Annotated in this window: 51 protein-coding genes and 1 pseudogene; 19 read left to right on the forward strand and 33 right to left on the reverse strand. The window is 70.2% G+C overall.

All coding sequences use genetic code 11. From position 1 onward, the window contains the following. Nucleotides 1-233 precede the first annotated feature (233 nt). The gene (locus tag ACIOKD_RS13855) at nt 234-773 is read left to right on the forward strand and encodes a hypothetical protein (protein ID WP_402082601.1); all 540 of its coding nucleotides are present in this window, start codon (nt 234-236) and stop codon (nt 771-773) included. Nucleotides 774-908: 135 nt separating this feature from the next. After that, nucleotides 909-1,391: a large conductance mechanosensitive channel protein MscL gene (gene mscL, locus ACIOKD_RS13860; RefSeq protein ID WP_402082604.1), complete on the forward strand. Its 483-nt coding sequence runs from the start codon at nt 909-911 to the stop codon at nt 1,389-1,391. Between the two features lie 79 nt (nt 1,392-1,470). Here the strand turns inward: mscL and ACIOKD_RS13865 are convergent, their stop codons facing one another. Further along, entirely contained in the window at nt 1,471-1,653 is a 183-nt protein-coding gene (locus tag ACIOKD_RS13865; RefSeq protein WP_402082606.1) for a hypothetical protein, read from the reverse strand. Nucleotides 1,654-1,739: 86 nt separating this feature from the next. Here ACIOKD_RS13865 and ACIOKD_RS13870 point away from each other — a divergent pair, with 86 nt between their 5' ends. Together ACIOKD_RS13870 and ACIOKD_RS13875 are read left to right on the forward strand one after the other, a co-directional pair. Next, complete coding sequence (locus tag ACIOKD_RS13870; RefSeq protein ID WP_402082608.1) at nt 1,740-2,768, forward strand: P1 family peptidase; 1,029 nt, start codon at nt 1,740-1,742, stop codon at nt 2,766-2,768. Between the two features lie 310 nt (nt 2,769-3,078). Beyond that, nucleotides 3,079-3,825, forward strand: coding sequence for a DUF6227 family protein (locus ACIOKD_RS13875; protein ID WP_402082611.1), 747 nt, complete (start codon nt 3,079-3,081; stop codon nt 3,823-3,825). A gap of 99 nt (nt 3,826-3,924) precedes the next feature. Here the strand turns inward: ACIOKD_RS13875 and ACIOKD_RS13880 are convergent, their stop codons facing one another. The 4 genes from ACIOKD_RS13880 to ACIOKD_RS13895 form a co-directional block, all read right to left on the reverse strand. Further along, nucleotides 3,925-6,048, reverse strand: coding sequence for a fructose-specific PTS transporter subunit EIIC (locus tag ACIOKD_RS13880; protein ID WP_402082613.1), 2,124 nt, complete (start codon nt 6,046-6,048; stop codon nt 3,925-3,927). A gap of 178 nt (nt 6,049-6,226) precedes the next feature. Next, nucleotides 6,227-7,174, reverse strand: a complete 948-nt coding sequence (pfkB, locus tag ACIOKD_RS13885) for a 1-phosphofructokinase (protein WP_402082616.1) — start codon at nt 7,172-7,174, stop codon at nt 6,227-6,229. Continuing rightward, entirely contained in the window at nt 7,171-7,932 is a 762-nt protein-coding gene (locus ACIOKD_RS13890) for a DeoR/GlpR family DNA-binding transcription regulator (RefSeq protein ID WP_402082619.1), read from the reverse strand. The genes pfkB and ACIOKD_RS13890 overlap by 4 nt, the downstream gene beginning before the upstream one ends. Before the next feature lie 147 nt (nt 7,933-8,079). Beyond that, nucleotides 8,080-9,660, reverse strand: coding sequence for an MFS transporter (locus ACIOKD_RS13895; RefSeq protein WP_402082622.1), 1,581 nt, complete (start codon nt 9,658-9,660; stop codon nt 8,080-8,082). Nucleotides 9,661-9,936: 276 nt separating this feature from the next. Between ACIOKD_RS13895 and ACIOKD_RS13900 the strand changes: the two genes are divergently transcribed. After that, nucleotides 9,937-10,902: a helix-turn-helix transcriptional regulator gene (locus ACIOKD_RS13900; RefSeq protein WP_402082624.1), complete on the forward strand. Its 966-nt coding sequence runs from the start codon at nt 9,937-9,939 to the stop codon at nt 10,900-10,902. 620 nt (nt 10,903-11,522) lie between these two features. Here the strand turns inward: ACIOKD_RS13900 and ACIOKD_RS13905 are convergent. After that, complete coding sequence (locus ACIOKD_RS13905; protein ID WP_402082626.1) at nt 11,523-12,521, reverse strand: RNA polymerase sigma factor RpoD/SigA; 999 nt, start codon at nt 12,519-12,521, stop codon at nt 11,523-11,525. Nucleotides 12,522-12,699: 178 nt separating this feature from the next. On the opposite strand from ACIOKD_RS13905, the gene ACIOKD_RS13910 reads away from it, so the two are divergent. Continuing rightward, nucleotides 12,700-13,218 carry a GNAT family N-acetyltransferase gene (locus ACIOKD_RS13910; RefSeq protein WP_402082628.1) on the forward strand — a complete coding sequence of 173 codons (519 nt, stop codon included), beginning with the start codon at nt 12,700-12,702 and terminating at the stop codon, nt 13,216-13,218. 52 nt (nt 13,219-13,270) lie between these two features. Here the strand turns inward: ACIOKD_RS13910 and ACIOKD_RS13915 are convergent, their stop codons facing one another. Next, nucleotides 13,271-14,071 carry a dioxygenase gene (locus ACIOKD_RS13915; RefSeq protein ID WP_402082630.1) on the reverse strand — a complete coding sequence of 267 codons (801 nt, stop codon included), beginning with the start codon at nt 14,069-14,071 and terminating at the stop codon, nt 13,271-13,273. Between the two features lie 102 nt (nt 14,072-14,173). On the opposite strand from ACIOKD_RS13915, the gene ACIOKD_RS13920 reads away from it, so the two are divergent. Then, nucleotides 14,174-14,677, forward strand: a complete 504-nt coding sequence (locus ACIOKD_RS13920; protein ID WP_402082632.1) for a MarR family winged helix-turn-helix transcriptional regulator — start codon at nt 14,174-14,176, stop codon at nt 14,675-14,677. 536 nt (nt 14,678-15,213) lie between these two features. Here ACIOKD_RS13920 and ACIOKD_RS13925 read toward each other — a convergent pair. Together ACIOKD_RS13925 and ACIOKD_RS13930 are read right to left on the reverse strand one after the other, a co-directional pair. Next, nucleotides 15,214-16,752 (reverse strand): MFS transporter, encoded by a 1,539-nt coding sequence (locus ACIOKD_RS13925; protein ID WP_402082634.1) that lies wholly within the window; start codon nt 16,750-16,752, stop codon nt 15,214-15,216. 291 nt (nt 16,753-17,043) lie between these two features. Next, the gene (locus ACIOKD_RS13930; protein WP_402082637.1) at nt 17,044-17,688 is read right to left on the reverse strand and encodes a TetR/AcrR family transcriptional regulator; all 645 of its coding nucleotides are present in this window, start codon (nt 17,686-17,688) and stop codon (nt 17,044-17,046) included. 420 nt (nt 17,689-18,108) lie between these two features. Here ACIOKD_RS13930 and ACIOKD_RS13935 point away from each other — a divergent pair, with 420 nt between their 5' ends. After that, nucleotides 18,109-19,401, forward strand: a complete 1,293-nt coding sequence (locus ACIOKD_RS13935) for a M6 family metalloprotease domain-containing protein (RefSeq protein WP_402082640.1) — start codon at nt 18,109-18,111, stop codon at nt 19,399-19,401. Between the two features lie 216 nt (nt 19,402-19,617). Next, nucleotides 19,618-21,303 carry an IclR family transcriptional regulator C-terminal domain-containing protein gene (locus ACIOKD_RS13940; protein WP_402082643.1) on the forward strand — a complete coding sequence of 562 codons (1,686 nt, stop codon included), beginning with the start codon at nt 19,618-19,620 and terminating at the stop codon, nt 21,301-21,303. A gap of 306 nt (nt 21,304-21,609) precedes the next feature. Here the strand turns inward: ACIOKD_RS13940 and ACIOKD_RS13945 are convergent, their stop codons facing one another. The 3 genes from ACIOKD_RS13945 to ACIOKD_RS13955 all read right to left on the reverse strand — a co-directional run bounded on the left by ACIOKD_RS13945 (nt 21,610) and on the right by ACIOKD_RS13955 (nt 24,554). After that, a complete protein-coding gene (locus ACIOKD_RS13945) occupies nt 21,610-22,290 on the reverse strand; it encodes a ScbR family autoregulator-binding transcription factor (protein ID WP_402082646.1) in 681 nt (226 codons plus the stop codon). Nucleotides 22,291-22,360: 70 nt separating this feature from the next. Then, a complete protein-coding gene (locus tag ACIOKD_RS13950) occupies nt 22,361-23,623 on the reverse strand; it encodes a cytochrome P450 (RefSeq protein WP_402082648.1) in 1,263 nt (420 codons plus the stop codon). Nucleotides 23,624-23,705: 82 nt separating this feature from the next. Further along, nucleotides 23,706-24,554: a ScbR family autoregulator-binding transcription factor gene (locus ACIOKD_RS13955; protein WP_402082651.1), complete on the reverse strand. Its 849-nt coding sequence runs from the start codon at nt 24,552-24,554 to the stop codon at nt 23,706-23,708. 326 nt (nt 24,555-24,880) lie between these two features. Here ACIOKD_RS13955 and ACIOKD_RS13960 point away from each other — a divergent pair, with 326 nt between their 5' ends. Continuing rightward, nucleotides 24,881-26,821 (forward strand): acyl-CoA dehydrogenase, encoded by a 1,941-nt coding sequence (locus tag ACIOKD_RS13960; RefSeq protein WP_402082654.1) that lies wholly within the window; start codon nt 24,881-24,883, stop codon nt 26,819-26,821. Between the two features lie 171 nt (nt 26,822-26,992). On the opposite strand, the gene ACIOKD_RS13965 is transcribed toward ACIOKD_RS13960, so the two are convergent. The 3 genes from ACIOKD_RS13965 to ACIOKD_RS13975 all read right to left on the reverse strand — a co-directional run bounded on the left by ACIOKD_RS13965 (nt 26,993) and on the right by ACIOKD_RS13975 (nt 29,922). Beyond that, nucleotides 26,993-28,321, reverse strand: a complete 1,329-nt coding sequence (locus ACIOKD_RS13965) for an enolase C-terminal domain-like protein (protein WP_402082657.1) — start codon at nt 28,319-28,321, stop codon at nt 26,993-26,995. Between the two features lie 58 nt (nt 28,322-28,379). Beyond that, complete coding sequence (locus tag ACIOKD_RS13970) at nt 28,380-29,717, reverse strand: gluconate:H+ symporter (protein ID WP_402082663.1); 1,338 nt, start codon at nt 29,715-29,717, stop codon at nt 28,380-28,382. Between the two features lie 64 nt (nt 29,718-29,781). Continuing rightward, on the reverse strand, nt 29,782-29,922 hold the full coding sequence (locus tag ACIOKD_RS13975; protein WP_402082665.1) for a hypothetical protein: 141 nt from the start codon (nt 29,920-29,922) through the stop codon (nt 29,782-29,784). A 119-nt stretch (nt 29,923-30,041) separates the two neighbouring features. On the opposite strand from ACIOKD_RS13975, the gene ACIOKD_RS13980 reads away from it, so the two are divergent. Next, nucleotides 30,042-30,830: an IclR family transcriptional regulator gene (locus ACIOKD_RS13980; protein WP_402082668.1), complete on the forward strand. Its 789-nt coding sequence runs from the start codon at nt 30,042-30,044 to the stop codon at nt 30,828-30,830. Nucleotides 30,831-30,905: 75 nt separating this feature from the next. Here ACIOKD_RS13980 and ACIOKD_RS13985 read toward each other — a convergent pair whose 3' ends face one another. After that, nucleotides 30,906-33,536 carry an ABC transporter permease gene (locus ACIOKD_RS13985; protein WP_402082672.1) on the reverse strand — a complete coding sequence of 877 codons (2,631 nt, stop codon included), beginning with the start codon at nt 33,534-33,536 and terminating at the stop codon, nt 30,906-30,908. Further along, nucleotides 33,530-34,267, reverse strand: a complete 738-nt coding sequence (locus ACIOKD_RS13990; RefSeq protein WP_402082675.1) for an ABC transporter ATP-binding protein — start codon at nt 34,265-34,267, stop codon at nt 33,530-33,532. The genes ACIOKD_RS13985 and ACIOKD_RS13990 overlap by 7 nt, the downstream gene beginning before the upstream one ends. A 221-nt stretch (nt 34,268-34,488) precedes the next feature. Here ACIOKD_RS13990 and ACIOKD_RS13995 point away from each other — a divergent pair, with 221 nt between their 5' ends. The 3 genes from ACIOKD_RS13995 to ACIOKD_RS14005 all read left to right on the forward strand — a co-directional run bounded on the left by ACIOKD_RS13995 (nt 34,489) and on the right by ACIOKD_RS14005 (nt 37,538). Beyond that, nucleotides 34,489-35,760 (forward strand): sensor histidine kinase, encoded by a 1,272-nt coding sequence (locus ACIOKD_RS13995; RefSeq protein ID WP_402083529.1) that lies wholly within the window; start codon nt 34,489-34,491, stop codon nt 35,758-35,760. Next, nucleotides 35,748-36,392: a response regulator gene (locus ACIOKD_RS14000; protein ID WP_402082677.1), complete on the forward strand. Its 645-nt coding sequence runs from the start codon at nt 35,748-35,750 to the stop codon at nt 36,390-36,392. Before ACIOKD_RS13995 ends, ACIOKD_RS14000 begins: the two co-directional genes overlap by 13 nt. A 480-nt stretch (nt 36,393-36,872) precedes the next feature. After that, nucleotides 36,873-37,538 carry a hypothetical protein gene (locus ACIOKD_RS14005; RefSeq protein WP_402082680.1) on the forward strand — a complete coding sequence of 222 codons (666 nt, stop codon included), beginning with the start codon at nt 36,873-36,875 and terminating at the stop codon, nt 37,536-37,538. Nucleotides 37,539-38,289: 751 nt separating this feature from the next. On the opposite strand, the pseudogene ACIOKD_RS14010 reads toward ACIOKD_RS14005, so the two are convergent. The 4 genes and pseudogenes from ACIOKD_RS14010 to ACIOKD_RS14025 all read right to left on the reverse strand — a co-directional run. After that, nucleotides 38,290-38,619 (reverse strand): annotated as a pseudogene (locus ACIOKD_RS14010) (LLM class flavin-dependent oxidoreductase); the annotation flags it as partial. 232 nt (nt 38,620-38,851) lie between these two features. Then, nucleotides 38,852-39,841 (reverse strand): aldo/keto reductase, encoded by a 990-nt coding sequence (locus ACIOKD_RS14015; protein WP_402082682.1) that lies wholly within the window; start codon nt 39,839-39,841, stop codon nt 38,852-38,854. 373 nt (nt 39,842-40,214) lie between these two features. Then, nucleotides 40,215-40,682, reverse strand: coding sequence for a nuclear transport factor 2 family protein (locus ACIOKD_RS14020; RefSeq protein WP_402082685.1), 468 nt, complete (start codon nt 40,680-40,682; stop codon nt 40,215-40,217). Nucleotides 40,683-40,942: 260 nt separating this feature from the next. Next, nucleotides 40,943-41,419 carry a nuclear transport factor 2 family protein gene (locus tag ACIOKD_RS14025; protein WP_402082688.1) on the reverse strand — a complete coding sequence of 159 codons (477 nt, stop codon included), beginning with the start codon at nt 41,417-41,419 and terminating at the stop codon, nt 40,943-40,945. A gap of 336 nt (nt 41,420-41,755) precedes the next feature. On the opposite strand from ACIOKD_RS14025, the gene ACIOKD_RS14030 reads away from it, so the two are divergent. The 3 genes from ACIOKD_RS14030 (at nt 41,756) to ACIOKD_RS14040 (ending at nt 43,644) form a co-directional block, all read left to right on the forward strand. Then, nucleotides 41,756-42,355, forward strand: a complete 600-nt coding sequence (locus tag ACIOKD_RS14030) for a TetR/AcrR family transcriptional regulator (protein WP_402082690.1) — start codon at nt 41,756-41,758, stop codon at nt 42,353-42,355. 245 nt (nt 42,356-42,600) lie between these two features. Then, on the forward strand, nt 42,601-43,065 hold the full coding sequence (locus ACIOKD_RS14035) for a cupin domain-containing protein (RefSeq protein ID WP_402082693.1): 465 nt from the start codon (nt 42,601-42,603) through the stop codon (nt 43,063-43,065). Between the two features lie 204 nt (nt 43,066-43,269). Beyond that, complete coding sequence (locus ACIOKD_RS14040) at nt 43,270-43,644, forward strand: nuclear transport factor 2 family protein (RefSeq protein ID WP_402082695.1); 375 nt, start codon at nt 43,270-43,272, stop codon at nt 43,642-43,644. A gap of 153 nt (nt 43,645-43,797) precedes the next feature. On the opposite strand, the gene ACIOKD_RS14045 is transcribed toward ACIOKD_RS14040, so the two are convergent. Continuing rightward, nucleotides 43,798-44,181, reverse strand: a complete 384-nt coding sequence (locus tag ACIOKD_RS14045) for a VOC family protein (RefSeq protein ID WP_402082698.1) — start codon at nt 44,179-44,181, stop codon at nt 43,798-43,800. A gap of 20 nt (nt 44,182-44,201) precedes the next feature. Then, nucleotides 44,202-44,609, reverse strand: coding sequence for a cupin domain-containing protein (locus ACIOKD_RS14050; protein WP_402082701.1), 408 nt, complete (start codon nt 44,607-44,609; stop codon nt 44,202-44,204). Between the two features lie 63 nt (nt 44,610-44,672). On the opposite strand from ACIOKD_RS14050, the gene ACIOKD_RS14055 reads away from it, so the two are divergent. Beyond that, the gene (locus ACIOKD_RS14055; protein WP_402082703.1) at nt 44,673-45,620 is read left to right on the forward strand and encodes a helix-turn-helix transcriptional regulator; all 948 of its coding nucleotides are present in this window, start codon (nt 44,673-44,675) and stop codon (nt 45,618-45,620) included. A gap of 134 nt (nt 45,621-45,754) precedes the next feature. On the opposite strand, the gene ACIOKD_RS14060 is transcribed toward ACIOKD_RS14055, so the two are convergent. From ACIOKD_RS14060 to ACIOKD_RS14095, 8 genes are all read right to left on the reverse strand, one after another. Next, complete coding sequence (locus tag ACIOKD_RS14060) at nt 45,755-46,123, reverse strand: hypothetical protein (RefSeq protein WP_402082706.1); 369 nt, start codon at nt 46,121-46,123, stop codon at nt 45,755-45,757. Between the two features lie 195 nt (nt 46,124-46,318). After that, nucleotides 46,319-47,434 carry a DNA alkylation repair protein gene (locus tag ACIOKD_RS14065; protein WP_402082709.1) on the reverse strand — a complete coding sequence of 372 codons (1,116 nt, stop codon included), beginning with the start codon at nt 47,432-47,434 and terminating at the stop codon, nt 46,319-46,321. Nucleotides 47,435-47,447: 13 nt separating this feature from the next. Further along, complete coding sequence (locus ACIOKD_RS14070; protein ID WP_365240276.1) at nt 47,448-47,750, reverse strand: hypothetical protein; 303 nt, start codon at nt 47,748-47,750, stop codon at nt 47,448-47,450. Nucleotides 47,751-47,790: 40 nt separating this feature from the next. Then, nucleotides 47,791-48,846 (reverse strand): aldo/keto reductase, encoded by a 1,056-nt coding sequence (locus ACIOKD_RS14075; RefSeq protein ID WP_402082713.1) that lies wholly within the window; start codon nt 48,844-48,846, stop codon nt 47,791-47,793. 137 nt (nt 48,847-48,983) lie between these two features. Further along, on the reverse strand, nt 48,984-50,423 hold the full coding sequence (gene gndA / locus ACIOKD_RS14080) for an NADP-dependent phosphogluconate dehydrogenase (protein WP_402082716.1): 1,440 nt from the start codon (nt 50,421-50,423) through the stop codon (nt 48,984-48,986). Nucleotides 50,424-50,475: 52 nt separating this feature from the next. Further along, the gene (locus tag ACIOKD_RS14085) at nt 50,476-51,387 is read right to left on the reverse strand and encodes a helix-turn-helix transcriptional regulator (protein WP_402083531.1); all 912 of its coding nucleotides are present in this window, start codon (nt 51,385-51,387) and stop codon (nt 50,476-50,478) included. Further along, the gene (locus tag ACIOKD_RS14090) at nt 51,384-51,845 is read right to left on the reverse strand and encodes a nuclear transport factor 2 family protein (RefSeq protein WP_402082720.1); all 462 of its coding nucleotides are present in this window, start codon (nt 51,843-51,845) and stop codon (nt 51,384-51,386) included. Before ACIOKD_RS14090 ends, ACIOKD_RS14085 begins: the two co-directional genes overlap by 4 nt. Nucleotides 51,846-52,017: 172 nt before the next feature. Beyond that, on the reverse strand, nt 52,018-53,046 hold the full coding sequence (locus ACIOKD_RS14095) for a saccharopine dehydrogenase family protein (RefSeq protein ID WP_402082723.1): 1,029 nt from the start codon (nt 53,044-53,046) through the stop codon (nt 52,018-52,020). A gap of 208 nt (nt 53,047-53,254) precedes the next feature. Here ACIOKD_RS14095 and ACIOKD_RS14100 point away from each other — a divergent pair, with 208 nt between their 5' ends. After that, nucleotides 53,255-54,235: a helix-turn-helix transcriptional regulator gene (locus tag ACIOKD_RS14100; protein ID WP_402082725.1), complete on the forward strand. Its 981-nt coding sequence runs from the start codon at nt 53,255-53,257 to the stop codon at nt 54,233-54,235. 82 nt (nt 54,236-54,317) lie between these two features. Here the strand turns inward: ACIOKD_RS14100 and ACIOKD_RS14105 are convergent, their stop codons facing one another. After that, a complete protein-coding gene (locus tag ACIOKD_RS14105) occupies nt 54,318-55,157 on the reverse strand; it encodes a helix-turn-helix transcriptional regulator (protein ID WP_402082727.1) in 840 nt (279 codons plus the stop codon). 66 nt (nt 55,158-55,223) lie between these two features. Then, nucleotides 55,224-55,814, reverse strand: a complete 591-nt coding sequence (locus tag ACIOKD_RS14110; RefSeq protein ID WP_402082730.1) for a TetR/AcrR family transcriptional regulator — start codon at nt 55,812-55,814, stop codon at nt 55,224-55,226. Between the last annotated feature and the right edge of the window lie 19 nt (nt 55,815-55,833).

Here is a 55,833-nt window from a genome sequence, read left to right on the forward strand (position 1 = left end):
CTACGTTTCTGAGGGCGCCGCTTCCTGGAGGAGCCCTACGCGGCGGACTTTCGACGTACCGGCACGGCCCGCTCCCTGGTCTCGTCGCCGGGTGCCGGTTGAGTCGCCCTCGCGTCGGAATCTCCCCTTCGGGTGGTGGGGTTTTCCACAAGTGGGGGGCTGTCCACGGGCGTCGGCGGGAATCTTGGTGAGGCTGCAGTCTGGGGTTCGAAAGCGATCTCCGACCGCAGGCGGTGGTACTCGTGTCGCAGTTGTCCTCCTTCCCGCGTCCGTTGGGCACGGACGTTCCCGGCACGTGCCAGGTGCCGCACTTCGCTCCTGTGCGGGTGGGGGGCGGGCGGTATCAGTTGCGTCGGCTGGTCCGGTGCCGGAGACGGGCTCTGGCGGCGGGGCTGGCCGTGACCGCGGCGGCCCTTGTCGCGGTCGGGCCGAGGGATGTGGCGGTACGGGGCGCGGGGCCGCCCCGGCCGGTGGTCGACTCCGTGCGGGAGCGGCGGCCGGTCGAGATGGTGACGGCGCCCGTGCGGATCGCCGACGGTGCCACCGTGCGGCTGCTCAGGCCTGGTGATCGGGTGGACGTGGTCGCGGCCGAGCAGTCGGCGGCGGGGGACGCACGGGTGGTGGCCCGTGGGGTGCGGGTGGCCGAGGTCCCGGAGCCCCTGGACAGCGTGTCCGAGGGTGGGGCGCTGATCGTTCTGTCCGTACCCAGGAGGACTGCCGCACGGTTGGCCGGGGCAGGCGTGACCTCACGGCTGGCGGTGACCTTGTGCTGATGACGGTCAAGCGGGTCGCTGTGCGGCTGTCAAGTCGCTCGTTGGGGTTGTGGAATTGGACAGGGCCGCCGCAGCCTGACGTAGGTTGCGGAGCTGTTCATTCCACCATCTGTGCAACCGAGAAGGGTCCCCCTGGTGAGCGAGAAGAAGAAGGACCCGGGCATCTGGGACGGCTTCAAGGCCTTTCTGATGCGCGGGAACGTCGTCGACCTGGCTGTCGCGGTGGTCATCGGCGCTGCCTTCACCAACATCGTCAACTCCTTGGTGAAAGGCGTGATCAACCCCCTGGTCGGCGCCTTCGGCACCAAGGACCTCGACAAGTACAGCTCTTGCCTGAAGGACCCCTGCACTTTCGACGAGGCGACGGGGACCGCGACCAGCGGCATTCCCATCATGTGGGGCACCGTCCTCAGCGCGACGCTGACCTTCTTGATCACCGCTGCCGTCGTCTACTTCCTGATGGTGCTGCCGATGTCCAAGTACCTCGCCCGGCAGGCGGCCCGCCAGAAGGCCAGGGAGAACACGCAAGAGGTGATCGAGGTCACCGAACTGGCGGTCCTGAAGGAGATTCGCGACGCACTGGTGGCCCAGCGCGGCTCCGGACACGGCGAGCGATAGGGGCGCGCTTCCGGGCGGTGACCGACGCTGTCCGGCCCGGTCGCGGGGTGGCCGGCGACCGGCCGGGGCGCGAGCGGGGTCAGATGTGGTGGGGCGGCTTCTCGTCCAGGAAGCGGGCCAGGTCAGCGGCGCCGTCGCCGGTCGGCCTCTCGCCCCAACCGCGGTCCGTGTCGTCCGCGGACGGCCGGCTCAGCGGGTCGTCGAAGACCAGCGCGACCTTCGGCTCACGCGGTTTTGGGGTGGGCGCTCCAGCTTCGCTCATACCTTCAGGGTACGCGCAGGCGAGCGTGGCGCCGGGCGTCCGCCGAGGTCTCCTCTCCGGGCGGGGCCGGGGTCGACACTGGAGTCATGACTGTTGACGCTCTGACCGATGTGACCGGGCTGCGGGTGGGGCATGCCACGCGGATCGGCGATGGCTGGCTCACCGGAACGACGGTCGTCCTGGCCCCGGAGGGTGGCGCGGTCGCCGCCGTGGACGTGCGCGGCGGCGGGCCCGGTACCAAGGAGACCGACGCGCTCGACCCGCGCAATGTGGTGCGCAAGGTCGAGGCGATCGTGCTGACCGGCGGCAGCGCGTTCGGGCTGGACTCGGCGACGGGCGTGATGGCCTGGCTGGAGGAGCGGGGGCGCGGGGTGCGGGTCGGCCCCGATTCGCACCATGTCGTACCGGTCGTGCCGGCGGCCTGCGTCTTCGACCTGGGCCGGGGTGGCGACTTCCGTGCCCGGCCGGACGCGGCGACGGGCCGCGAGGCGGTGGAGGCCGCGGCGGCGAGCGGGCAGGGCGCGCCCGTACGGGAGGGATGTGTGGGCGCCGGGACCGGGGCGGCCGTCGGAATGATGAAGGGCGGGGTCGGCACGGCGAGTGCCGTCCTCGAATCGGGGGTCACGGTGGCGGCGCTCGTCGTGGCCAACGCGGCGGGGTCGGTGCTGGAGCCGCGGAAGGGGGCGCTGTACGGGGAGTTGGTCCAGGGGCAGTTGAGCTGTCCCGCCGCGGAGATTCACCGGGCGGCGCGGGTGCGGCTGGCCGAGGCCGCGGCGAAGAACTCGGTTCCCCCGCTCAACACCACGCTCGCGGTGGTCGCCACCGACGCCGACCTGTCGAAGGCACAGGCACAGAAGGTGGCGGGCACGGCACACGACGGCATCGCGCGAGCTGTCCGGCCGGTACATCTGCTGAACGACGGGGACACGGTGTTCGCCCTGGCCACGGGCGCGCGCCCACTCGCCGCCGAGGACCCCCTCGCGCTGAACGACATCCTCGCCGCGGGCGCGGACCTGGTGACACGCGCGATCGTGAGGGCCGTACGGGCCGCCGAGTCGGTGGAGGGCCCGGGCGGAGTGTGGCTGTCACATGGGGAGTTGTACGGGAGGGGGTAGGGCGGGTGGGAGGGGGCAGGGTGGGGAGGGAGGGCGGGGGCCCTCTGTTTTCGGCATCGGGCGCTTGGACAGTTCCGGCCCCCGTCCCGACGCGCCCCTGGGACATGGCATGGAGTGCGTGGAGTGCATGGATCGCCGGGAGTGCCCTCTGACCTACGGGTTTTGTGGTTTTTCGCAGCCCTCGCAGGAACTTCTCCCGCGGTCACGGCGTTTTCTGTGTGTACGTTTTCTCGGTTCGCGGACATGATGTCCGACCGAGGGGCTACGGTATGCACCCACAAGGTGACATGCAGCAACGCCGGGAGAAGCCTTGAGCGTTCCGTACGAGACGGCAGCGTACGAGCCACCCGAGTCGCCCGAGTCTCCGGAGGAGCATCTCGCGCGACTCCTCGGTCGCGCCCTGAACTCCTTCGAGCTGCCTGACGACACGATAGGGCGGCTCGACCGAGCGCTGGCTCACGACAGTTCACTGCACTCCGCGCACCACAGCGCGGGGCTGCACCGCGAAACGTATCGTCATACGTGGCTGCTGGCCGATGGGAGCGCGCTCACGCTCTGGGAGCTGGTCCACAACACCGCGCCGGGCCGCGACACCCAGCACGAGGTCTACGAGGACGAGGAAGAGCTGCGCACCGCGACCGCGCGCCTGCCGCTGCCCGTGGACACTCCCGATTTCGAACTGCCCCTCCTGGTGCGGTTGTCGGTCATTCCGGAACCGCTGCACGCCTATGTGCTGGACGACTCGGCGGACCACGGCCGGCGGTTGCTGCGTCGCGCCGAGAACGCTGACCGGCCGGGCGAGGACATGGCCGAGCTGCTGCGCAGGGCGTTCGCGCACCAGATCACCCAGGCCTTCGGGCGGCCGTGCCGGGCCGGCCGGAGAGGGCTGTGCTTCTCGCTCTACGAGCACGCGTTCCTGCTGCGGGACGGCCGCGAGCTGTCCCTGTGGGAGGTCGAGCACACGGCGACGCCCGACGGACGGCACATGTGTGAGGTGTACGCGTCGGAGGAGGACGCCCGGGAGGCCATGGAGCGCCGGGCCACCAACCTGCGCTGACGGAGAGCTGAGAGAGCCGGCGCAGATACGTACAGGCGCGGCCGTGGCCCGGGAGTTCTTCCCGGGCCACGGCCGTGTGCTGGTCCTGCGGCTGCGCGCCTACGCTGCCACCGGCTCCTTCGGCTGCGGCGCCTCCGAGGCCTCGGCGGACTTCTTCGTGCTGCCGTCGGGAGCCTGCTTGCGCATGCCCTTCAGGACGATGACCAGGCCGGCCGTGACGGCCGTGCCGGCGGCGATGGCCAGCAGGTAGAGGAACGGACTGCCGATCAGGAAGGTGACCCAGACGCCGCCGTGCGGGGCGCGCAGGGTCGAGCCGAACGACATGGTCAGGGCGCCGGTGACCGCGCCGCCCGCCATCGAGGCCGGGATGACCCGCAGCGGGTCGGCGGCCGCGAACGGGATGGCGCCCTCGGAGATGAAGGACGCGCCCAGGACCCAGGCGGCCTTGCCGTTCTCCTGCTCGGTGGGGGTGAAGAGCTTCTTGCGGATAGTGGTCGCCAGCGCCATACCGAGCGGCGGGACCATACCCGCGGCCATCACGGCCGCCATGATCTTCATCGCGGAGTCGCTGGGATCCTGCACGGCGATCCCGGCTGTGGCGAAGGCGTATGCGACCTTGTTGACCGGGCCGCCCAGGTCGAAGCACATCATCAGGCCGAGCAGGACGCCGAGCAGCACCGCGTTCGTGCCGGAGAGTCCCCCGAGCCAGTCCGTCATGGCCTTCTGGGCCTCGGCGATGGGCTTGCCGATCACGATCAGCATCAGGAAGCCGACGACCATCGACGAGATGAGCGGGATCACGACCACCGGCATGATGCCGCGCAGCACCGGCGGGATCCTGACCCGCTGGATGGCGAGGACCACCGCACCGGCCAGCAGGCCGGCGATCAGGCCGCCGAGGAAACCGGCGTTGATGTTGACCGAGATCATGCCGCCGACGAAGCCGGGCACGAGGCCGGGCCGGTCGGCCATCCCGTAGGCGATGTAGCCGGCGAGGACGGGGATCAGGAAGCCGAAGGCGACGCCGCCGATCTGGAACAGCAGTGCGCCCCAGCTGTCGATCTGGCCCCAGTCGAAGACCTCGGTGACCGGCTTGGCCTCGTTGATCTGGTAGCCGCCGATCGCGAATCCGAGCGCGATCAGCAGACCGCCCGCGGCCACGAAGGGGACCATGTAACTCACGCCGGTCATCAGCCACTTGCGGAGTTTGGTGCCGTAGCCGTCGCCGGGGTCGCCCGCCCGGTCCACCGGGGTGCCGCCGGGCCGGGCGGCCGAGGTGGATTCGCCGCGCTCGGCCCTGCCGCGCACATCGGCGATCAGCTCGGCGGGCTTGTTGATGCCCGCCTTCACCCCGACGTCCACGGTCGGCTTGCCGGCGAACCGGTCCTTCTCCCGTACGGGCACGTCGTGCGCGAAGATCACGCCGTCCGCCGCGGCGATGACGGCGGGGTCGAGCCGGGTGAAGCCGGCCGATCCCTGCGTTTCGACGACGATCTCGACGTCACCGGCCTCACGGCCCGCTTTCTCCAGCGACTCGGCCGCCATGTAGGTGTGTGCGATGCCGGTGGGGCAGGAGGTGACGGCGACGATCCGGAACGGCTGCCGACCAGGCCGACCGCCTTCCCCGGCGTCGGCCACGGGACCCGCGTCGGCCACGGGATCGGCGTCGGCCTCGGGCCCGTCGACGGCTGCGGATCCGGCGGTTGCGGGGGCTGCGGGGCCGGCGGGAGCTGCGGGTTCGGCGACTGCCGACGGGGCGGGCTTGGCGCCCGCCTCGGCGGTTTCGTCCCCGCGGATGAGGGCCGCCGCGGACGCCGCGTCGTCCACCGACCGCAGCGCGGACGTGAACTCGGCGTTCATCAACTGGCGGGCCAGCGACGACAGGATCGTGAGGTGGGCGTCGTCCGCACCGGCCGGAGCGGCGATCAGGAAGATCAGGTCGGCGGGGCCGTCCGGCGCGCCGAAGTCGACCCCGGCCGCGCTGCGCCCGAAGGCCAGGGTCGGCTCGGTGACGTGCTCGCTGCGGCAGTGCGGAATGCCGATGCCGCCGTCGAGACCGGTCGGCATCTGGGCCTCGCGGGCGGCGACGTCGGCGAGGAATCCGTCCAGGTCGGTCACCCGCCCCAGAGACACCATGCGCTCGGCGAGGGCGCGCGCCGCCGCTTCCTTCGTATCGGCGGACAGGTCGAGATCGACCAGGTCCGCGGTGATCATCTCGCTCATCGCGGGCTCCTTCGCTCGCGTATCGCCCGGGGAGAGTTGTGGGCGAGGGTGGGGACGGGGACGGGGGTTGCTTCAGTTGCCCCAGTTGTCACAGTTGTCACAGTTGCTACTGCGGCCACTGCGGCCATTGCTGCGTGGGGTGCGTGGGTTACGTGGGTTACGTGGACTGTGTGGGTGCTCATGACGCCGGCTCCGTCAGTACGCGGTCGACCGGGATCTCCGCGGTGACCGTCACCGCGCCCGGGTCGAGGTTCGCCGGGCTCGGCATCACGCTGCCCGGCAGTTGGACGGCCGCCGCTCCGTGCGCCACGGCGGAGGCGAGCGCGTCGGGCCCACTGCCGCCGGCGATGAGGAACCCGGCGAGGGAGGAGTCGCCCGCGCCCACATTGCTGCGTACGACGTCGACGCGGGCGCTCGCGAACCACGTACCGTCCTCGCCGACGAGCAGTTGCCCGTCGGCGCCGAGGGAGGCGAGCACGGCCCGCGCGCCCAGCTCCCGCAGTTCTTCGGCGGCCTTGACCGCGTCGCCCACCGTGGTGAGCGGGCGGCCGACCGCCTCGGCGAGCTCTTCGACGTTCGGCTTGACGACGTCGGGCCGTTCGCGGAGGGCCGCGAGCAGCGCGGGCCCCGAGGTGTCCAGCGCGATGCGGGCGCCCGCCCGGTGGGCGCGGGCGACCAGTTCCGCGTACCAGGAGGGTGCGAGGCCGCGGGGCAGGCTGCCGCAGCAGGCGATCCAGTCGGCGTCGCGGGACTGCTCACGCACCGTTTCCAGGAGCGACTCCTCCTCTGCGGAGGTGAGTTCGGGCCCGGGTGCGTTGATCTTCGTGAGGACGCCGTCCGCCTCGGCGAGCGCGATGTTCGAGCGGGTCGCCCCGGCGACCGGGACCGGCGCGACCTCGATGCCCTGCGCGTCGAGCAGGTCGGCGACGAGCGCTCCGGGGGCGCCGCCCAGCGGCAGGACCGCGACGGTGCGCCGGCCGGCCGCGGCGACGGCCCGCGAGACGTTGACGCCCTTGCCGCCCGGGTCCACGCGCTCTCCGGTGGCCCGGATGACCTCACCGCGGTCGAGCGAAGGGACCTCGTACGTACGGTCGAGGGACGGGTTCGGGGTGACGGTGAGGATCATGCTCGCACTACTTCCGTGCCGCCGCGCTCCATGGCGGTGGCGTCTTCGGGGCTCAGTCCGGTGTCGGTGATCAGCAGGTCCACGTCATCGAGGCCGCCGAAGCGCGCGAAGTGTTCCTGGCCGAGCTTGGCCGAGTCGGCGAGCAGCACCACGCGGCGGGCCGCGGCGATGGCGGCGCGCTTCACGGCGGCTTCGGCGAGGTCGGGGGTGGTCAGGCCGTGTTCGGCGGAGAAGCCGTTCGCGGCGAGGAAGACCACGTCCGCGCGGATCTCCCCGTACGCCCGCAGCGCCCAGGCGTCGACCGCCGCGCGTGTACGGTGCCGGACTCGGCCGCCGATGAGGTGGAGCTGGACGCCGGGGTGGTCGGCGAGGCGGGCGGCGATGGGGAGGCTGTGCGTCACGACGGTGAGCGAAGCCTCCAGCGGGAGGGCGCCGGCGAGGCGGGCGACGGTCGTGCCCGCGTCGAGGATCATCGTGCCCTCTTCGGGCAGTTCGGCGAGGGCCGCCTTGGCGATGCGGTCCTTCTCGTCCGCGGCGGTGGTCTCGCGCTCGGCGAGGTCGGGCTCGAAGTCGAGCCGCCCGGCGGGTATGGCGCCACCGTGCACCCGGCGCAGGAGTCCCGACCGGTCGAGGGCCTTCAGGTCCCGCCGGATGGTCTCGGCCGTGACTTGGAACTCCTCGGCCAGCGACACCACGTCCACGCGTCCACCGTCACGTGCGAGCCGGAGGATCTCCTGCTGCCGCTCAGGTGCGTACATGCCCGTTCGCCTCCACTCTGTGCCCGAACCTGTGGTTTCACTCGGAGGCTACGCCCGAGTTTCGGGAAAGTAAACAGGTTCGGGCGTGGATGTGGGCATGAACGGGCATGAACGGGCATCGTTACTCGGTCGCCAGGATCGGAGTTGTCAGCCGACGAGTTCGGGCTGCTGGTCGTCGGCGGGTGTGGACGCGGTCGCCGGTGCGGGCGCGGTTTCCGTCGCCTCCGCTCCCTCCACGTGCTGGGCGGGGCGCTTCGGAAGGGCGAACATCAGGAGGAAGATCGCCGTCATCACCACGACGACCCAGACCAGCGCGTGCTGGAAGGCGTCGACGAACGCGGGGCCGACCTCCGGCGGAGCCAGGTGGTCGGACATCGTGCCGAAGAAGACGACGGAGACCAGGGCGAGGCCGAGGGCGTTGCCCATCTGCTGGACCGTGTTGATCAGTCCGGACGCCGAACCGGCGTGCTCGCGCGGCACCTCGGAGAGGACCGCGTCCGTCAGCGGGGCGACGATCAGACCCATACCGAGGCCCATCACGATCAGCGGGAGGGCCATCTGCCAGGAGGCGATGGACAGGCCGTACCGCTCGGACTCCCAGATGTAGAGCAGAACACCGGCGGCCATGGTGAGCGCGCCCGTCTGGAGCACCTTCCGGCCGAACCGCGGTACCAGCTTCTGCACCGAGAGACCGGCCGCGAGCGACACCGCGATCGAGAACGGTACGCCCGTCAGGCCGGCCCGCAGCGGGCTCCAGCCGAGGCCGGTCTGCATGTAGAGCGTCCAGATCAGGAAGAAGATGCCCAGGCCGATCCCGAAGACGGTCTGGACGGCGATGCCCGCCGCGAAGCTCTTCACCTTGAACAGGGAGAGTTCGACGAGCGGCGAACCGTCGCGCGCCGTCTTGCGCTTCTCGTACGCCACCAGCGCCCCGAAGACGACGAGGGAGCCGCCCATCGACACGTACCCCCAGGTCGGCCAGTCCAGCTCGCGGCCGCGGATCAGCGGGTAGAGCAGCATCAGCAGACCGAGGGTGACCAGGGCGACGCCGACGAGGTCGAGCTTCAGGGCGCGCGGGGCCTTGGACTCGGTGATGAACTTCCGGCCGAGGATCAGGCCCGCTATGCCCACCGGCAGATTGATGAGGAAGATCGGCCGCCATTCCAGGCCGAACAGGTTCCACTCCGTGAGCAGCGCGCCGAAGAGGGGGCCGGAGACCGCGCCCAGGCCCACGATCGCGCCGAACAGGCCGAAGACCTTGCCGCGTTCATGTGCGGGGAACGTGGCGTGCACGATCGACAGGACCTGCGGCACCATCAGCGCGGCCATCGCGCCCTGGAGGATCCGGGAGGCGACGAGCATGTCCGGGTTCACGGCGAAGCCGCAGAGCGCGGACGCGAGGGTGAAGCCGCCGATGCCGATGAGGAAGAGGCGCTTGCGGCCGTGGATGTCGCCCAGGCGTCCGCCGGTGATCAGGCCCGCGGCGAAGGCGAGCGCGTAGCCGGCTGTGATCCATTGGATCTGGCTGAACGTCGCGCCCGCCTCCCGCTGGATCGAGGGGATCGCGATGTTGACGATCGTCACGTCGACCAGGTCCATGAAGGCGGCCGTCATGACGATGGCCAGGGCGTACCAGCGGCGGCGGTCCGCTGTGGCCGGCGTCGGCGTCGGCGTCGGCGGGGTGGCCTTCGGGCCGGGGGGTGCGGGGGTGCTGCTCGGCGAGGTCATGTGGTGAAGGTAGGAGGGATGTAGGTCAGGTCGTGTCCTACTTGTGGGGCATGCTCGGGGTTGTCGGTGGGGGGCGGATGCGTCTGGACGGTGCGGGTGCGTGGTGGCTGGTCGCGCCCGCGCGTCGGAGCCGCATACCGACACAGCCCAGCGCCTCCGAAGGCGAAAGACAGAAGACTGCGCCGTTCCCCGCGCCCCTGGGAGCTGCGCCCCCGAAGACCAGAAAGACTGCGCCGTTCGCCGCGCCCCTGAACGGTTCGACTAGAGGGAGACCCCATGAGTACGGACACTCCGGCGAGGCTGTTGCAGTTGTTGTCGCTTCTTCAGACTCCTCGGGAGTGGCCCGGTGGTGAGCTTTCGGAGCGGCTCGGGGTGTCCCGGCGGACCGTGCGGCGGGATGTCGACCGGCTGCGGGAGCTGGGCTATCCGGTGCAGGCGACCAAGGGTGCGGACGGCGGCTACCGGCTGGTCGCCGGGAAGGCCATGCCTCCGCTGGTTCTCGACGACGAGGAGGCGGTGGCGATCGCGGTGGGCCTGCGGGCCGGGGCGGGGCACGCTGTCGAGGGCGTCGACGAGGCCTCGGTCCGGGCGCTGGCCAAGCTCGAACAGGTCCTGCCGAGCCGTCTGCGCCACCGCGTCTCGACCCTGCAGGCCGCCACCACTCCCCTGACGACGGGCGACGGCGCCAGCATCGCGCCCGAGACGCTGACCACCATGGCTTCGACGATCGCTGGGCGGGAGCAGCTGCGGTTCGCGTACCGCGCGGGGGACGGGGCGGAGAGCCGGCGCCGGACGGAGCCGTACCGGCTCGTGTCGACCGGCCGCCGCTGGTATCTCGTCGCGTACGACCTCGGCCGCGAGGACTGGCGTACGTTCCGGGTCGACCGGGTGTCCGAGCCCTTCGCGACCGGAGCCCGTTTCGCGGAGCGCGAGCTGCCCACGGGGGACGCGGCCGAGTATCTGCGGCAGTCGATGTACCGGCGGCAGGAGACGTACGAGGTCGACGTGACGTTCATGGCGCCGGCGGACTTCATCACGGCGCGGCTGCCCGCGTGGCTGGGGGCGCCCGAGCCGATCGACGACCAGCGGTGCCGGTTGCGTGCCTCGACGGGGGACGCGGTGGAGTGGATGGCCGTGCGGCTCGCGATGGTGGACTGCGAGTTCACCGTGCACGCGCCGACGGAACTCGTGTCCTGCGTACGGGACTTGGGGGGACGGCTCAGCCGGGCTGTCACGGACTAGAGGGTTGCGCGGGCGGCAGGGCTGCCCGTCCTGGCGAACGGTGCGTCCGTCGGCACGGGTTCTCCTCCGTGACACAATGTGCCGCCTGGGTCACCCCGGGGTTCAGGTTCGGGGTGGCCCAGTTCTCATGCGCCCCGTTCTCATGCGCCCCGTTCTCATGCGCCCCGTTCTCATGCGACTGGCCGCGTGACCCTGGCCGCATGACCCGACGAATGGAGCCGAGCCCCGGCGCCAGGGGGGGGAGGCGCCGGAGCTCGGCTCTGGAAGAGTCCCGGCACCGGGGGGAGTGCGTCGGGACTCGGCTTTGGGGGTCCTGGAGTTTGTGCCCCGGGACCGATGGGTTGAAGCGGCTGTAAACGGACTTCTGTACGACCCGGTGAGCGGCTCTGACCAGCCATGCCGTGCGGCATGGCCGACACAGATCTGCTCGTCCGGCCCGCGGTAGGCTCGCATGCCCCCGAAACAGGGACCCAATCCCCTCGACGGGGACCAGTTTTTCTCGTCCCGAACCTGGCCCCGAACCTGGCCCCGGACCTGGCCCCGGACCGGGCCTCGACCGGGGCGCCGCCGAAGTTCGGAGGCGGCCTTTCCCGCCGGTCGGGCTCAGCCGCCGGAGGGGCCTACGCCGCGGCGTCGAATCCCGTGGAACGGGCCAGCTTCTTCAGTTCCATCAGCGCGTGCTTCTCGATCTGGCGGATGCGCTCACGGGTGAGGCCGTGCTCCTTGCCGACCTCGGTCAGCGTGCGCTCGCGGCCGTCGACGATTCCGTACCGCATCTTGATGATGGAGGCGGTGCGCTGGTCGAGGCGGCCTATGAGGTCGTCCAGCTCCTCGCTGCGCAGCAGCGTCATCACGGACTGCTCGGGCGACACGGCCGAGGTGTCCTCCAGCAGGTCTCCGAACTGGGTGTCGCCCTCGTCGTCCACCGCCATGTTCAGCGAGACCGGGTCGCGGGCCCAGTCCAGGACGTCGATGACGCGCTCCGGCTTGGAGTCCAGCTCCGCCGCGATCTCCGCGGGCTCGGGGTCACGGCCGTGCTCGCGGTTGAACTCGCGCTGCACGCGACGGATCCTGCCCAGCTCCTCCACCAGGTGGACGGGGAGCCGGATGGTGCGCGACTGGTCTGCGATGGACCGGGTGATGGCCTGACGGATCCACCAGGTCGCGTACGTCGAGAACTTGAAGCCCTTGCGGTAGTCGAACTTCTCGACCGCGCGCACCAGGCCGGCGTTCCCCTCCTGGATCAGGTCCAGCAGCGGGAGGCCGCTGCGGGGGTAGCGGCGCGCTACCGCGACGACCAGGCGGAGGTTCGACTTGATGAAGACTTCCTTGGCCCGCTCGGCGTCGGCGACCAGCGCTTCGAGCTCCTCGCGGGAGGCCTTCACCTTCGTCTCGGTGGTCTCACCGTCGAGAAGCTGCCGCGCGAAGACGCCTGCCTCGATGGTCTGTGACAGGTCGACCTCCTTGGCGGCGTCGAGCAGCGGTGTGCGCGCTATCTCGTCGAGATACATGCCGACCAGGTCGCGGTCGGCGATCTCGCCGCCTACGACGCGAACACTGCGTGCCGCGTCGGTCTCGCCGGAGGCGGACTTACGACGGGCGACGGCACGGGTTGCCATGCGTGCTCCCTTGCGATGGTGGGCTTGCGGGTCCTAGTGGTGGCTTCGGTGGCTCGGACACTCTCCCGAGTGCCCTGCTTCCGATGGAAACAACGACTGGAATCCGGACAGAATTCCCAACCCGGTCCTCGATTTTTCTGATCTTGCAGTACCCTGTGCCGCCATCAAGGGAGGCGCGGTGCCGTCGGAACGTGCGGAGGTCCAGGTCAGACCCGGAGTCCAAACCGATCTGGGCGCCCTCACGGACATCTACAACCACTACGTCCGTGAGACGCCGATCACCTTCGACACGGCGGTCTTCACCCAGGAGGAGCGACGCCCTTGGCTGCTCTCTCACCCTGAAGACGGCCCGCATCGGCTGATGGTTGCCGTGGACGCGGACTCACAGCGGATTCTGGGGTACGCCACATCGAGCGGGTTCCGGCCGAAGCCCGCGTACGGAACGTCCGTGGAGGTGACGGTCTACCTCGCGCCCGGCGCGGGCGGCCGAGGCATCGGCACACTCCTCTACAAGGCTCTGTTCGAGGCGCTCGCGGGCGAGGACCTCCACCGGGCGTACGCGGGGATCGCGCAGCCCAACGAGGCGTCCACGCGACTGCACGAGCGGTTCGGCTTCCGGCACGTCGGTACGTACCGGGAAGTGGGCCGGAAGTTCGGGCGGTACTGGGATGTGGCGCGGTACGAGAAGGATCTCTGAGACTCGGCCCCCGCCACGGTCAGGCGGTGCTTCCGGGGTCAGGCGGCGCTCGTCAGCCGAACTGCACCGAGCGCTTGGCCAGGCCCAGCCAGAAGCCGTCGATCACGGACCGCTGGGACGCCAGGTCGCCGGAGGCGTCCGCCGCCCCCATCGTCACGAACAGCGGGGCGAAGTGCTCCGTGCGCGGGTGGGCCAGCTGCCCGGCCGGGGACTTGTGGAGGAAGTCGAGGAGGCCGTCCACGTCCACGGAGTCGAGCGCCTGCCGGCCCCAGGCGTCGAACTCGGCCGACCAGCCGGGGATACCGCCCTGGCGCAGAGCGGCGAGGTTGTGGGTGAAGAAGCCGGAGCCGACGATGAGGACGCCCTCGTCGCGCAGGGGGGCCAGTTTTCGGCCTGTCTCCATGAGGCGGACGGGGTCCAGCGTGGGCATGGAGATCTGCAGGACCGGGATGTCGGCCTCGGGGAACATCTCCACGAGCGGGACGTACGCGCCGTGGTCCAGGCCTCGGTCCTGGATGTCCTGGACCGGTGTGCCGGGGGCGCGCAGCAGCTTGCGGACGGACTCGGCAAGGGCGGGGGCGCCCGGGGCGTCGTACCGCACCTTGTAGTAGTGCTCGGGGAAGCCCCAGAAGTCGTACACCAACGGGACGGGCGTCGTGGCGCCGAGGGCCAGCGGGGCCTCCTCCCAGTGCGCCGAGACCATCAGGATCGCCTTGGGGCGCGGGAGGTCGGCGGACCAGGCGGCGAGCTGGCCGGGCCAGATGGGGTCGTCGGCCAGGGGCGGGGCGCCGTGCGAGAGGTAGAGGGCGGGCATGCGCTCCACGGCGGGGTGTTCCTCGGTGGCTGCGGACATGGCTGCGGCTCCCTCTCCTACTGCTTGAACTATCAAGCTTTACCAGGCGTAGCCTACCCGGTACTTGTTTAAGATTCAAGAAGAAGCTCGTACAGTAGGTGCATGAACACGGCATCCGCTGACGGGCCACGCTGGCTCAGCGACGAGGAACAACGCACCTGGCGTGCGTTCATGCACGCGACCACGCTTCTTGAGGACCATCTCGACCGCCAGTTACAGCGTGACGCGGGCATGCCGCACATCTACTACGGCCTGCTGGTGCAGTTGGTCGAGGCGCCGCGGCGGCGTCTGCGGATGACCGAGCTGGCGATGAAGGCGAAGATCACGCGGTCTCGGCTGTCGCATGCGGTCGCTCGGCTGGAGAAGAGCGGGTGGGTGCGGCGGGAGGACTGTCCGTCCGACAAGCGGGGGCAGTTCGCTGTCCTGACGGACGAGGGGTACGCCGTTCTTGAGCGGGTTGCTCCCGGGCATGTGGCCGCGGTCCGGCAGGCGCTGTTCGACCGGCTCACACCTGAGCAGCAGAAGGCGCTCGGGGAGGCGATGCTGCTCATCGCGGAGGGGCTTCAGCCGGAGGGGGCGGGGGCGGATCTGCCCTGGCTGCGGTAGGCGAGCCGGTGGGGTTGGCTCGGCCCGTTTTTAGGGGTGCGGGTGCGTTGTGGGGTGCGGGTGCGTTGTGGCTGAGCGCGCCGTTCCCCGCGCCCCTCACAAACGACAGGCCGATGCCCAGTGCGGGCGCGTTGCGGCTGGCCGCGCAGTTCCCCGCGCCCCTCAAACTGCAGGCCGATTCCCGGTGCGGGCGCGTGAGGGTTGAGCGCGCAGTTCCCCGCGCCCCTTAGGGGTGGGCTTGCGGCGCGTAGGTCTGCGGCGGCCGGGCGGGCCTCTTAAGGGGCGCGGGGAACTGCGCGGCCCCGCCGGTCCCCGGGGCCGTGACAACCGGCCGGACCCCATGAGGGGCGCGGGGAACTGTGCGGGCAAACCCCACCGCCCCACCGCGGAGCGCAACGCATGGATCTGCCCCGGCTCCATCACTCTCGGAGCCGGGGCAGATCGGGGTTCGTGCGTACGAAGGCGTCCCCACCCCTGCGTACGCACGAGGTCAGTGGGTGACCCAGTCGGTTCCGGGCCCGCTCACCGCGGAGCGGCTAGTGGGCGATGACCGGCACCTTCAGGTCGTCGTCGGCTCCGTCGACGGACTTGGAGGCCTCGTTCATGTCGACACTGCCCGCGTTGACGAGGGTGAAGACGATCACCGCTGCCGCCACGAGGATGCCGACCGCGAACCAGATCGCGCTGGTGTACCCGTGCACCTGCGCCTGCAGCTGCACGAGCTGCTGCTGGGACTGCGAGGTCGCACCCCCGATGTGGTCCTTGACGTACGCGGTCGTGGCCGACGCGGCGATCGTGTTCAGCAGAGCCGTACCGATCGCGCCACCCACCTGCTGCGAGGTGTTGACCATCGCGGAGGCGACACCGGAGTCACGCGGCTCGACACCGAGCGTGGCCAGGGACATGGCCGGCATGAACGCCGTACCCATACCGAGGCCGAGCAGCAGCATCGCCGGCAGGAGCAGCGCCGCGTACGAGGAGCCGATCTCCATCCGGGTCAGGAGCAGCATGCCGAGCGCCGCGACCAGGAAGCCGGGACCCATCAGCAGCCGCGCCGGAACGCGGTTCATCAGCCGGGCGCCGATCTGCGTGGAGCCCGTGATCATGCCCGCGATCATCGGCAGGAAGGCGAAGCCGGTCTTGACCGGCGTGTAGCCCTTCACGATCTGCAGGTAGTACGTCAGGAAGAGGAACAGACCGAACATCGCGATGATCGCGAGGCCGAGCGAGAGGTAGATACCGCCACGGTTGCGCTCGGTGATGACGCGCAGGGGCAGCAGCGGGGCCTTGACCTTGGACTCGACGACGACGAAGGCGGCCAGGAGCAGCACCGACGCGACGAACAGACCGATCGTGGTGGAGTCGCTCCAGCCCTCGGACTCGGCACGCGTGAAGCCGTAGACCAGGGAGACCAGACCGAGGGTGGAGAGGACCACACCCGGGATGTCGAGCGGCGAGCGGTTGCGGCTGCCGACCGGCTCACGGATGACGAAGTACGCACCGGCCGCGGCGACGATCGCGAACGGGATGTTGACGAAGAAGGTCCAGCGCCAGTTCAGGTACTCGGTGAGGAAACCGCCGAGGATGAGGCCGACGGCGCCACCGCCACCGGCGATCGCCCCGTAGATGCCGAACGCCTTGGCGCGTTCCTTGGAGTCGGTGAACATCACCGCGAGCAGCGACAGCGCGGCGGGTGCGAGCAGCGCGCCGAAGGCACCCTGCAGGGCGCGGGAGCCGAGCAGCATCGCCTCGTTGGTCGCGGCGCCACCCAGGGCGGACGCGCCGGCGAAGCCGATCAGACCGGCGACGAAGGTGCGCTTGCGGCCCCACAGGTCGGCTATGCGGCCACCGAACAGGAGGAGTCCGCCGAAGGCGAGGGCGTAGGCCGTGATGACCCACTGCCGGTTGCCGTCGGAGATCCCCAGGTCCTGCTGGGCCGAGGGAAGGGCGATGTTCACGATGGTCGCGTCGAGCACGACCATCAGCTGGGCGAGCGCGATGAAGACCAGCGCTTTCCAGCGGTTGGAATCGGGAGCCGGCGCCTTGGCGGCGTTGGCCTGGACTGTTTCAGACATGGGAGTACCCACTTCAGGACTTCGTGGCGAAAAAAGCGTGACGGAAGGGACGGCTCGTCACCGGTGACGTCTTCGCCGACTTCGTTGTCGACGCCCTCCTCGACGTCCTTGTCGATGACGACCGGTGGTTTGTGGTGTAAGTCGTGCGGGGTGTGAGTGGTGCGGTGTACGTCGTGCGGTGTGAGTGGTGCGGTGTGAGGAGTGACTCGCGAAGTACGCGGATCTGATCGGTCGGCCGACCGGTCGGTGAGCCGGTCAGTCTGTCGATCGGTCAGTCGGGCGCTCGATCGGTCAGGCCCGTCGCAGGTCCTCCATGGTCGCGGCCGCACCGGGCAGTTCGGAGCGGGCGGGTGCCCGTAGCCCGTCCAGGAACAGCTGCAGGTGGCGGTGTACGAAGCGGTCCATGTTCGGGCACGCGGTACCGGGCAGTGGCCGGGTGAGCTGAGTGATGGCAATCATGAGGTCCCCGACGGCGACGTCAGGACGGAGCTGGCCCGCGGTCCGGGCCCGCCCCATGAGTGTCTCGATCAGCTCCTCGACCCGCTCGCGCGAGGCGACCAGGTCCGGGTGGTTCGCGTCGAAGGCTTCCGAGAGCATCGGGCACAGGGCGCCGATCCGCTCGTCGGCCGAAGCGTGCACGAACCGTGCGAGTGCCTCGAAGGCGTCACCGGTCTCGGCGAGCATCTGCTCGACCTGTTCCGAGACGCGGTCCATGACCGAGCAGACGACCTCGCGCTGGAGAGCCGCCCGGTCCGGGAAGTTGCGGTACAGCGTGGCGTTGCCGATACCCGCCCGGCGGGCGATCTCGTCGAGCGGCACCTCGGCACCGAACTCGACGAACATCTCTCGTCCGGCGGCGACGATCCGCTCCCGGTTGCGCAGAGCATCGGCCCGCGGGCGGGGCACCTTGCGCTGGGCGACGGTTGCGGTCTCCACGGCGTACTCCTTCGCGTTCTCTCAGTGGTTCGTGGCCGGTGGTTCGTGGCCAGTGGTTTGTGGCCAGTGGTTTGTGGCTCTTGCTTGCTTCTACTTCTGCTTCTGCTTGCTTCCACTTGCGCTTGCTCGGTCTCGCTGGTTCCTGCCGTCCGGCGATCCGGGGACCCTCTCCCCGTTTCACGCGGACACATGGCTAAACGGGGAGAGGGTCCCCGGTTATTTCCCGATCCCGAAGAGATTCACTGTGACCTGAGTCACATGTTTCTCCTGAGGAGTTTGCGGCCCTCCGAGGGGCTCTGTGTCTCCGCCCGCCTCCCACGATCGGTCTCCTCCAGCGCGCGCCCCCGCATCCGGCGGCACAGGGTGATCGGACAGGGTGCAGCCAGAAACGGCCGGGCTGCCTGGAGCGAAGGGCTTCGCATGCAGCCGACCAGCCGCCGGATACGCCCGCGCCGCCGCACCGCAGCCCTCGTCTCGGTCACCGCCCTCACCCTGGCGGTCAGCACCTCCGCCGGGTCCGGACATCTGACGGCCGGTTCGACCTCGGCGGCGGGCCCCGTGGCACCGGCGGCCGGGACCTCCCCGCTCGGTCCCTGCATGATCAGCGGCTCGACGGGTGTGCAGATGTCGGAGGGCATCCCCACCCCCGCGGGCTACGCGCGCTCCACCGGCACCGTCCGGGCCCTGAACCTGATGGTCGACTTCTCCGACGCGCCCGGACAGGGCAAGGCGCTCGACCGCTTCGGCGAGTTCTTCCCGCAGACCACCGACTGGTTCCGCACCAGCTCGTACGGCCGTCTCGACTACCGTCCGCAGGCTCCGATAGGCGACTGGCTGCGGATGCCCAAGCCCTTCAAGGAGTACGGGATAGAACGCGGCGCCCCCTTCGACCCGGGCTACCGCGAGCTGGTCCAGGACATCGTGAGCACCGCCGACCCGAAGGTGAACTTCCAGGACTACGACCTGCTGAACGTCCTGATCACCCCGAACGCCGGCCCCTCCGCCCTGGACACGGTCCTGTCCGTCACCTTCGCGGGCAACACCGAGGCGCCGGTCGCGGACGGGGTGCCCGTCGCCAACGCGTCCTTCGTCTACAGCCGCCAGGACGACGGGTCCGGTACGTACGCCGAGACCGGATACCGCGTGCTCCCCCACGAGAACGGCCATGTCTTCGGACTGCCCGACCTCTACACCCAGGACGGCGGCGGCGCGGTCGGGCACTGGGACATCATGAGCGAGGACTGGGGGGCCGACAACGACCTGCTGGGCTGGCACAAGTGGAAGCTCGGCTGGCTCGACGACTCCCAGGTCGGCTGCGCGGCCTCGCCCGGCACGACCGAGCATGTGCTGACCCCGCTGACCGAGCCGGGCGACGGCGGCAAACTGGTCTTCGTCCCGGTCGATGCGAAGACGGGGTACGCGGTCGAGCTGCGCACCCAGGCGGGCAACGACGAGTCGGTGTGCAAGACGGGCGTACTGATCTACAAGGTGAACGCGGACGTCGACACCGGCCACGGCCCGATCTCGGTGGTCGACTCCACGAAGGACAGCGGCGGCTGCACCCGCAGCCCGAACGTCCACGCCGAACTCTCCGACGCCCCCTTCTCCCCCGGCCAGTACTTCAAGGACCTGGCATCGGGCATCCGCATCACGGTCGCGGGCACAGACCCCAAGGGCAACCACCGCGTGTACGTGACCCGCGGCTCCCACTAGGGACGCAACCCGCAGGGGACATAACCTTCAGGGGCGCAACCCTCAGGGGCGCAACCCTCAGGGGCGCGGGGAACGGCGCGATCTTTTGCCTTCAGGGGCGCAGCCCCAGGGGCGCGGGGAACGGCGCGATCAGCCCCCACCGGCCCGCAGCTCGCGTACACCCACCCCACCCCGCTCCCATTCATTACCGTGGTCGGGACACCGTAATGGGGAGCCATGCCACCGACCCACCTCACCCCGCCCGAGCCCGACGCCGTCGAACCCGCCGAGGCAGTCGAACCCGTAGAGGCAGTAGCCCCGCTGATGCGCGGCATCACCGTGCTGCACCGCCTCACCGAGGCAGGCGGCACACAGAGCCTCAGCGGCCTGGAGAAGACCACCGGACTCGCCAGATCCACGGTGGACCGCATCGCGGCGACCCTCGCCCGGATGGGATACCTGCGCCTGGACGGCCGCGACGCCGTACTCACCCCACGGCTGATGGAGCTGGGCAACGCCTACCTCGCCGCGCTCCAGTTCCCCCGGCTGCTGGACACCCGGGCCGACGCCCTCGCGGACGAGCTGGACGAGTCGGTCTCCCTCGCGGTCGCCGACCGGGACGGCATCCGCTTCATCCACCAGGCCACGCGCCGGCGCGCGATGTCCCTGAGTTTCCGTATCGGCGACCTCCTGCCGACCGAACGGACCGCGCCGGGGCCGCTGTTCGCCACCGAATGGACCCTGGAGGACTGGGCACGGTGGCGGGACAGACGGGCGGCGGACCCGCAGGACCTGGGCTTCCCGGCGGTGCCTCCACGCGAACGCCCCGCCCGGGACACGGAGTTCGAGGAGCGGACACGCCAGGCAGGCACCCGGGGCTGGGCCCTCGACGACCAGCTGATCGAACCGGGCCTGGTCGCCGTCTCGGTGCCCGTACGGGACCGGAGCGGCCACCTCGCCTGCGTGGTGAGCGTGGTGAGCCACACCAGCCGGCACGGCGCGGAGTCCCTGCCGAAGACCATGCTGCCCCGGCTGCGGGCGACCGTACGCGCCATGGAACGGGATCTGCGCGAGGCACCCGCCCGGCCGCCCACCGCTCCGGCCGGGCTCGCCATCTGGACCGGGGCCTCGAAACAGGAACTGGGCCGGGAGTTCGTCGAGTCGCTGGCCCGCGGGCTGACCGTGATCACGGCGTTCGGCGAAGGGCGGGCCGAGCTGACGCTCACCGAGGTGGCGCAGGCGACGGGCCTCGCGCGGGCGACGGCACGGCGTGCGCTGATCACGTTGGAACACCTGGGGCATGTCACGGCCCACGGCCGGCACTTCACGCTGACGCCCCGCGTCCTGTCGATCGGCTTCCCACCCCTCTCCCGTACGACCCTGTCGCAGATCGCGGCTCCACACCTTGCCGATCTCGCGGGCCGGCTGCACGACTCGGCGTCCCTCGCGGTCCTGGCCGGCGACGAGATCCAGTACACGGCCCGCGTCGCCACCAGCCGCATCATGAGCGTCAACATCACGGTCGGCACACGGCTGCCGGCGTACGCGACCTCGCTGGGGCGGGTGATGATGGCGGACCTCTCCCCGGCCGGGCGGGGCCGGTTCCTGACCGGCCCTCTGGACGCGCTGACCCCGCACACGGTCACGGACCCGGCAGCTCTCGCGGCCACCCTGGACCGCGTACGGGAGGCCGGATACGCCGTGGTGGACGGCGAGTTGGAGGAGGGGTTGCGGTCGATCGCGGCTCCGGTCCGGGACCGTACGGGGGCCGTCGTGGCCGCCGTGAACGTGGCCATGCACAGCTCTCGACGGACGGTCGAGCGGTGTGTGGCCGAGGTGCTTCCGGAGCTGTCGGCGACGGCTGGGCTGATCGAAGCGGATCTGCGGGTCGCGGGGCGGTTCAACCGCGTACCTGTCGCCTAGCCGGCGGGGCGGGAGAAACGGGTCTGTGGGGCTGTGCGGGCCGGCGGGGGCCGGCCGCGCAGTTCCCCGCACCCCTGAGAACCCCAGAAAAAACCCCGGGCCGGGAATCAAGTGCGGGTACACGGGGGCTGATCGCGCCGTTCCCCGCGCCCCTGAAAACCCCGGAAAAACCCCGGCCCGGGAGTCGGGTGCAGGTACGCGGGGACCAGCCGCGCCGTTCCCCGCGCCCCTGGGGAGGCGGGCCGTGGCCTTGTCTTTCGGTTTTGGGGGCGCGGGGAACTGCGCAGTCTTTGGCGGGGGCCGGGATTACGCGCTCTGGCGCGATGCGGCCCGGTACAGCGGCGGCGCCGCATCCTCCCGGCGGCGCCCCGAAGCGACCAGTTCCTTCAGGGTCGTCTCCGTCGCCAGGCGCGGCAGCAGCAGCGCCCAGAAGCGGGTCAGCATGGACTGGGAGAGCCACTGCGCGTTGCGGCTGCCCAGCGCCCCGAAGCCGACCGTGGCCGCGACCACCGCGTGAGCGGCGTCCTGCGGTGCCACGTCCCGCGCCAGCGCGCCCTCCCTGGCCGCCTGGACCAGCAGACTCTCGACCCACGCCTGCCAGCGCCGCCGCAGATCCGCACCGGGCACCGGCAGGGGACTCTCGCTCAGGTCGAACCCTGCCCGCAGGATCACATCGTGCCGCAACCCCCGCAGCAGGGCGTGCGTCGTGTCGACCAGCACCTGCAAGGGGCCCCCGCTCCCGGCGGCCTGCCCCCGCGCCGCACCCTCGTGGGTGATCTGGCGCAGCCGCTGCGCCGCCGCCTCCCACACCGCCGCGGTCAGCGCCGCCTTGCTGGCGAAGTGGAAGTGCAACGCGCCGTTGCTGACACCGGCCCGGGTACTGATCGTGGACAAGGAGACGACGTCGAAGCCGTCCTTGCTGAAGAGTTCCGCCGCCGACTCGATCAACGCGTTGCGCGTACGCACCGCTCGCTCCTGCTGGGCCATCAGAACGCTCCGTTGCTGCGAGGGCATGCCGGAAAGGCAAAGACACGATAACAAACCGCACGTGCGGTTTCTATAGTGCCCGCATGGCTGGCGACAGCAGCACCGGCAGTGAGCCGTAGCCGTTGACGATGAAGGACTCCACGGGCTTGATCCCGTCCACCGGCACCGCCGGGGACAGTTGGGGAAAGCGCTCGAACAGCGCGGCCACCGCGACACCCGCCTCGATCCGCGCGAGCGGGGCACCCGGACACCGGTGCACCCCGTACCCGAAGGCCAGGTCGTCACGCCGGCCCGGCCGCAGCACATCGAAGACGGCGACATCGTCCCCGTACGCCTCGGGATCGCCGGACGCCGCGGCGAAGGAGACGAGGATGGGGTCCCCCTGACGAATCACCACCGCGTCCGATCCGGCCCCGTCCTCCTCCAGCGTGATGTCGTCGACCGCGAACCGCATCGGCGAGTACGCCGCCGGACTGTGCATCCGCAGCGTCTCGTCCACCACGTCCGCCCAGGTCGCCCGTCCCGCGCGTACGTGGGCCAGTTGGCCGGGGTGTACGAGCAGCGCTCCGACGGCGTTGGTGATGAGGGTGCAGGTCGTCTCCTGGCCTGCGGCGATCATGAGGTAGAGGGTGCCGAGGAGTTCCTGCTCGCTGAGGCCGCCGTCCTGGTCGCGGGCCTCGATCAGCGCGGACGTCAGGTCGCCGCCGGGACGGTCCCGCTTCTCGGCGACGAGCTGCGCCAGCATGCCGAAGACCTCGACCTGCGCGGCGGCCATCTCCACGGCCGGCACCGCCGTGCCGAACACCAACTCCAGCGCGGTGCACAGGGGTTCACGCGCCTCCTCCGCCACCCCGAACAGCTCGCAGATCACCCGCATCGGCAGCAGCTTGGCGAACTCGGTCCGCAGGTCGATCCGTTCACCGGCCGGGTGGGCGGCCAGCTCGTCCAGCAGCCCGGCCGTGAGTTCCTCGATCCGCGGCCGTAGGGCCTCGCTGCGGCGTGCGGTGAACGCGCCCGCGACCAGCCGCCGCAGCCGGGCGTGGTGCTCTCCGTAGGCGAACAGCATGTTCTCGTTGGCGACCCACGGATACAGCGGCCACTCGGCGTCTATCCGCCCGTCGACGAAGGCGGGCCAGTGCTGCCTGGCGTCCTTGGACACCCTCGGGTCGAGGAGGAGCCGCTTGACGTACTTCTGCCGTACGACCGCCCAGGCGGCCACCTTGCCCGGCAGTTCCACCGCGGCCACCGGCCCTCGCGAGCGCAGTTTCCCGGCCTCCGAGGCGAGGTCGCGTCCCGTCACGTCCAACGCGTACGGGCAAGCGGGCATGTCCATCCGTGCACTCCGTTCGGTAGGTCGTTCCCACGCCCCGCCGACATGGGGCGGCGTCTTACCTGGGCGCCCCGGCCGGGGCGCCTCACTGGACTGCGGTCACGGCCTCCGCCGCCGGAACGGTCCGCGACGCCTTCCCGGTCCCCTCCGCCGTCCCCTCCGCCGTCTCCCCCACGGCCGCCCCCACGGCCTCCTTCTCGGGGGCGCCTCCGGGGGCGCTCTCGGGGGTGAGGCCGCCCCCGGCTTGCGCCTCACCCTCGGCCTCGACCTCGGCCTCGCGCAGCCGCATGGCGTCCGAATGGACGCGGGCCGCCCGCTCCGGCGAGAAGTCCAGCCGTACGAGGATGCCGGGCACCGCGATCGACGGCATCAGGTGCCGGTAGAGGTCGGCCACCCGCTCCGCCAGGTCCGCGCGCCCCGTCATGATCCGGGACAGCACCTGAACGCCGGTGAAGGCGCCGACGAACAGCTTGGCCAGCGCGTCCACATCGGCGTGCGGCAGCACCTCGCCCCTGACCTTGGCCTCCCGGAAGAGGGCGTGGGTGTGTTCCTGCCAGGCCTGCATGGGCACCCGGCGGTTGAGACGGTCCTTGGGAGAGCCCTGGTCCACGGTCAGCCGCACGCTGCCCTGGACGATCGGGTCACCGGTGTCCTGCTTGAGCAGATACGCGAGCAGCAGCGCCTCGTCCAGGGACTGCTGCAGCTTCAGCTCCTGTTCGGGCACGCGCGGCAGGGAGTCGACCTGTCCCGCGAGGACCGCCTGGGCCAGCTCCTCCTTGGAGGTGAAGTGGAAGTAGAGGGCGCCTTTGGTCATGCCGGACTTCTTGAGGACGTCCGAGATGGTCGCCGCCTCGTATCCGACCTCGTCGAACACCTGGGCCGCCGCGACGAGAAGCGCGCGTCGCGTCCGAATGGCTCGCTCTTGCCGCGCCACGGGGAACCTCCGTACCATCCCGCTCACCGGGAAAAGAGACCAAGAGGTCTGTACCGTATGCCAACGACCTCGCGGCCCAGAATAAAACCAGCCGAACGGTTTCTCAAGGATTCCTCCCGCTCGGACTCGTCGCGCCACCCTGAGCTGCGATGACGCCGGAATATCGCCCTCGACGCTCCCCGGCGCCCCCTCCGCACGCCCGCGCGCGCCCCGATCGAGTCTGTGCACCTCCCCCGGCACCTTGAAAAGAAAACCGGTTGGTACGTATCTTTGTGGGGCAGTGGTCCGCATCCGACCAGTCCCACACCCTGGGGAGTTCGATGTCCGTGCCCGCACACACGAAGACCCACCCCGTCGCCGACGAACTGGCCCGGCTCCTCTTCGAGGGCGCCGACCGCGAGCGCGTCCACGGGGCCTGGCGCCGGCTCGTCCGCGGCAGGGAGTTCGCCTACCGGGCGGAGTTGTCGCCGCAGGAGCGGACGGCTCTTTCGTACGAGCGGCTGAGGCTGCTGAACGAGGCGGTGGGCGACCCGGTGGAGCTGGCGGCCGACCCGTACCGCCTCGCGGGTCTGCACGAGTGGACGGGTCCGGTGGACGGCGGACTGACCACGCTCGCGAGCATCCACTACAACCTTTTCCTCGGCAGCCTCCTCGACCATGACGGCGGCCGCGAGAGAGACCTCTCCCCTTTCACGTCCCTGCAGAGCACAGGAACGTTCCTCTGCACGGAGTTGGAGCACGGCAACGACGTGGCGTCGATGGAGACGGTCGCGGTGTTCGACCGGGTGACGGGCGGTTTCCGGCTGACCACGCCCACCGAGGGCGCGCAGAAGTTCATGCCCAACACCAGCCTGACCGGCGGCCCCAAGACGGCCGTGGTCGCGGCCCGCCTCCTCGTCGACGGCGAGGACCGGGGAACGTTCCTCTTCCTGACCCCCCTCAGCGACGAGAGCGGCCATCTTCCCGGCGTACGGGTCCGTCCGCTGCCCCAGCGCACCGGCACCCCGGTGGACCACTGCCTCACCGCGTTCGACCAGGTGTGGCTGCCGCGCGAGGCCCTGCTGGAGGCCGAGCACGGACGGCTGTCCGCCGACGGGACCCTGACCAGCAGCCTCGGCAACAGACGCAAGCGGCTCCTGCGCTCCATCAACCGCGTCACCATGGGCAAGCTCTGCATGAGCGCCGGCACCCTGGGCATGTCCCGTGCGGCCCTGACGATCGCGGTGCGTTACGCCCACAGCCGCCTCCTGTCCGGCCCGAAGGCGGGCGAGCGCGTCCCGCTGGCGGCCCACCGCAGCCACCACGGCCGGCTGCTGCACGCGCTGGCCACGGCGTACGCGATGACGTTCCTGCACCGGTCGACGGTGAGCCTTTTCGCCGGGCACGCCGAGGAGGACCGGGCGGAGGTGGAGCGTGCGGTGGCCGTGGCCAAGGGGTGGATCACCTGGCAGGCACGGGCGATCACCACCGAGTGCCGCGAACGCTGCGGCGCGCAGGGCCTGTTCCCGGCCAACGGGCTGGCCGACCTTCCCCTCAACATCGAGGGCGGCATCACCGCCGAGGGCGACAACCTGGTGATCTGGGTGAAGGCCGCGTCCGAGATGGTCTTCGGGCATCAGGTGGCACGGACCAACGGCGCCGGCAACCACGGCGGCTCCGGCGGCATCGGTGGCTCCGGCGGCTCCGGTGACCGCGATGGCTCCGGCGGCATCGGTGGCTCCGGTGACCGCGATGGCACCGGTGGCTCCGGCGGCATCGGTGACCGGGAGATCACCGAGCTTCCCTTCCTGCGTGACCTGCTGGCCGATGTCGAGCGCATCTGGCAGGACCGGGCGCGGGCCGCCCTGCGCGAGGGTCCCTCGGGTGACCCGGTCGGCCGCTGGAACGTGACCTCGGAGGCGGCCCTGGAAATGGTCTCCGCGCACGCACGCCTCCGGGCGGCCGACGCGTTCCTGGCCGCGATCGCCCGGACCGCGGACCCCCGGGCCGGCCATCTGATGCGGAACCTGTGCCGGCTGTTCCTGTTGAGACAACTCGGCCCGCACACAGGCGACTTGCTGGCCGAGGGACGGCTCACGGCCGATCACGTGCGCGGTCTGCCGAAGGCCGTCGACACGGTTCTGGGAGATCTGGCGCCGCATCTGATGACGCTGGTCGACGCGTTCGACCTGCCGGCTGAGGTGCTGTCCAGCATCCCGATCGCCAGCGGGGGTTCTGTCGGCGGGGCCGACGTGAGTGATGACCTGGTGGGGGCGGTGGGTTGGTGAGGGGCGGGGCCCGGGATGTGCAGTTCCCCGCACCCCTGCTTCTGCCTTTAAGGGGCGCGGAGAACCGCGCGCTCAGTCACGACGCGCCCGCGGTCCGACAACTGTCGACCAGCAGTCGGACGGCAGCCGGACAGCGGCCGGACAGCGGCCGGACAGCAGTCGAACACCCCGCTAACGAACCAGGCACGGCCGCTTCGCGTCGAACTGCCAGTCGGGGACGAGGTACCGCATCCCGGCGGCATCGTCCCGCGCCCCCAGCGCCTTCTTCAGGTACAGCTCGTGCGCCGCGAGCAACCGCTCCATGTCCAGCCGCACACCCAGCCCCGGCGCATCCGGCACGGCGATCTCCCCGTCGACGATGCGAGGCGGGCTGACGGTGAGCCGTTCCAGACCCTCCTGCCAGATCCAGTGCGTGTCCAGCGCGTTGTACTCCCCCGGCGCCGCCGCCCCGCAGTGCGTCACCATGGCCAACGAGATGTCGAAGTGGTTGTTGGAGTGACAACCCCAGGTCAGCCCCATCGCGTTGCAGAGCTGAGCCACCCGTACGGACCCCTGCATGGTCCAGAAGTGCGGGTCCGCCAGCGGGATGGAGACCGACTGGAGCGCCAGCGCGTGCGTCATCTGCCGCCAGTCCGTGGCGATCATGTTGGTGGCCGTCGGCAACCCGGTCGCACGCCGGAACTCCGCCAGGATCTCCCGCCCGGAGTACCCGCCCTCCGCCCCACAGGGGTCCTCGGCGTAGGCGAGCGTGCCGACCAGCGGCTTGCACAGCTCGACGGCCTCGCGCAGCGACCACGCCCCGTTGGGGTCCAGGGTGACCCGCGCCCCCGGGAAACGGTCCTTGAGCGCCCGTACGGCCTCGACCTCCTCCGCCCCCGCCAGGACGCCGCCCTTGAGCTTGAAGTCCCGGAAGCCGTAGAGGTCGTACGCGGTCTCGGCCTGCCGGACGATCGCCTCGGGCGTGAGCGCCTCCTCGTGCCGGACGCGGTACCAGTCGACGTCCGAGTCGGGCTCACGCACGTACTCCAGGTCGGTCCGGCCGGGATCACCGACATAGAAGAGGTAGCCCAGTACCCGTACGGACGAGCGCTGTTGACCGTCCCCGAGGAGCGCCGCGACCGGTACGTCGAGATGCTGGCCCAGGAGGTCGAGCAGCGCCGACTCGACGGCCGTCACGGCGTGCACGGTGGTGCGCAGATCGAAGGTCTGGGCACCCCGGCCGCCCGCGTCACGGTCGGCGAAGCGGTCCCCGATCGCCCGCAGGACGCGCTTGTAGTCGCCCACCTTCGCGCCGACGACCAGGGATTCGGCGTCCCGCAGTGTCCGGGTGATCTTCTCGCCGCCGGGCACCTCCCCCAGTCCCGTACGGCCCTCGGAGTCCTTGAGGACCACGATGTTGCGGGTGAAGTAGGGGCCGTGCGCGCCGGAGAGGTTCAGCTCCATGCAGTCGCGGCCGGCGACGGGGTAGACGGCGAACTCGGTGACGGTCGGCTGGCTCATGCGTATCGAAGTCCTTGGCTGGGGAGAGGGCGGGATCGAGTGCCGGTGCGGGACGGGTTCACAGGCTCAGGACGTCGAGGGTCCACTCCATCGCCAGGACTCCGCCGAGGCCGAGGACCGCGAGGACCGTCGTATAGGTGGTACGCACCTTGATCGCTTCGATGACCGACAGGTTGAAGTACTCCTTGAAGAGCCAGAACCCCGGGTCGTTGACGTGCGAGAAGGCGATCGATCCGCAGGACACGGCGAGCACCATGATCTCGGGATGGATCCCGCTGCCCGCGAGGAGCGGCAGCACCACACCGGAGGCGGTGACGACGGCGACGGTCGCCGAGCCGAGCGCGACGCGGAGGATGACCGCGATGAGCCACGCCAGGATGATCGGCGAGATGGACCAGCCGTCGGTGGCGTCCTTGATGTAGTCGGAGATGCCGCCTTCGACGAGGACGTTCTTGAAGGCGCCGCCCGCGCCGATCACGAGCAGGATCATGGCCATCGACTGGGCGGCCGAGGTGCAGGACGCGTTGACGTCCGCCAGGCTGCGGCCGATGCGCGGGCCGAAGGCCCAGATCGCCAGGAGCAGGGTCAGCATGAGCGCGATCGGCGCCGAGCCGATGAAGGAGACGAAGTGCAGGACGGGGCCGTCCCCCGAGGCCGCCATGTCGATGACCGCGGCGCCCGCGATGAGCACGACGGGGAAGAGCGCCACGGACAGCGACCAGCCGAGGCCCGGCATCTCGCCGTCCTCGAACTCGCGGTCGCTGACCAGGCCCTTGGGGATGGCTGGGTCCATGGCCCTGATGAACGGCAGCCGCGGCCACAGCAGGGCGATGAACGCGCCCACCGGGACGGCGATGAACAGGCCGTAGAACAGGGTGTGTCCGACGGAGGCGTGGAAGGTCGCGGCCACGGCGGTGGGGCCGGGGTGCGGCGGCAGGAAGCTGTGCATCGTGGACAGGGCGATCGACATCGGCAGGCCGACCCAGAGCAGCTTCGCGCCGGTGACCCTGACGAGCGTGAACGCGATGGGCACGATGATGATGAACGCGACCTCGTAGAACATGGTCACGCCGATGAGCATGGACGTGACCACCATGGCCACCTGGACCCAGCGCGGTCCGAACGCGTCCAGCAGCCGGCCGGCTATCCGCTGGGCGGCGCCGGAGTCCCCCATCACCCGGCCGACCATGGCGCCGAGCCCGATGGTGAGCATCGTGTCGCCGATCTGGCCACCGATGCCGTCCGCGAGGACGTCCGGGATGTCGGCCACCGGAATGCCCTGGACCAGGGCGACGCCCACCGCCACGAGCAGCAGCGCGGCGAAGCCGTTGAGTTTCATCCGGGTCATCAGGAACAGCAGCACCAGAACGCTGATCCCGACTACGAGCAGAGGCATGCAGTTCCCCTTTGAACTGTTGCGCGGGCGGCCGGAGCACCTGGCCGGTGTGAGCGGCCGGGTGTCAGGCGGTGGTGCGGTGGCGCGTCGCTCCGACGAGGGCGAGGCCGGTGTCGAGGATCGCCTCCAGTTCGGCGAGGTCGCTCCCGTCGGCCCTGTTGCCCCCGCCGCCCCGCCGCCTCCGCCGCTCCTGTGGTCTCCGCACTGAACCGCACCTCCAACCTCATCTCCATATGCAGATGACGTATATGTATGAGAACGGAGGTTAGGTCGGTGAACCGGACATGGTCAATGGGTGCGACAGCGCGGATTTACGATGAGGCCATGCCGGAGAGCAGCGGAGTCCGTGGAGTGAAATCGGCGGCCCGCACGGTCGCACTGCTGGAACTGCTCGCCGCACGCGGCGACCGACCCGCCCGCCTGGACGAACTGGCCGAGGAGCTGGACGTACCGCGCAGCAGCATGTACCAGCTGCTCCAGACCCTCATCGACTGCGGCTGGGTGCGCTCCGACACGACGGGGTCCCTCTACGGCATCGGGATCCGCGCCCTGTTCACGGGCACGAGCTACCTCGACAGCGACCCGCACGTCCGGGTGGTGCGCCCTTATCTCGACCAGGCCTCGGACGCGCTCGGCGAGACGATCCACCTGGCCCGGCTCGACGGCCCGGACGTCGTCTACCTCGCGACCCGCGAGTCGCATGAGTACCTGCGGACCATCAGCAGGGTCGGCCGCCGGATCCCGGCCCACGCGGGCGCGCTCGGCAAGGCGCTGCTCGCCGAGCGCCTCGACGGCGAACTTCCGCTCCTCGACGGCTCGTTGCCCGCCCTCACCGAGAACACGCACACCACCCGGGCCGGCCTGCTCGCCGACCTCGCGGGAGTACGCGCCCGCGGCTACTCCACCGACCGCGAGGAGACGGTGACCGGGATCGCCGGCTTCGGCTTCGCCCTGCGGTACGACTCCCCGGCGGCGGACGCCATCAGCTGCTCGGTACCGGTGGCGCGCCTCAGCGAGGCACATGAGGCCCGGGTGATCGCGGTCATGCGGGAGATGCGGACAGAGATCGAGAGCGTGCTCCCTTCGGCGTCCGGGGCGCCGGACTGGCGCTGACGGGCAGCGGGGTCGGCGCCTCCGACGTATGCCAGGGGTGGTGCCGGGGGTGGTGCCGGGGGCGCCCTCAGCCCGTCACACCGCACGCTCCGCCCCCATGCGGCGCATGGCGAGGGCGGCGGTCGCCACGGACGAAACCACGGCGAGCACCGCGCAGGCGCCCACGGTCGCACCGAGCGCCGCCCACGGCGTCTCGATCGGCGTCCGCACCGAGAGCAGGTTCAGTGCGCTCCACATGCCCATCAGGTTGAATCCGGCGACCAGCAGTCCCAGCACCGCACCGATCACGACCACCATCAGAGCCTCGGCGCCCACCAGCCGCAGCACCTGCCACCTGGTGGCCCCGGCCAGCCGCAGCACGGCCAGGTCGCGGATCCGGTCCGAGGTCGCCATGACCATGGTGTTGGCCAGCGAGATGCCGGTGTACAGCAGGGCGATGCCAAGGACCAGCAGGACGCCCATCCGGGTCGTCCGGTTGGTCGCGGGGTACGCCGCCCGCACCAACTGCCCGGCGGTGTGCACCTCCCCGCCGGACGCCCGCACCGCGTCCCTCAGTTCGACGCCCACGGCGGCAACGGCAGCTGCGTCCCTGACGTCCGCGAGGCGTACGTCGACCCGGTCGACGTACGCGTGCGGAGCGTTGTGCGGCGTGACGTACACGCCGTTGTTACCGGTGCCGATCGTCATGACCGCAGCGATCTCCAGGGACTTCCTCGTGCCGTCACCGAGCCACACGTCCACGCGCTGTCCCACGGTGTGCCGTTCCCACTCCTCGTTGACGATGATCGAGTCGTCGTCCAGGTCGCTCGCCCTCCCGGCGGCGAGCGGCAGCCGGGCGGTGCGGGTGAGCGGGCCGGGATCGGCGGCGCGGGCCTCGGACTCGATGAGCGCCCCGCCGTCCTCCAGGACGTACACGGCGCTCGACGACGTCGCGGAGACCTCTGTGCGGGGCGCCCCGCTCAGCCTCTTCGGATTCTTCGGATTCTTCGGGCTCTTCGGGCTCTTCGGGCTCTTCGGGCTCTTCGGGCTCTTCGGGCTCTTCGGGCTCTTCGGGCTCTTCGGGCTCTTCGGGCTCTTCGGGCCCTTCGGGCCCTTGAGCTTCCTCAGCGTCTCCTCGTCAAAACCCGCGCCGCCCGACATGGTGACCACGAAGTCAGCGGCGGTCTGCTCGCGGACCTCGGTCGCCTTCGCGCCGTCGAGGGTGGCGGTGGCGCCCAGCAACGAGCCCGCGAGCGCGACCGTGACCAGGACGGGCGCCGCGACGGCGGCCGTACGCCGGACGCCTGCGGCGGCGTTCTCCCGTACCAGCATCCCGGTGGCGCCGGGCAGTCGGGCCGGCAGCCAGGCGATCAGCCGGGCCAGCGGGCGCACCAGCACCGGCGCGAGCAACGCCACCGCGGTGATCAGCAACAGGGGCCGGCTCACGTACGTCTTGCGGTGCAGCAGGTCGCCGGGGTCGTGCACCAGGGCCAGGACCGGCATGACGACGGCGATCAGCAGCAGACCGGCGCCGACCACCCAGCGGCCCCGCGTCATCGCCCCGGTGTCCACGTCCGCCCCGCGCAGCGCCTCGGTGGGACCGATGCGCCCCGCACGCCACGACGCGGCCAGCACCCCGGACAGCGCCACGAGCAGGCCCGCCCAGAAAGCCATGTGATACGGCCAGGTGTGATCTCCGATGGTGAACCAGCGGGGCGCGAGGTCCTCGTCGACCGCCCACTCGGCGAGCTGCGGCGCCCCGTACGAGCCGAGTACGCAGCCGGCCGCCGAGGCGAGCACACCGATCAGGAGAGCCTCGGAGACGACCATGCGGCGGATCTGCCCCGGCGTCGCCCCTGCCGTGCGCAGCAGCCCGAACTCACGGCGGCGCTGGGCCACCGCGAACGCGAAGGTCGACGCCACCACGAACACCGACACGAACCCGGTGACACCGCCCGCCGTGCCGAACATGGCGTTCATCGCGGTGAGTGCCTCACTGTCACGGTCGGGATCGGCGTCCGCGTACCGGCGCGCGTCACCGGTGAGGACCTGGACGCCGTCGCTGCTGCGCACCGTCTCGCGCACGGCAGCCGCGTCCACGTAGGCATCGGCATCGGCATCGGCGACGACGAGCTGCGTGCTGCGCGGCGCCAACTGTGCGGCGCGGGCGTCGGTGTGGAAGACGGCGTTCTCGAAGCCGAGCCCGGCCACGGCACCGACGACCCGTACGGTGCCGACAACCCGTACCGTGCCGCTGCCAGTCCGCACCCGCGTTCCGGGCCGAGCCCAGTCACCGCTGACGACGACCTCGTCCGCCGCCTCCGGCGCGCGTCCCGCGACGAGCTCGTACGGTGCGAAGGCGGCGGTGGACCAGGGGTGGCCCACCAGATCGCCGGGGCCGCCCCGGACCCGTACGGCGAACGACCGGTCCTCGACGACGTGCCCGAGGTCCTCCAGCCGGGCGACCAGTTCCTCGGGCACGGGGCGCGGCTGCGCGAGCTCGCGGGTGCGGTCACCGTTCGGGGTGCGCACCCGCAGCGTGTCCGTACCCTTGACGACGACCGGTGCCGCGGCGAACCGCTCGGGCTCCCGGCCGGGTGCGTCCAGCGAGGACGACAGGGCCAGCCCCATGACGGCAATCAGCGCCACGCCAAGCGAGAGGGCGACAAAGCTGCCGACGAAGGTGACCCAGCGGGTGCGCAGAGTGCGCAGAGCGGTACTCAGCACGGCAGGGCCTCCAGCTTGGTCACGCGCGCGGCGATGTCCTCGGCACCGGCGCCGACCAGCTCACCGTTGACGCGGCCGTCGACGAGCACGACCACGCGGTCGGCGTACGAGGCGGCGACCGGGTCGTGAGTGACGATAATGATCGTCTGGCCCTCGCGGTCGACCATGCCGCGCAGCAGGACGAGCACCTCGCGGCCGGTCCGCGAATCGAGCGCGCCGGTCGGCTCGTCGCCGAACAGGACCTCAGGGCGCGTGATCAGGGCGCGGGCCAGAGCGACACGCTGCTGCTGACCGCCGGACATGTGCGACGGCCGGTGACGAGCCCGCTCGCCGAGTCCGACCTGCTCCAGTACCTCGCGGACCCGGGCTTTCCGAGGGCGGCGGCCGGCGAGCCGCAGAGGCAGGGCCACGTTCTGCTCTGCGGTCAGCGAGGGCAGCAGGTTGAACGCCTGGAACACGAAACCGATGCGCTCCCGGCGCAACAGGGTCAGTTTGGTCTCGCTCAGTCCGGTCAGCTCGGTCCCCCCGATGGTGACCGAGCCGGACGTGGGCCGGTCCAGGCCCGCGGCGCACTGCAGCAAGGTCGACTTGCCCGAGCCGGACGGCCCCATCACGGCGGTGAACGTCCCCTTGGAGAAGCCGACCGACACTTGGTCGAGGGCGGTGACGGACGTGCCGCCGGAGCTGTACTGCCGGGTTACGCAGCGCAGTCGGACCGCGTCGCCGTTCATGTGTTCCCACTCATGTCGGTGTCCGTACTCCCCATCGGTGATTGCCGTCGGTGCTTCAGGGTCGGCCCGCGCACCCTCCCGACGCAGTACGGCAGGGACGAGACTTGGGGTAGGGCCAGACCTACCCCCGGTCCACGCCCTGGCCCGATGGTGCGGGGCGGACCCGCCCTCCTACGGTGATCCCCATGCGCCCTCGGAACGCTCAGAACGTGTGGCAGGCCATGTCCCGGCCGGACTTCCTTCTGTCAGCCTGGCCCTGGCGCTCTGTCGCGTATCTGCTCACGGGCGCGGCGACCGGCGTCGCCACCTTGGTGGTGATCGTGACGGTGGCGGCGGTCTGCGGGGTGCTCGCCCTCGTCCTGGTGGGGCTTCCCCTGCTCGTCCTGCTCGCCCTCAGCGGGATTCCGGTGGCCCGGGTGGAGCGGCGCAGGCTACGCCTGATCGACCACGACCCGGCATCCGACCAGCACCGGGAGCCGACCGCGCCGGGACTGCGGCCTTGGCTGACCCTCCGCCTGCGCGAGCAGGCGACCTGGCGAGAACTCGGGTACGCGCTGCTGTTCGCCGTGCTCCTGTGGCCGGTCGACGCCCTCGCGATCACGGTCGTCCTGCTCTTCCCGCTGTCCGTGGTCGCCACCCCGTTGCTGATGGCCACGGTCGGCGACGGCGAGGAGACGAAGGTGCTCAAGCAGTGGACGGTCACCACCTGGCCGACCGCGTTCGGCGTCGCCGTGCTGGGCCTGCTCCTCATGGGCCTGTGCTGCTACGTGCTCGGTGTCGCGGCGGGCGCCCGCGGCCGGCTGGTCCGACTGCTGATCGCCTCTCGCGAGGACGAACTCGGCGCCAGGGTGGTCGAACTGGCCAGCTCCCGCTTCCGGTTGGTGGACGCCTTCGAGGCGGAGCGTCGCCGTATCGAGCGTGATCTGCACGACGGTGCCCAACAACGCCTGGTGGCCCTGACGATGACCCTCGGCCTGGCCCGGCTGGACGTAGCGCCCGGCCCGCTCTCCGACCAGCTCTCCAAGGCCCACGAGGAGGCGGGCCTGGCGCTCGCGGAGCTGCGCGAGCTCATACACGGCATCCACCCCAAGGTTCTCGCGGACTACGGCCTGCCGGCCGCGGTCGCCGATGCCGCGGACCGCTCCGTGATCCCCGTCGACGTCGACTTCGAACTGCCGGGCCGACTGCCCCGGTCGGTCGAGTCCGCGGCGTACTTCGTGGTCTGCGAGGCGCTGGCCAACGTCGCCAGGCACAGCGGGGCCGATCGTGCGCGCGTGAGCGGCGGTCACCGCGACGGCCGCCTGTTTCTCCGGGTACGTGACGACGGCCGGGGCGGTGCGGACACTTCGGCCGGCAGCGGACTCACCGGCCTCGCGGACCGGGTGTCGGCGCTGGATGGCAGACTCGCCTTGTTCAGTCCGCCGGGCGGCCCGACGCTGTTGCTTGTGGAGGTTCCTTGCGAATTGGCAGAGACAGCCGATTGCTCCGCGTAGTACTGGCGGAGGACAGCGTGCTGCTGCGGGAAGGGCTGATCGGTCTGCTCGGCCGCTTCGGTCACGAGGTGGTGGCGGCCGTCGGGGACGCGGCAGCCCTGGTCACAGCGGTCGAGGAGCACATCCCCGACATCGTGTTGACGGACGTGCGCATGCCGCCCGGTTTCCAGGACGAGGGGCTGCACGCGGCGGTACGGCTGCGCGAGAAGCGGCCCACGCTTCCCGTCCTGGTCCTCAGCCAGTACGTGCAACGGACGTACGCCTCCGAACTCCTCGACTCCGGCGACGGAACCGGCGTCGGCTATCTGCTGAAGGACCGCGTCGGCCAGGTCGAGGAGTTCGTCGACGCGCTGCACGAGGTCGCGGACGGCGGGACGGTGCTCGACCCCGAGGTGGTGCGCCGGCTGCTGCGCCGCCGCCGCGATCCGCTGCAGCGGCTCACACCGCGCGAGCGCGAGGTGCTGGCGCTGATGGCGGAGGGCAGGTCCAACGGCGCGATCGCACAGGAGCTGGTGGTGTCCGAGGCCGCGGTCGGCAAGCACATCGGCGGCATCCTCACCAAGCTGAACCTGCCCCCGGCGGACGAGACCCACCGCAGGGTGCTGGCAGTCCTCACCTACCTACGGGCGTGACCGATCCCTCGGCCGTCAGGTCGCCGGGCTGGAGGGTCGGCGCGTCACTGGGTCGCCGGGCTGGAGGGTCACCGGGTTGCCAGGCCGCCAAGCCGCCGCACGGTCTTCGAGCCAGCGCCCGGCTGAGCCCTGATCCGGCACCCTGCGGTGCGAGCGTCCCGATCCAGATCGCTCAGGGCTTGACCGGGAAACCTGGCCCCGACTCATCACCGAGTTCCACGCGCAATCTCGCACAGGCCCCCACTTTCGTGGGGCTTGTAGAAAGAACCTTCTTCAGCCAACAGATGTGACGCGTCGCCTAGGGCTGTCCCGCAATCCCCGGCGGGCGCAGGACGACAGCTACGGCACCTCGCCTTTTCGACAGAAACGCCCCGAGCCTGACCGTGGGCTCCGGGCCGTCGACCACGCGGTGAATACGAGGACGAGGCTGCTGTAGCCGTACGCGCGTTCGCCCAGTTCAGCCGCTTACTGCCTGGCTGCATGGGTGTCATCTACGACGGAGCGTTCCGCGGCGTCCACCGCGACGCCCTTGCCCGCCTGGGTCTGCTGGTCATCAACAGGCAGCACGGTTCGGTCAAGCCGCGCGCCTACGAACTCGTGCGCTTCGGACGCTGCCGCCACGACCTGTGGTGCGACCAGGGCCGCATCGCGGAACGCGTTCTTCTCGATGACGGAACAAGCACCCTGATCCCGGTCCCCGTCAACCGCCTCGAACACCGGCAGGGCCGTACGAAATCACGCTGGTACCACCTGCTGCTCATCCCCTGCCGCCATGGCGTCCACCCGTATCGCGTCCAAGTCGGCATCACCACGACTCCCGACGACCGGATCGGCACCGATCCGGATACCGGCCGCCGCCTCAAAAGCGACACCGAACGCGACTTCCACCGCGCCGAGTACCTGCAGCAGATTCCGGAGTCCACCCTCACCCACCAGCAGCTCTACCCCTACCGCAGCGACTCCGAGTCCGTACACAACCAGCTGGATCAGAGCATGTGGAACAACCGCATGATCTCCTACGGTCTTGAACGCCAGAAGGTCTTCCTTCTCGGTTTCGCCATTGCCCAGAACGCCACCAGCAGACGCGTTTTCCTGGAACGAGCGGGAGTCCAAGAATCGGCGGATGCACGGCGGCAGTCGGCGTAACACCGTTGAGAGGATGAGTCCGGGCATCTCGACCCGACGTGTGATCAGCTCAAGGCGTCCTGCGTCTTGTCGTCGCCGTATCTCAACGGGTAGCAGTCGCGACTTCGGTTGTCGGGGCGCGTGTGGACACGAGGCCTCAATCGTCCTCAAAGGCGTCGTCCAGCGAGCTCGTTGCCAGGAACCCTCTGGACGGTCTGCTCACGTCCCGGACGCAGATGAATCGGGGCGGCCACCAGCAGTCGGCGAAGACCAATCAACGACGGGCTCCGGCTCTCAGCCCGCTTGCGGACCCCGCTTCGCACAGCACGGTGACGGTCCTCGACCCTGGCAACTACACCACTCGGCAGACCTTTCCGGCGACGTAAGAAGTAAAGCGGTCCATGACATCGGGGCCATGGCCGGCCACGTCAGGGTCTCCACCGCGGCCAGGAAGTCGTCGTGCAGGTAAGAACGGCTGGTCGGGCCGTGCTCGCGCAGCAGCCCCAGCGTGGCCGACACGACCGGAACACGGCCGTCGCAGGGGCGGCAGCCGCCTTCGCTGTGCCACCGGCCCCGCCAGTGGAGGCGGGTGAGGCTGGCGGCCTTCGCCATCTGGCTCTTGATGGAGCGCTTGCCGCCCTGGTGGAAGACGAGCAGGACTGGCAGGTGCACCCCCTCATACTCCCAGGAAGAAGGCGTGGACCAGCGGGCGCGCCTCAGGGCATTTGCGGACAGCGCCCTCATGCCTTGGGCTCCGAAGCTCAGTGCGGGCCTAAGGGCGGCGCTCGATGAGTTGGCCGGCCAGGGGGCCTGTGGTAGCCCGTCCGAGGTCGATCCGGCCGGGCGTGAGGGCTTCCAGCTGCAGAAAGACCTCGGCGATCTTGTAGGGGCTGAAGTGGTTGAGCAGAACCGCTCCGGAGCCGACTCGGATGCGCCGGGTGGCGCGGGCCACCAGGGCGAGGAGGTTTTCCGGGGCCTGCGAGGCGAAGCCGGCGGTGTCGTGGTGTCGTGGTGTTCGGGCGTACCAGATGCGGTGGTAGCCGAGGTCCTCCACCCGCCGGGCCGCTCCGACGGCGTCGTGCAACGCCTGGGTCTGTCCGTGCCGGGGGCGACGGTGGCCGGCTCAACGAGGGACGATCTCATGATCGTCGTGTCTTTCCGGTGCTCAGGGTGAGAACTGATCTTCCAGCGGGCCGGGCGGGTGGCCTGGACGCCGCGGCAGGCTCTGGCGGCGGAGCCTGCCGCGACTGGACCGGGTCAGGTGCACTGCGCTGTCGGCGCTTTCGGTGAGGGCTTCGGCAGTGTCCGGGCCAAAGGGCGGTGCTCGGGCACGGTCAGGTCCAGATGGGTGCGTAGCCTTCGCCGTAGCGGGCGCCGAAGCCACCGTGGGGCAGGATGGCGTTGATCGCTGCCAGGTCGGCGCCGGTCAGTGTGAGGTCGGCGGCCCGGGTGTTCTCCTCGACGCGCTCTGGGCTGCGGGTGCCCGGGATGGGCACCGTGTGTTCTCCCTGCGCAAGGAGCCAGGCCAGGGCCAGTTGGGAGACGGTGGCCTGCTTGGTGGACGCGAGGTCGGTGAGCTGTTCGACGGCCTTGACGTTCCTCTCGAAGTTGCCCGGCTGCCAGCGGGCGTCGGTGTTGCGCATGTCGGTGGCGTCGTACTGGCCGGCGGGCTTGGCACCGCCGGTGATGAAGCCGCGTCCCAGCGGGGCGTAGGCGACGAAGCCGATGCCCAGTTCGTCGAGCGTGGGGAAGACCTGCTCGATGTCCCGCTCGAACAAGGAGTACTCGGTCTGCAGGACGGAGACCGGCTGCACGGCGTGCGCCCTGCGGATGGTCGCGGGGCCCGCCTCGCTCAGCCCGAAGTACTTCACCTTGCCGGCGTCGATGAGTTCCTTGACGGTGCCGGCGACGTCTTCGATGGGCACGTCCGGGTCGACGCGGTGCTGGTAGAAGACGTCGATGTGGTCGACGCCCAGGTGACGCAGGCTGTTGTCGGCGACCCTGCGGATGTTCTCCGGGCGGCTGTCGAGGGCGCCGCCGATCTGCTCGGGCGGCAGTGACATGTCGATGCCGAACTTGGTGCCCAGGACCACTTCGTCACGGAAGCCCTTGACGGCTCGGCCGAGCAACTTCTCGTTGGAGCCGGTGCCCAGGCCGTAGAACTCGGCGGTGTCGAAGAAGGTGACGCCCAGGTCGTGGGCGCGCCGGATGGCGGCGATGCCCTGTTCGGTGTCGCCGGGGCCGTAGGCCATCGTCAGGCCCATCGTGCCGTAGCCGATCGCCGAGACCTTCAGTCCCTGACTGCCGAGTGTCCTGTACTGCATGACGTGCTCCTTTGGATCAGATCAATCAGAACGAATGGTGCGGTTCCGGTCCTTGATGCGGCTCGCGCCACCGGGGTGGCAGAGCGCTTGAGGCTCCTGGTGGGAGCCACGGCCGTCGGTGCGGTGGCATGAGGTCGCTCTGCCGCACCGTCGGCGGACCGGACCGCCTGGGGCGGGCGTACGGGCCGGACGCGTCCGGCGGTGCACACCACACTCGTTGACGGGCTGCCGGAGTGGGAGGCCGTGTGAAGGGGGGTGCGCCGCACCCAGGAAGCGCGGCGATCCGCGACGGAAGCGCTGCGTGCTTCAGGGGCATCCGTGTGCGGCGGGGCGGTGGAGGGGTCGGACGGACGTCTGCCGTCGGCCGGTCGGTTCAGGGAGCGAGGAACACTTCGGGGCTGCCGGTCGTCCAGTGGATGCGCAGGGTGCGACGGGAGATGCGCCAGCCGTCGGACGTACGCACGAGGTCGTCCTCGTAGGTGCCGCCGGTGTGGTAGTAGTCGCTGCCTCGGTGGTGGTGGGCGACGATCTGGGTGGACGCGTGCGCCCCGGTGTCCGTGAACTCGACGCTCTGGGCGCCCAGTAGGTGCTGGGTGGCGTCGAGAGCGGCGAAGAGGCGGCGGGCGCCGTCGGCCACGGCGTCGCCGCCGACGGTGACGCCGCTGAACTTTCTGCCTTCCGGCAGGTAGTCGTCGAAGGCGTTCTGTACGTCGGCGTCGTCGGTGAAGACGGACCCGACGCGGGCGAAGTCACGGCGGTCCAGGCCGAAGGCGTAGGCCGTGAACAGTCCCAGGATCTCGGCGCGGTCCCGGACCCGGTCCGGGAGGGGGGTGTCGCTCATGGGAGTCCTTTTTCTGAGAAGGAAAGTTGCGAGCGGAAGAAGAGGGAGGAGCGCACACTCGATGCGCGAGCGGGCTGGTTGCACTTTCGCCCGGGGTGCGCCTCGGGTCGTCACGAGGGCCCGGAGCGCGTGCGGGCAGCCGCGCACGAGGTGCGACAGCGCCGCACACGGGAGCCGGCTGGCGCGCGAGAGGCGTTTGCGGCTGTGCCGCGGGCGGGGCCGTCGGCGGCAGGGGCCGCCCTGCCGCCCGGCGGGTGTTCCTAGATGCCGGCGAGGACGGTGGGGTCGCCCTCGGTCCAGGCGTTGTCGACGGTGAGGTGCCGGATGACCCAGACGTCTCCCTGGCGCGCCAGGGAGACGTCGTACCGGTTGGTCATCAGGACGTGCCGCGAGTGGTCCTGGCGGGGCAGGTGCTGACAGGCCACGATCCCTTCAAGACGCGCCGTGTCGCCGTCGAGAGTCACCCGCGGGTTGCTCACCGAGTGCGTGGTGTCCAGATGGCTGAGTGAGGCCAGCAGGGCCGTGGCGATGGTGTCCCTGCCCTCGATCGGCGGGTACTCCTGGCCGGCCTTCTTCGTGGCCGGGCCGAAGTCGGCCACCGCGTCGTCCGCGAAGGCGGAGGAGAGCAGGTCCTTGTCACGCAGGTCCAGGCCCGCGGCGTAGCGGTAGAGGGTCTCCACCACGGCGAACTTGTCCTCGGTCGCCGTGGTGGAGGTGGTGCTGTCGGTGCTCGGCATGGTGCGTCCTTGGTCGGTGGGCTGTTCCTGCTTCACCGTAAACCACTATTCGACACCTGTCGAATAGTGGTAGCGTCGGATGCGAACCAGTCGAGGGAGTGCCATGTCCGTAGAGGTCTTCAGTGCCCAGACACCACGGGTCACCCAGGCAGACCGGGGCTCGGGGCACCCCTGTGGCGGCCCGTCGGACCGTTCCCGCCGAGAGGCGGTGGCCCACGGCATCACGGGCGCCGTCATGGTGGCGGCGCTCCGTGTGACTGCGGGCGCGCGGCACAGGTGGCCGCCGAAAACGGAGGGGGTGAAGCCGGTCGATGAGCTGCGCAGTAATGTGCTTGCATGGTGAGCGAGCAGTCCCCGGCCGTCGAAGCGGATCCGCGTTTCACCCGTTCACGGCGGGCGATCGCGGACGCTCTGGCCGATCTCATGCAGCGGACGCACACCTGTCCTTCGGTCTCCGCGCTGGCCGAAGCCGCCGGCATCCACCGTGCGACCTTCTACAACCACTTCGACTCGGTCGAAGAGGCTGCGGTGTACGTGATCGCGGACGACTTCCGTGCCCTTCACGATCTGAACATCAGCAGTCGGCACAGGGGGGCGGAACCGGCCGAGGCAGCTGTGGCAACGCTGAATGCGATGCTCGACTCGCTCAAGCAGCGCAGGGACCTGTTCCTGCTGGCCTCGACCTGGCGGTCGTCGAGCGGGCTGATGGGCATCGGCGACCTCCTCCTCGATCAGTTGCACGCTCTGCGGCGCGACCTCGGCGTCAACGAGCGGGAGTCGGGCCCGCACAACTCGGTCGAGGACGTCTACACGGCTTCCGGAGTGCACGGAGTCTTCTCGGCCGCCGTCGGAGGCAACACCGACTGCGACCCCGAGGAGATCGCGGTCCGCCTGTACGCCCTGCTGCCCTCCTGGATCCACCGGCCACCGCAGTAGGCGACGGCCCTGACCGGCCGGTCAGGCCCGCCCCGGCCGGGACCGGGCGCATTCGACGGCATCACCCTGTTGTCCGCCGGGGCCTTCCCCGTCCTGGGCGATGGGCGCTACCGGCATGCGGAGCCGCCACGGCACCGCACCGCCGCAGATCTTCGCCGCGCGCATCCGCGCTGCAGCATCAACCTCATCGGCTTCGACGAGTCGGCTTCCGCCATGGGGCCGGCATGTCGCAAGGAGACCGCATCATGAGCATCGCCCTTGTCCGCAACCCTGGTGACGGCCAGGACTTCCGTTACTACAACAACGTGATCGAACAGGTCGCGACCAACGCCGAGACCAGTGGAGCGGTCAGCGTTATGCGCCTGACCGTGGGCCGCGAGGACGCGCCCCCGCTGCACACCCACAGCCGGGAGGACGAGAGCTGGGTCGTCCTGTCGGGCCGGGTCCGGTTCTGGGTCGGATCGACTTCACTCGACGCGTGCGAGGTCCGCGACGCCGAACCCGGCGCCTACATCTACGTGTCCCGGCTGGTCCCGCACACCTTCCAGACCATCACGCCGACCGCCGAGGTCCTCGTCATCAACAACCCAGGAGCCATCGAGGGCCTCTTCCACCAGGTCGGCCCGGCCGACGCCCGCGAGGACGCCGCGCACACCGACCTCGCATCCGGCTACGGAATCGTCAACCACGACGACCCGCCCGCCGCCTGAACCCACACCGGCATCTGTGACCGTCGGCCCCGGCCCGGCTTCGCCCTCACCGCCGCCGCCTGCCCCGCACCGTTTCATGGCCACGCCCAGCGACCACCTTCTGCCCGCCGGAAACCGGGTGCACGCCGTGCTCCACAGCAACGTCACCGCAATTCCCACCGCTTCGGCACCAGTGGGCGCACATCGCAAGGAGAACCAACCATCATGAGCTCTAACCTCAAGGACAAGGTCGTCACCTACCTCCGCTTCCTGGAAGAGTCCGACTGGCAGGCCGCGCGTGCTGTGTGCGCGCAGACTGCCACCGTCTGGCACAACGACGGCAAGGGCGACGAGACGCTCGACGAGTACTTCGACGGACTGAAGAGGCAGATCGGCTCCTACGAATCAATCCGCTACGACGTCCTGCGCCAGCTCTCCCAGCCGGGCGGGGTCCTCCAGCAGCACGTCGTGCACGTGAAGGGGAAGGACGGCCGGCGTGGCGAGGTGCACGCCGCGGTCTACTTCGGCTTCGACGACGGCGAACTGATCCACCGCATCGAGGCGTACGCGAACTACATACCCGTCGACCGGGACAGCTGAGGCGGGGACCGCACCTGGTCGCCGCTTCCGCGCGATGCGGGGTACCCGGCCTGGGCTGCGGCTTCCGGCGTGCCACCGGCTGCGTTCACCTGAGCGGTGATCTGCGGTTTCCCCGGGCCAGGGTCCGCGCTCCGGTCGGAGCGCGGACCGGTGTCAGCAGACAGTGATGCAGAACGGGTGACCCGCGGGATCGAGCAGAACGCGCCGCCGGCCGGGCATCGGTTGCGTGTCGGCTGCAACGGCTCCCAGAGCGATGAGCCGGTCCTGGGCCGCGTCCAGGTCGTCCACGCCCAGATCGAGATGAGCCTGCTTCGGCACGGAGGCATCCGGCCAGGTGGGACGCTGGTAATCGTCGACGCGGTAGAAGCCCAGGCCGGGTGTACCCTCCCGTTCCACCAGCGCGAAGCCGCCGGTGGAACGGGAGACGGGCAGGCCGAGCACTGCACTGTAGAAGCGCGCCAGCTCGGCGGGGTCGGGGCAGTCGAAGGTGACGGCCAGGTAGCGGACCGCGGGAACGGAATCGGCGTGGAAGGCCATGGACGACTCCATTGTCGGGATCACGGCGTCCGGACTTCTCCGGTCGGGAACCCCGGGACCGGCGTGAAGACTTCGAACATGGTGGTGTGCTCAAGCGCTACGGCGGAATGGGGCACTCCGCCCGGGATCCCCAGCGCTTCCCCCGCCCCGAGGACGAAATCCTCCTTGCCTACCGTGTACTTCATCCGGCCGGACACGATGACGTCGATCTGTTCCATCGGGTGGACCTCCTGTTCGCTGGGATCCGCGAGATTGGGGATCACCGTGCCCGCTGCGATCTCCACCTTGAGCACCTGTGCCTTGTCGACGGTCAGAGCCTTGAACATGACGCGGTCTCCGAAATCGCCCAGTGGCGTCGGTTTCATCTCGTCCCAGATCCGGTGCTGCGGCCGGCCTGCGTCGTGTACGGGGGTGTGTTCTGTGGTCATGAGAAGGACGCTATGGCGCGACCAGGACAGCTTCGGTCCTGGTCATCGAAAAGGATTCCGAGTGTGATCAGTACCTCTGCCCGCCTGCTGCGCCTGGTTTCCCTACTGTCCGCACGCCCGTTCTGGACCAACGCGGAGCTGGCCCGGAGAATGGAGGTCACCGAGCGCACGGTCCGGCGCGACGTGGCCAGACTCCGGGAACTCGGTTACGCCGTCGAGTCCGATCCCGGTCCCTGGGGCGGTTACCGCCTGCGGGCCGGCACCCGCATGCCGCCACTGGTCCTCGATGACGACGAAGCCCTGGCCGTGACGGTCGGGCTCCGCGAAGCCGCACTCGGCGGCGCCCTCGGCGATGATCAATCAGCGCTGTCGGCCCTGCTGAAACTGCGGCAGGTCCTGCCTCCGAGGGTCGCCGCACGGCTGGCTGAAATGGACACTGCCCTGGTCCATGCCCCGCGCAGCGACGCGCCGCAGATCGCCTCCGGCATGCTGCTCGCGCTGACCGATGCCTGCCGCCGGGGTGAGCGCGCCACCTTGACCTACCGCGACCGGGAAGGCCGGGCCTCGACCCGCGAGGTCGACCCCTACCGCCTCGTGCACACGGCGCGGCACTGGTACTTCGTGGCCCGGGATGTGGCACGAGCGCAGTGGCGTACCTTCCGGGCCGACCGCGTCCTGCGGATCCGCACGACACAACGTGCCGTCAAGATCCCTGATCCGCCCGACCCCGTACAGCTGGTCCGCGAGGCCATTCCGGCGGGCACCTACCCCGTTTACACCACGGTCCGGGTGCCCCTGCCCATGGAGCAAGCAGTGCAGCTCATCCCCGCCTCGATGGGCGTTCACCGTCCGGACGGGTCCGGGGCCACGCTGGTCGAGATCGGCGGACATACCGCTGACGACCTCGCCCGCTACCTTCTCAGCCGGGCCACCCCATTGAAGGTCCTGGAGCCCGACACCGTACGAGAAGCGTTCCAGCGCCGTGTACAAGAGCTGATGCGGTCGATGTGACACCGCTGCCGGCGAGCGGTGAGGACGTCCGCGGCTGCCGCGCCGGGGTCCGGCCGGCTGCGCCGCCGCAAGAAGACGGAGGCAGGACGCAGGGCCGGACCGGCTCTCAGGCACCGGACCCGCGTACGGCCCCCCTACGCGCCCATGCCGCGCAGGGTCTGCTGCAGTCCGCCGCCGATGCGGTCCATGGTGTCCTCGTAGGCTTGCGGCATGTCGATGCCGAGCCGGTCGGCGAGCACGAAGACCCACCACATGGATTCGGCCAGCTTGTGCCGCAGTTCGGCATCCACGTCACCGTCGATGCCCCAGGTGCGTTCCGCTGCGAGCACCAGCCGTCCCACGTAAGCGGCGTCGTTGGTGAAGCCCAGGGCGAGCTCCGGCAGCGTCCAGGTCCTGCCCAGCACACGCTGTTCGATCTGCTCGTACTGGGCCCGGACCTTCAGCGCCCTCTCGTCGGCCTGAGCCAGGCCGGGTTTTCCGTCATGCGCGGGTGTGGTGTTCATTCGGGCCTCCTTCGAGAAAGGTATTTCTGGTGTCACTTGCGACGCTAGGGGCAGATGTGGACGGGTTCGGTCCTGGTTTGCCGGTGTGGTGAATCTGTCTGTCCGCAGACGAGTGACGCACGTGCCTGATGTGAGCGGGCGCGCAGGGGGATCGTCGGCCAACGCTGCGCGCGCCGCCCTGTCTCCTACCGCGGGTCACGGTGGGTCCGGGGCGGCCAGTTCGAACTCGGTGCGGTCCGACTCGACTCCGTTGACCTGTACGGAGATCGCGTGCGGCCCCGGGTGGTAGCGGCGGGTGGTGATCGGCCGGAATGAGTGCTCGCGCGACACCTCGACGCGCTCGTCCGGCGCGAGGGTGCGGGTGGTGAGCTTGAAGGTCTTGCCGGTTTGGCCGCCGTTGGCTTTGTGGTGGTGCACGATGTAGTCGATCGCCAGCCGCGCCGGCGCGTCTCCGGCGTTGCGGATCGACGCGGTGAACCGGACGCTCCCGCCGAACGGCACGACGGCGCGGTCCAGCCGGGGCCCCTCGACGTCCAGGACCGCGGGGGCGAAGCCGAGCAGTTCCAGCGCCCCGGGGTGCCCCCGTTTGACCAGGGTCCGCAGTGCGTGGCGCACCAGGCGCTGCGTGGTGGCGTCGGGGCTCTCCAGCCACCGGCGGGCGGTGTCGACGGCGATCTGGGGGTGGTCGCGGCTGAGGTCGTTGAGGTGGTTGGCGACCGAGCGGCGTACGTACTCGCTCTCGTCCCGGTACAGGGCGTCCAGGACAGGTACGGTCACGCCGGGACGGGCCAGGATCTGCGGCACCCGTACCGACCAGGGCAGGTAGGGGCGGGTGCCTTCGGAGGCGAGTCTGCGGACATCGGTGTCCGCCGATCCGGTCCAACCGCCGACGACGGTGGCGAGCGCCCGGTCGAGGTCGTGGCGCAGCAGCGTCCTGATCGCGAACTCCGAGGACAGGCGTCCGGTGAGGCTCGCGAGCAGTTCCATCGCGTCGTCGAAGGAGGCAGGGTCGCCCTGCTGGACGGCGCGGGTGGCGACCGCGTCGGTGACCGGCCAGATCAGCCATCCGGTGAAGTGCGGTGCCTGGTCGCGGGCGGTGCGCACGACCTCGGCGAGGGCGGCGTAGTCACCCGGCAGGTCCATCAGCAGTGCGTCGCGCAGCAGGTCGGCGCGCTGCCGCAGGGACAGGGGGTCGATCTGCCGGGATGCCGCGCGCAGTGCTGTAAGGCCTGCGTGCGGAGCGGCGGCCCGGATGGCGCGCGTGAGGCTCTGCGCGGTGTGGCGGCTGATGAGTTCGTCGGCGAACGGCATGCTGGTGCCTGCCTCACGCGAGGTGGTGCAGCGCGGTGGTGAGCTGCCAGTCCACGCTGTCGTGGTCGATCGTGGCGTGGACGGGAGAGCCTGCCATCTCGCCGGTGATGCCGGCGGCGCCCGCGCGGGCGTGCGGCAGGCTGTCGTAGGCGACGATGTCGATGACGCGTCCGTCGTCGGTGGCGACGATGCGCCGCCACAGGAAGCCGGGCTGCCGCTTCAGATAGGCATCGATGTCGGCATTGGCTTTCACGAAGTCGTCCGCCGTCTGGCCCGGAGCCGGGCGCAGGGTGGTGATTTCAAGAGTCTCGTCCATGGTGTGCTCCGTTCTCGTCGTGCCGTCGTATGGAGGGGGCTCAGCGGACGAAGGCCTTGGCGGCCAGGCCGTTGATGGTGGTGTCGCCCTGCTGGAAACCGACCATGGAGTCGATCATGTTGTGCGGGTAGTCCAGGGTGGGCGCGGTGAGGACGTTCAGCTCGTTGATCTGCTCGTCGGTGAGGGTGACGTCGAGCGAGGCGAGGTTGGCCGCCAGCTGCTCCTGCGTCCGCGCGCCGACCAGCGTCGAGGTCACCTCGGACCTTTGGCGGACCCAGGACAGCGCCACCGCGGCCACGGTCGTGCCGAGGTCGTCGGCGATTCGCTGCAGGGCGTCGAGGAGGACGAAGGTGGCTTCGTTCAGGTAGGCGGCGGCGTACGCGGTGCGGCCGGAACCGGCCACCTCGCTGGTGGCCCGGGAGTACTTGCCGGACAGGACACCGCTGGCCAGCGGGGACCACGGGGTGATGCCGAGTCCGAAGCGGCGGGCGGCACCGAAGGTTTCCCCTTCTACGCTGCGGGCCAGCAGGGAGTACTCCACCTGGAGGGCGGCGACGGGCTCCCAGTCGCGCAGCCGTGCGGTCGTGGCGGCCTCCGCGACCCACCAGGCCGGCACGTTGGACAGGCCGATGGCGTGGATCTTCCCGGCGCGTACCAGGTCGGTCAGGGTGGACAGGGTCTCTTCCATCGGGGTGTGCCGGTCCCACTGGTGCATCCAGTACAGGTCGACGTGGTCGGTGTTCAGCCGCCGCAGGGACGCGTCCAGCTGGGCACGGATCGCCTTGCGGCCGGCGCCACCGGAGTTGGGGTCGTCGGCGGCCATGTTGCCGCCGAACTTCGTCGCCAGGACGACACGCTCACGACGGCCGGGCCGCTGGGCGAAGTAGCGGCCCAGGGTCTCCTCGGAGGCGCCACCGTTGTACATGTTCGCGGTGTCCACGAAGTTACCGCCCGCGTCGAGGTAGTGGTCCAGCAGTCCGAACGAGGTCTCGGGGCCGGAGCCCCAGCTGCCGTCGTCGAAGTTCATCGCGCCGAAGGCTAGAGGGCTCACGCGCAGTCCGGAGCGGCCGAGGGTGCGGTACGAGGTGAGAGACATGACATTCCTTCTCAAGGGTCGAAGAGGCGAAGGTCCGGTGGGGTGTGAACACCACACTGGTCGACGGGACGTAAAAGAGGGAGGCTGTGTGAGGGTGGGTGCGGCACACCCAGGCAAGCTGCCGTTGGTCCGTTCGATCAGACCTCTGTCTCAGGGTGGTCGGGGTGCGCCCAGTGGGTGTGGAAGGTGCCTTGTCGGTCGTTGCGCCGGTAGGTGTGGGCGCCGAAGTAGTCCCGCTGACCCTGGAGCAGTGCGGCGGGCAGCCGATCGGCTCGCAGGGTGTCGTAGTACGACAGCGCTGCGGCGAAGGCCGGAGTCGGGACGCCGCGGCGAACGGCGGCGACGACGACCTCGCGCCAGGGGACCTGGGCCGCGGTGATCTCCTGCGCGAATCCGGGCTCGGCGAGCAGGCTGACGAGCTGAGGGTCGGCCGCGTGCGCCGTGCGGATCCGGTCGAGGAAGGCGGCACGGATGATGCAGCCACCCCGCCAGATGCCGGCCACCGCTGCGAAGTCGATGTCCCAGCCGTATCCGAGCGCGGCGTCCTGGATCATCTTGAAGCCCTGGTCGTAGGCGATGACCTTGGACGCGTACAGCGCCTGCTCGACCTGCGCCGTGAAGCGTTCGGCCTCGGAGCGGCTCATCGGTATCCGCACGCCGCCGGGCAGCGGGCGGTAGGCGGTGCGCAGGGCGGCCTGTCCGGAAGCCGCTCGTGCGAAGGTCGCCTGAGCGATGGCCGTGACGGGGGACGCCAGGTCGAGGGCGGTCTGTACGGTCCAGCGGCCGGTGCCCTTCTGCCCGGCGGTGTCGGCGACCACGTCGACGAACGGCTTCCCGGTGCCGGGATCCGTGTGGGAGAGCACCTCAGCGGTGATCTCGACCAGGTAAGACTCGAGGCGCCCCTTGTTCCAGGTGCGGAAGATCTCGCCGATCTCGGCCGGGCTGTACCCGGCGACCTGGCGCAGCAGGTCGTAGGCTTCGGCGATGAGCTGCATATCGGCGTACTCGATGCCGTTGTGGACCATTTTCACGAAGTGGCCGGCGCCGTCGGACCCGATGTGCGTGCTGCAGGCTTGTCCGTCGACGTGGGCGCTGATGGTCTCGAACATGGGGCCGAGGATGGCGTAGGCCTCCTTCGAACCGCCCACCATGATCGACGGTCCGTGGAGGGCGCCTTCCTCGCCGCCGGAGACGCCTGCTCCGACGAAGTGGATACCACGTTCCCGCAGATCCGCCTCACGGCGCCGGGTGTCGGCGAAGTGGGCATTCCCGCCGTCGATGATCATGTCGCCGTCGTCCAGCAGCGGGGCGAACTCGTCGATGACGGCGTCCGTGGCCGCTCCCGCCTGCACCATGATCATGAGCCGGCGGGGGCGCTGCAGGGACGCGACAAGTCCTTGGGCGGTTTCGGCCGGTACGAAGCTGCCCTCGTGGCCGAATTCCTGCAACAAGGACCGGGTACGCGACGGGGTCCGGTTGTGGACGGCGACCGTATAGCCGTGGCGGGCAAAGTTGCGGGCCAGATTACGACCCATCACCGCGAGTCCGGTGACTCCGATGTGCGCGGGTGCGTTCATGGTGATCTTTTCTTTCTCGCCTGGGCGGTGGGATTCGGGGCGTACGCGGTCGTCAGGGTGGCGGCCCGCCCATGGCCGCGAGGTAGGTGAAGGCCTGGGCACTGCGGCTGCCGGGAACGGGAATTGCGAGCAGCAGGCGTTGCCCGGGGACGGCCGTTGTGCCCAGGACGCGGTACCTGAGCGTGATGCGTCCGGCTGCGGGGTGGACGACGTTCCTGTACGCGCGATCCAGGCCGACCGCTGTCCGGTCCTGTGATGCCCTGTCCTGCCATGCCCTGGTGAAGTCGGCCGACGCGGCGGTCAGGTCGGTGACGAGGTCCGCGATCTCGGTGTCGCCCGGCAGCCGGAGGGCATTGCGGTGCAGCGTGTGCAGGGAGGCGGCGGCTGCCGACGGCCACTGGGCGAAGTAGTTCCTGGCCTGCGGATGCGTGAAGAGGATGCGGATCAGGTTCTGATTGCCGCTGATACGGCCCGTGGCGGCGAAGGGAGACAGCAGTGCCTGCGCGGGCTCATTGGCGGCCAGGATGTCGAAGCAGGGGCTCAGCACGTAGGCCGCTGCCTGGTGGGATGCCTCCAGTAGGCGCAGGAATTCGGGATGCACCTGCTCGCGGGCACTGTCAGGGCGCAGGTTCGGGTTGAGTCCGGCGAGGTGGAACAGGTGTTTTCGTGTGTCCGCGTCCAGGTGGAGAGCCCGGCTCAGAGCCTCGGTGATCCGGGCCGAGGGCTTTCGCACCCGTCCTTGCTCCAGCCGTGCGTAGTGGTCGACGCCGACTCCCGACAGGACGGACACCTCCTCCCGGCGCAGTCCTTCGACCCTGCGGTTGCGACCGCCTGCGCGCAGGCCCACGTCCTCGGGGGTCAGGCGGGAGCGGCAGGTTCGGAGGAACTCTCCGAGTGCGTTGTCCTGGCTGTCCTTGCCGCGTGTGCCGGTCCGGACGGAACCCGCCCTGTCGTCGGCCCTCAGGAGCCGGACTGCTCTTTGAGGTGGTAGCGGGTGTCGCCGGTGAAGTCGATGGTGACCTCCCGCCGGGCGAAGGACCACCTACCGTCGCGCCGTTCGAAGCGGTCGCGGTACCGGCCGCCCGCCACCATCTGCAGCGGCAACAGGCCGGGCACCGCCTGGAGGATGTTGTAGTACGACCGCGCCTCGGCACTGTCGTCGTCCTCGTTCACCTCGATGAGGATGTTCGTGGTGATGTGCCGGGTGCGCAGGGTCCCGTCGTCGTGGACGACAAGCATCGAGCCGATCAGCTCCTCGATGGCCTTCCCACCGCGCAGGCTCACCTCACCGGACACGAAGTCCGCGTGGTCGAACAATGCGCCGAACTGCGCGAAGTCTCCCTCGTCGACGAGGTGGGAGTAACGGGCGATGAGGTTCTCGATCTGCCGGGCGCTCGACATCGAGGGGGTGGCAGAAGACATGACGGTCGCCTTTCAGCGGGGTTCCGGAGGGAGATTCCGCCCGCCCTGTCCGGGCGAGCACCGTCAGTCTGGTCCTGCGCCGGCCCGCGAAGAAGGACGTGCCGTCCTGGGTGCCGCACTCCTACCTTCCGCTCCACTCCCCCCGTGGGCGGGCCGTCCTGGAGGGCGCTTCCTACAGATCCTTGATGTACGAATCACCGACGGCGAGGGCCAGTCCACTGCCGTACGCGGAGGACGGCGACTGGAAGCCGGGCGTGAAGGAGCCGGCCAGGACACGGCGGGCGATCTCCACGGACGAGAGCTGGGTGAACCGGTAGCCGGTCGGCGTGTCGATCAGAGACCTGGCCACGCTGCCGTCCCGGCCGGTGACCTCCGCAACGACCTTGCTGCGTCCCACCTGCCGCTCTGTGGCGGTCGGCCCGTCGGGCAGCGCGGAGAGGTCCAGGTCGATGGGCAGTGGCTGACCGGCCTGCACGTACACCTCGATGGTGGGGATGCCCGTGGCGTAGTGGCTGGTGATCAGATCGCCCATGGACGCGGACACGGCCTCCTCCGGACCGTTGTCGCCGAAGTCGAACGAGGCGACCCTGGGCTCCGGCAGCGCGACGATCTCCCCGTCGGTGCGTACCAGTACACCGAGGTCGCCGATGCCCTCGGTGGCGCTGATGATGGAACCGCGGGAGAACAGGTTCAGGCCTTCGGCTTCTTCGGCAGTGGCACTCAGGAGTTTGAGAGCGAGCCGCAGACTGACGGGATCGGCGACGCGCGCCGCGGTGTGTGCGGCCACGCCGTCGCTGGGCACCACGTCCCAGCCGACGCCGGACATGACCATCACCCCGGCCGCCGTGGCCTCGGCGTGCCGGGAGCGTGCGGTGGCGAAGACGTCGTATTCGGCGGTGGTGTCCAGGTAGTGCACCCCGCGGTCGATGGCGGCGTCCATCAGCGGGCGCGCGGTGTGGCGGAACGGGCCGGCGACGTTCAGGACCACGGTGATGCCGGCGAGCGCCTCGCGCACGAGTGCGGGGTCGTCGACCGGGAAGGCGCGGCTCTCCAGGCCGAGTTCCTCGCCGAGTGCCGTGACGCGCTCCGGGTTGCGGCCGGCCACGACGACGTCGAGGCCCGACTCCTTGGCGTGCTCGGCGACGAGACGCCCGGTGTAGCCGGTTGCTCCATAGACCAGCAGGCGGGGGGTGGCTGACACTATGTGCTCCTATACAAAGAGGATGGCGGTGGGCAGAGGCGTCCGGGCGGTACTGCGACCCGGGGGTGTGTGCCTCGCATTCAGGCTAGGAGCAGATCCGGACACCTACGGTCCTGGTCTGTCTCCGATCCCGCGGTCCTGGTCTCGGCAGTCACGCCGCCGCAGCCCTGTACCGGTCGGCGCCCGACATCCTGGATAGGTTCGTTCCGTGATCGCTACCTCTGCCCGGCTGCTGCGGCTGGTGTCCTTGCTCTCGTCCCGGCCGACCTGGTCCAACGCGGAGCTGGCACGACAGCTCGACGTCACCGAGCGCACGGTGCGCCGGGACATCGACCGGCTGCGCGAGCTCGGCTACGGCGTGGAGTCCGTACCGGGGCCAGGCGGCGGCTACCGCTTCGGCGCGGGCAACCGTATGCCGCCGCTGAACCTGGACGACGACGAGGTGTTCGCCGTGGCCGTGGCGCTCAGGGAAGCTGCCCATGGTGCCGCGCTCGGCGCCGACCCGGCGGCGCTGTCGGCCCTGCTGAAGCTGCGGCAGATCCTGCCCGCCCGGATGGCCCGGCGGCTGGCCGGCCTGGACGACACCGTCGAGCACACCGCACGCTGCGAGACCCCGCGGGCGTCGGCGGACGTGCTGTTGATGCTGGCCTCCGTGTGCCGGGCGTCCGAACGCACCACGCTCACCTACCGCGACATGCACGGCGCCACGACCGTCCGGTGCGTCGACCCGCACCGCCTGGTGTACACCGGCGTCCACTGGTACTTCGTGGCCCGCGACGTCGAACGTACGGCGTGGCGCACGTTCCGTGCCGACCGGGTGGTCGAGGTCGAGTCCACGGGGCAGGTCGTCGACCTGTCCGACGCACCGGACGCCGCGCAGATGGTCTCCGACACCATCACCCGCACCGGCTACCCCTTCTTCGCCCGGGTCCGGCTCCCACTGTCCTACGACGACGCGCGCCGGCTGGTGGCGCCGATCGTCGCCACCCACGAACCCGACGGGCCGGACCGTACGGTCATCAGCATCGGCGGCTCCGACCCCGACCAGCTCGCCGGCTACCTGCTCAGCCTGCGCACGCCGCTGGAAGTCCTGTCGCCCGACTCGGTCCGCGAGGCACTGCTCGCCCGCCTCGACGCGCTCTACCGCGGCAACAAGGAGAGCCGGGCGGGAGCCGATGGGCAGCGTTGACGATCAGAGGGGCCTCGCAGGCGGCACGGTTCCGTGTGGACCAGGACGGCACCGCAGCGCTTCTGCACTGCGGCAAGGGGTGTCACCCGGTGCTCGCGCCGCGCTCGGCCGGCGCGAGGAGGGACGCGATCGCCGCGGCGCTGACGCTGCCGGGCTCGGGAACGCCGACCAGGAGCTGCTGCCCGGGAGCGTCATGGACGTCGAAGGTCTGGTACGTCAGCTCGATACGCCCTGCCCCGGGCAGCTCGAACACCTTGAACGCACGGGACATGTTCTCCACCTTGTTCTCCTGCCACAGGTGCCGGAACTCCGGTGCCGCCTGCGACATCTCGGACACGAGGCCGTGGATGTCGGGGTCGTCGGGGAAACGGCCCGCGTGCAGCCGCAACGCGTGCACGGTCGCGCGCGCCACCACCGGCCACTCGACGAAGACCTCCCGCGCACGGGGATGCTCGAACAGCACGCGGACCATGTTGGAGGTGTCCTCGAAGGGTGCGAGGAGTGCGGCGGCGACGGCGTTCTTGGCGAGGACGTCGAAGGCGGGGCTCAGCACGTAGGCGGCGGCCTGGGGAAAAGCGTCCAGCAGTTGCAGCAGGGAGGGGTGGACCAGGTCGCGGCCTGCGGCCGGGGTGAGCGCGGGATGCAGGTTGGCCAGCCTGAAGAGGTGGCTCCGCGCGTCCGGTGTCAGCCGCATCGCCCGTCCCACCGCGTCGACGACCTGCGGTGAGGGGTGGCGTTCGCGTCCCTGCTCCAGGCGGGCGTAATAGTCGGAGCTCACGCCGGCGAGGACGGCCACCTCTTCGCGGCGCAGGCCCTTGACCCGGCGGCTGCCGCCGCCGGCGGGCAGGCCCACGTCAGCCGGTTCGGTGCGGGCGCGGTTCGCCCGCAGGAAGGCGCCGAGTTCGTTCTGTGGCTGTTGCATTTTCCGACCTGGTGGCTGAGGTGAACGGGCGGGTGTCTCGGGGCCGGCGGTGCGGCGGGGCTTGGGCTATCCGGTTCCTCGCCCGTCTGCCAGGACGGCGGAAACCGTCCGCATCAGATGTTCACGCACCATGGCCGGGTCGTCCAGGTCCCCGCCTGCCATCGCCCCGTCCCGCAGGAGCACCAGCACAGAGGTGGTGTATTCGCTGTCGGTGCAGCCCGCGGCGGTCACCAGGTTCAGAACGGTCTGCCGGAACCAGGTCCGGTGGGCCTGAACGGCCCGCCGCACGGGATGCTCGGGGTCGTGGTACTCGGCGGCGGCGTTGATGAACGGGCAGCCGCGGAAACCGGGTCCGCAGATCTCCGCCCCGATGCCCGCCATCATCATGATCAGCAGAGCCTCCGGGTCGGCGCTCGATCGGAACGCCTCCGTCACCGCGGACCTGATCTGCCGGTCGCGCTGCTCGACATGGGCGAGCACGAGGTCTTCCTTGCTGGGGAAGTAGCGGTAGAAGGTGGCCCTCGTGACCTGGGCCTCGGTGATGATGCGGTCCACGGCGACGTGGCGGATCCCGTCGGCGTAGAAAATGCGGGAGGCCGTCTCCAGGAGCCGGGCTCGGGCCGGGGACGCGGTCGCGGAGGCTTGAGGCGAGATCACACCGCCACCATACCGGAAC

Source organism: Streptomyces sp. NPDC087844 (assembly GCF_044742785.1).
Classification (GTDB): domain Bacteria; phylum Actinomycetota; class Actinomycetes; order Streptomycetales; family Streptomycetaceae; genus Streptomyces.

Bases quoted from the DNA above. Each gene is read 5' to 3' on its own strand.
- ACIOKD_RS13950 (WP_402082648.1), bottom strand. From the start codon at position 23,623: ATGGACATGCCCGCTTGCCCGTACGCGTTGGACGTGACGGGACGCGAC.
- ACIOKD_RS14090 (WP_402082720.1), bottom strand. From the start codon at position 51,845: ATGTCTTCTGCCACCCCCTCGATGTCGAGCGCCCGGCAGATCGAGAAC.
- ACIOKD_RS13870 (WP_402082608.1), top strand. From the start codon at position 1,740: ATGACTGTTGACGCTCTGACCGATGTGACCGGGCTGCGGGTGGGGCAT.
- ACIOKD_RS13995 (WP_402083529.1), top strand. From the start codon at position 34,489: ATGTCCCGGCCGGACTTCCTTCTGTCAGCCTGGCCCTGGCGCTCTGTC.
- ACIOKD_RS13895 (WP_402082622.1), bottom strand. From the start codon at position 9,660: ATGACCTCGCCGAGCAGCACCCCCGCACCCCCCGGCCCGAAGGCCACC.
- ACIOKD_RS13880 (WP_402082613.1), bottom strand. From the start codon at position 6,048: ATGAGCGAGATGATCACCGCGGACCTGGTCGATCTCGACCTGTCCGCC.
- ACIOKD_RS14030 (WP_402082690.1), top strand. From the start codon at position 41,756: ATGGTGAGCGAGCAGTCCCCGGCCGTCGAAGCGGATCCGCGTTTCACC.
- ACIOKD_RS14060 (WP_402082706.1), bottom strand. From the start codon at position 46,123: ATGAACACCACACCCGCGCATGACGGAAAACCCGGCCTGGCTCAGGCC.
- ACIOKD_RS13935 (WP_402082640.1), top strand. From the start codon at position 18,109: ATGCAGCCGACCAGCCGCCGGATACGCCCGCGCCGCCGCACCGCAGCC.
- ACIOKD_RS14005 (WP_402082680.1), top strand. From the start codon at position 36,873: ATGGGTGTCATCTACGACGGAGCGTTCCGCGGCGTCCACCGCGACGCC.
- ACIOKD_RS14020 (WP_402082685.1), bottom strand. From the start codon at position 40,682: ATGAGCGACACCCCCCTCCCGGACCGGGTCCGGGACCGCGCCGAGATC.
- ACIOKD_RS13965 (WP_402082657.1), bottom strand. From the start codon at position 28,321: ATGAGCCAGCCGACCGTCACCGAGTTCGCCGTCTACCCCGTCGCCGGC.
- ACIOKD_RS14050 (WP_402082701.1), bottom strand. From the start codon at position 44,609: ATGACCACAGAACACACCCCCGTACACGACGCAGGCCGGCCGCAGCAC.
- ACIOKD_RS14075 (WP_402082713.1), bottom strand. From the start codon at position 48,846: ATGTCTCTCACCTCGTACCGCACCCTCGGCCGCTCCGGACTGCGCGTG.
- pfkB (WP_402082616.1), bottom strand. From the start codon at position 7,174: ATGATCCTCACCGTCACCCCGAACCCGTCCCTCGACCGTACGTACGAG.
- gndA (WP_402082716.1), bottom strand. From the start codon at position 50,423: ATGAACGCACCCGCGCACATCGGAGTCACCGGACTCGCGGTGATGGGT.
- ACIOKD_RS14105 (WP_402082727.1), bottom strand. From the start codon at position 55,157: ATGCAACAGCCACAGAACGAACTCGGCGCCTTCCTGCGGGCGAACCGC.
- ACIOKD_RS13945 (WP_402082646.1), bottom strand. From the start codon at position 22,290: ATGGCCCAGCAGGAGCGAGCGGTGCGTACGCGCAACGCGTTGATCGAG.
- ACIOKD_RS13990 (WP_402082675.1), bottom strand. From the start codon at position 34,267: ATGAACGGCGACGCGGTCCGACTGCGCTGCGTAACCCGGCAGTACAGC.
- ACIOKD_RS14035 (WP_402082693.1), top strand. From the start codon at position 42,601: ATGAGCATCGCCCTTGTCCGCAACCCTGGTGACGGCCAGGACTTCCGT.
- ACIOKD_RS13900 (WP_402082624.1), top strand. From the start codon at position 9,937: ATGAGTACGGACACTCCGGCGAGGCTGTTGCAGTTGTTGTCGCTTCTT.
- ACIOKD_RS13905 (WP_402082626.1), bottom strand. From the start codon at position 12,521: ATGGCAACCCGTGCCGTCGCCCGTCGTAAGTCCGCCTCCGGCGAGACC.
- ACIOKD_RS13925 (WP_402082634.1), bottom strand. From the start codon at position 16,752: ATGTCTGAAACAGTCCAGGCCAACGCCGCCAAGGCGCCGGCTCCCGAT.
- ACIOKD_RS14040 (WP_402082695.1), top strand. From the start codon at position 43,270: ATGAGCTCTAACCTCAAGGACAAGGTCGTCACCTACCTCCGCTTCCTG.
- ACIOKD_RS13980 (WP_402082668.1), top strand. From the start codon at position 30,042: ATGCCGGAGAGCAGCGGAGTCCGTGGAGTGAAATCGGCGGCCCGCACG.
- ACIOKD_RS14070 (WP_365240276.1), bottom strand. From the start codon at position 47,750: ATGGACGAGACTCTTGAAATCACCACCCTGCGCCCGGCTCCGGGCCAG.
- ACIOKD_RS13920 (WP_402082632.1), top strand. From the start codon at position 14,174: ATGAACACGGCATCCGCTGACGGGCCACGCTGGCTCAGCGACGAGGAA.
- ACIOKD_RS13915 (WP_402082630.1), bottom strand. From the start codon at position 14,071: ATGTCCGCAGCCACCGAGGAACACCCCGCCGTGGAGCGCATGCCCGCC.
- ACIOKD_RS14045 (WP_402082698.1), bottom strand. From the start codon at position 44,181: ATGGCCTTCCACGCCGATTCCGTTCCCGCGGTCCGCTACCTGGCCGTC.
- ACIOKD_RS13940 (WP_402082643.1), top strand. From the start codon at position 19,618: ATGCCACCGACCCACCTCACCCCGCCCGAGCCCGACGCCGTCGAACCC.
- ACIOKD_RS14025 (WP_402082688.1), bottom strand. From the start codon at position 41,419: ATGCCGAGCACCGACAGCACCACCTCCACCACGGCGACCGAGGACAAG.
- ACIOKD_RS13865 (WP_402082606.1), bottom strand. From the start codon at position 1,653: ATGAGCGAAGCTGGAGCGCCCACCCCAAAACCGCGTGAGCCGAAGGTC.
- ACIOKD_RS14065 (WP_402082709.1), bottom strand. From the start codon at position 47,434: ATGCCGTTCGCCGACGAACTCATCAGCCGCCACACCGCGCAGAGCCTC.
- ACIOKD_RS14015 (WP_402082682.1), bottom strand. From the start codon at position 39,841: ATGCAGTACAGGACACTCGGCAGTCAGGGACTGAAGGTCTCGGCGATC.
- ACIOKD_RS13970 (WP_402082663.1), bottom strand. From the start codon at position 29,717: ATGCCTCTGCTCGTAGTCGGGATCAGCGTTCTGGTGCTGCTGTTCCTG.
- ACIOKD_RS13890 (WP_402082619.1), bottom strand. From the start codon at position 7,932: ATGTACGCACCTGAGCGGCAGCAGGAGATCCTCCGGCTCGCACGTGAC.